The following is a 57,671-nucleotide window of genomic DNA, read 5'->3' as shown; positions in this document are numbered from 1 at the left end:
CGGTGCGACCGGTGAAACGTGCCATGGTGTTCAGCTCCTGTGCGTGGGGTCGGTCAGGCGGGGGTGGCGATCAACTTGGTCTCGAGGTATTCCTCGAAACCGGCGATGCCCATCTCGCGTCCGATGCCGGACTGCTTGTAGCCGCCGAAGGGCGCGTCGGCGTGGTACCAGAGCCCGCCGTTGACGCTCAGCGTCCCGGTGCGCACGCCGGCGACCACCCGCTCGAGCCGGTCCGGATCGGTGCCCCAGACCGAGCCCGACAGGCCGTAGGGCGATTCGTTGGCCAGCCGGATCGCGTCGTCGTCGCCGTCGTGGGCGAGCACGACGAGCACCGGACCGAAGATCTCCTCCTGCGCGACGGTCGCGGTGTTGTCGAGTCCGCTGATGAGCGTCGGTTCGATGAAGTACCCGCGCTCCCGGCTCGCCGGCCTGCCACCGCCGACCTCGATCCGCCCGCCCTCGGCGCGCGCGATCTCGAGATAGCGCTCCACCCGCGCCCGCTGCCGCTCGGAGATCAGTGGGCCACAGACCGTTCCGGCATCGTCCGGGTCGCCAGGCGTGAGCCCGCGCAACGTACCGGCCGCCGCGGTGACCGCCGCATCGTAGGACGCGCGGGGAACCAGCAGCCGAGTGGTGAGCGCGCAGCCCTGCCCGGCGTGCACGGCGACGGTGAACGCGGTGTACGCGGCCGCCGCCGCGATATCGGCATCGTCGAGCACGATGGCGGCGGATTTGCCGCCCAGCTCGAGGAAGGTCCGCTTGAGGGTGGCCGACGCGCCGACCAGCACCGAGCGACCGGTCCGGGTCGAGCCGGTGAAGGTGATCATGTCGACCCGCGGGTCCTCGACCAGCTGGGCGCCGAGGCCGTGATCGGACGAGGTGACGATATTGATCACGCCCGCCGGGAAATGGGTGTGCTCGGCGATGAGCGGGCCGAGCACCGCCGCGCACCACGGGGTGTCGGGGGCGGGCTTGAGCACCACGGTGTTGCCCGCGGCCAGCGCGGGGCCGAGCTTGGCCAGGTTGATCTGGTGCGGGAAGTTCCACGGCGTGATGGCGCCGACGACCCCGACGGCTTCGCGGCGGATCACCCGGCGGCTGGCGATGCCCATCAGGTCCCTGGTGCCGAGATCGGTTTCCCAGGTGTAGTTCTCGGCCAGGTCGGCGGCGTAGGACAGATCGGCGATCGGCCCTTCCAGCTGCGGTCCGCTGGTCAGCATGCGCGGCGCGCCCGCCTCGGCGATGGTGATCGCGCGCAGTTCCTCGAGGTGTTCGCCCAGCACGTCACGCAGTTGGCGCAGGCAACGCGCACGCAGTGCCGGATCACGCGACCACGACGTCTCGTCGAACGCGGTGCGCGCCGCGGCGATGGCCGCGTCCATGTCGGCGGCCGAGGCGTCGGCGGCGTGCCCGAGCACCTCCTCGGTCGCGGGATCGATGGTCGCGAAGACACCGGAACCACCCGGAATCAGCTTGCCGCCGATCAACAGTGGCGTGCCTTCGGCGGGGACGAGGCCGTTCATAGCGCAGCTCCGATATGTGTCTGGACAGGTGTACGGAATATAGTTCGGTTCATAGACCAGACGCAAGGCCATGGCGAGTAGCATCCAGACACATGTCCGAACTCGCGCCCACCGGTATCGAAGCAACGCGACGACGCCTGACCGAGAAACAGGCCGACACCGTCGACCGCCTGACCGTCGCCGCCGTCGACGTGCTCGCGCGCGAGGGCTATTCGGGCACGACGATCCGGCTCGTCGCCGCCTCGGCCGGGGTCGGCACCGCCACCGCCTACACGTACTTCTCCTCCAAGGAGCACCTGATCTCCGAGGTGTTCTGGCGGCGGCTCGTCGCGCTGGCGCCCATGGAGCCGGGCGAGTCCGACGCGACCGTCCGCGTGATCGCCGTCCTCCGGCAGGTCTCGATGCTGGTCGCCGACGAACCCGCGCTGGCCGGGGCTGTCAGCAGCGCACTACTGGGTGACGATCCCGACGTGCGACACCTCCGGGTGCGCATCGGCAGGGAGATCCGCCGCCGGCTCGGCGAAGCGCTCGGCGCGAAGGATCCCGAACGCCTTGCCGCGCTGGAACTGCTGTACTCCGGCGCGCTCCTGCAGGGCGGCATGGGCCTGCTGTCCTACGCGCAGGTCGCCGACCTGCTGGAAATGTGCGCCCGCCGGTTGATGGCCGAGCCCGCAACCGACGGCTGACGCGCCCACCGCGCGGTGCCGAGCCTTGTCGCGCACGGTTACCCGTAGTACTGTCTAGACACCTGTCCACCAAGTGTCTGGACGGTATTCCGGGAAGGACTTCCAATGACGCTGGTCAAACCACGGCGCGTATCCGGAGGCGAAGGCGAACACGGGCACCTGACCGAGTTCCGCACCGACCCGATCGCGCTGATGCGGCGGGTCCGCGCCGAGTGCGGCGATGTCGGGGCCTTCGAACTCGCCGGACGTGATGTCGTCCTGCTCTCCGGTGCCGAGGCCAACGAATTCTTCTTCCGGGCCGGCGACGAGGATCTCGATCAGGGCGCCGCCTACCCGTTCATGAAGCCGATCTTCGGCGAGGGCGTGGTCTTCGACGCGCCGCCCGAGCGCCGCAAGGAGATGCTGCACAACCAGGCACTGCGCGCCGACCACATGCGCGGGCACGCGGGAACCATTGCCGCCGAGGTGGATCGGATGGTCGCGGGCTGGGACGACGCGGGCGAGATCGACCTGCTCGAGTTCTTCGCCGAGCTGACCATCTACACCTCCTCGTCCTGCTTGATCGGGGTGAAGTTCCGCAATCAGCTCGACGGGCGGTTCGCGCATCTCTACCACGAGCTCGAGCAGGGCACCGACGCCCTGGCCTACGTCGATCCGTACGCGCCGATCGAGAGTTTCACCCGGCGCGACGCGGCGCGGGTCGCCCTGGTCGAGCTGGTGCAGGCGATCATGGATCAGCGCCAGGCAAACCCGCCGAGCGGCAAGGACGATCGCGACATGCTCGATGTCCTGGTCTCGGTGAAGGACGAGAACGGGGCGCTGCGGTTCTCGGCGAGTGAGATCACCGGCATCTTCATCTCGATGATGTTCGCCGGCCACCACACCACCTCGGGAACGGCGGCCTGGACGATCATCGAACTGCTGCGCCACCCCGAGACACTGGCCGGGGTGGTCACCGAGCTCGACGAGCTCTACGCCGACGGCGCCGATGTCAGTCACCATGCGCTGCGCCAGATTCCGAACCTGGAGGCCGCGCTCAAGGAGACCCTGCGGCTGCATCCGCCACTGATCATCCTGATGCGCCTGGCCCGCGGGGAGTTCGAGGTGTGCGGGCACCGGATCGCGCCGGGCGACATGGTCGCCGCCACCCCCGCGGTCTCCAACCGGATTCCGGAGGACTTCCCCGCCCCCGACGCCTTCGATCCCGCGCGCTACCTCGACCCGCGCCAGGACGACATCCTCAACCGCTGGACCTGGATCCCCTTCGGCGCGGGCAGGCACCGCTGCGTCGGCGCGCCGTTCGCGCTCATGCAGCTCAAGGCGATCTTCTCGATTCTGCTGCGGGACTGGGAGTTCGAACTCGCCCAGCCCTCGGACACCTACCGCAACGACCATTCGAAGATGGTCGTGCAGCTCGAACAACCCTGTCGCGTGCGCTACCGCCGCAGGCAGCGGTAGGGGCACCGTGTCAGCGCCGTCGCTCCCCCACGGATTCGACTTCACCGATCCTGCCCTGTGGGAATCCCGCAACCCCGTCCAGGAATTCGCCGAGCTGCGCCGGACCGCCCCGGTGTGGTGGAACGCCCAGACCGACCCGCAGTCGGGCGGCTTCCGTGACGGCGGCTACTGGGTGGTCTCCAAACACGACGACATCAAAGCGGTTTCGCGCAATCCGGAGTTGTTCTCCTCCGCGCGCAAGGGTTCGGTCATCCGGCTGCCCGGTGAGGTGACGCCCGAGCAGATCGAACTCACCGGCGCCCTGCTGTTGAACATGGACCCGCCCAAGCACACCAAGATCCGCCGCATCATCGCCAAGGGGTTCACCCCGCGCGCGGTCGAGGGGTTGCGCGCGGCACTGGCCGAGCGGGCCGCGGCCATCGTGCGCGCGGCCCGCGCGACCGGCGGCGGCGACTTCGTCGAACAGGTGGCGTGCGAATTGCCCCTGCAGGCCATCGCCGAACTCATCGGGGTCCCGCAGCAGGACCGCCGCAAGCTGTTCGACTGGTCGAACCAGATACTCAACTACGACGATCCGGAGTACGGCGACGCGCGGACCACCGACGCCTCGTCCACCGCGGCGACGGACCTCCTCGGTTACGCCTGGAACATGGCCGAGCAGCGGCGCGTCGACCCAGCCGACGACATCGTCAGCAGGCTCGTGCACGCCGATCTCGACGGGGAGGCGCTCGGCTCCGACGAGTTCGGCTTCTTCGTGATCCTGCTGGCGGTGGCGGGCAACGAGACCACCCGCAATGCCATCACCCACGGGATGAAGGCCTTCGTCGACCACCCGGACCAGTGGGAGCTCTACAAACAGCGGCGACCGCGCACCGCACCGGACGAGATCGTGCGCTGGGCGACCCCGGTGACCGCGTTCCAGCGCACCGCCACCGCCGACACCGAGCTCGGCGGCCGGCGGATCCGCGCCGGTGATCGCATCGGATTGTTCTACAGCTCGGCCAATTTCGACGAAGACGCCTTCGACGACCCGTTCCGCTTCGACATCACCCGCGACCCGAATCCACACCTGGGCTTCGGCGGCACCGGCGCGCACTTCTGCGTGGGCGCGAACCTGGCCCGCCTCGAGATCGAGCTGATCTTCGACGCCATCGCCGACACGATGCCGGACCTGGCGCAGGTGTCGGAGCCACAGCGGCTGCGGTCGGGATGGATCAACGGCATCAAACACTGGCAGGTCAGGTTCGAGTCGGGGACGGTGTACTGATGCGGATCGCACTGTTGTCCTACCGGAGCAAGGCGCACTGTGGCGGGCAGGGTGTCTACGTCCGGTACCTGAGTCAAGGGCTCGTCGAGCTGGGCCACGAGGTCGAGGTGTTCTCCGGCCAGCCCTATCCCGAGGATCTCGATCCCCGGGTACGGCTCACCGAGGTGCCGAGTCTTGACCTCTACCGCGACGAAGACCCTTTCCGCACACCGCACCCGCGCGAGATCCGCGACCGCATCGATCTGCTCGAACTCGCCACCATGTGGACCGCCGGATTCCCCGAGCCCCGCACGTTCAGCCTGCGCGCTGCCGAGCTGCTGTCCACGCGCGCACGGGATTTCGACGTGGTGCACGACAACCAGTGCCTCGGCTACGGCCTGCTCGACATCGCCGAGCGGCTCCCGCTGGTGGCGACCGTCCACCATCCGATCACCCGCGACCGCGCGGTGGATCTGGCGGCGGCGCCGTGGCGGCGCAAGCTGTTCGTGCGACGCTGGTACGGATTCCTCGGCATGCAACAGCGGGTGGCACAGCGGATTCCGGACCTGATCACGGTCTCCGGGTCCTCGGCCGCCGATATCGCGGCGGACTTCGAGGTGGCACCGCACCAGTTGCACACCGTGCCGCTCGGCGTGGACACCGCGCTGTTCCGCCCGCGCGAGACGCCGCGGATCCGTGGCCGGATCGTCGCGGTCGCCAGCGCCGACAAGCCACTCAAGGGCATCGCGCATCTGCTGAAAGCCATTGCCCTGCTGCGCCACAACCACGAGGTCGAACTGCGATTGGTCGCGAAGCTGGAACCGAACGGCCCGACCGAGAAGCTGATCGCCGAACTCGGCATCGCCGATATCGTCACCCCGGTCAGCGGAGTGAGCGACGAGCAGCTGGCCGAACTGCTCGCCTCGGCCGAACTCGCCTGCATTCCCTCGATGTACGAAGGGTTCTCGCTGCCCGCCGTCGAGGCCATGGCGAGCGGCACGCCGCTGGTCGCCAGTCGGGCCGGTGCGCTGCCCGAGGTCGTCGGGGACTGCGCCGAGCTGGTCGAGCCGGGCGATGTGGACGCGCTCACCCGGGTACTCGGCGCGTTGCTCACCGACACCGATCGGCGCGACCGGATGGGCGCGGCCGGTCGCCGACGCGTCCTCGAGCTGTTCAGCTGGTCGGCGGTCGCCGCGCGGACCGTCGAGGTCTACGAACGGGCGATCGCCCGCCGCTCCCCCACGTCACCGGGCACCACCCGATGACGCCCTCGTCCCACCAGGAGGCACCGTGCTGACCGTCGACTTCGACCGCTTGGGCGTCGGCCCCGGGTCACGGGTGATCGACATCGGCTGCGGCGCGGGCAGGCACTCCTTCGAGGCCTACCGCCGGGGCGCCGACATCGTCGCCTTCGACCAGAACGCCGAGGACCTGTCGGGGGTGACCGCCATGTTCGAGGCCATGGCCGACGCGTGCGAGGCACCCGAGTACGCCAAGGCCGAGACCGTGCGCGGTGACGCCCTCGATCTGCCCTACGGTGACGGCGAATTCGACGTGGTCATCGCCTCGGAGATCCTCGAACACATCCCGCAGGACAACCGGGCCATCGCCGAACTGACCCGGGTGCTCAAACCCGGTGGCGCACTGGCGGTCACGGTGCCACGCTGGCTGCCCGAACGTCTGTGCTGGGCGCTCTCGGACGAGTACCACGCCAACGAGGGCGGCCACGTGCGCATCTACCGCGCCGACGAACTGCGCGACAAGATCACCGCGCGGGGCCTGCGCTACGACCATCAGGACTTCGCACACGCCCTGCACTCACCGTTCTGGTGGCTGAAATGCGCGGTGGGCGTGCGCGACGACAACCATCCGCTGGTGAGCGCCTATCACCGCCTGCTGGTGTGGGACATGATGTCCGCGCCCACACTCACCCGCACCGCCGAACGGCTGCTGAACCCCCTGGTCGGCAAGTCCGTCGCCCTCTACTTCACGAAACCGGTGGTGCGCGGTGCTGTCCGCTGACCTACCGGCCGTTCCCGGCATCCTGTCCGCCCGCGAGCTGCGCCGCACGGCCGAATCCATTGCCGCCGCACAGGAACCCGACGGCGCGATCCCCTGGTTCACCGGTGGCCACACCGACCCGTGGGACCACATCGAATCCGCGATGGCACTGACCGTCGCCGGCCTGTGGGACCAGGCCCGCGACGCCTACATCTGGTCGGCGAAATCCCAGCGCGACGACGGCTCGTGGCCGATGCAGCTGCGCGAGGGCGTGATCGAGAACCACGACGCCGACACCAATTTCTGCGCCTACCTCGCCACCGGCGTGCTGCACGCCCTCACGATCACCGGCGACACCGGGTTCGCCGCCGAACTCTGGCCGACGGTCCGCGCCGGAATCGATTTCGTCCTCGGCCTGCAATTGGGCAGCCACGGCGAGATCCACTGGTCCGCCAACGAATCCGGGTCCTCGGGCGAGGCCCTGCTGACCGGCTGCTCGAGCATCTTCCACAGCCTCGGCTGCGCGGTGACCCTCGCCGAGCGGGTGGGCGATCCGCGCCCGGACTGGGCGGCCGCCCGCGACCGGCTCGGCCACGCCCTGCGCCGGCACCCAGAAGCCTTCCTGGACAAGAGCCGCTACTCGATGGACTGGTACTACCCCGTCCTCGGCGGTGCCGTCCGTGGCGCGGCGGCACACGACCGGATCGCCCGGCACTGGGACGAATTCGTCGTCGCCGACCTCGGCATCCGCTGCGTGTCCGACGCACCGTGGGTCACCGGCGCGGAGACCTGTGAGCTCGTGCTCGCCCTGGACGCCATCGGCGACACCCGCGCCGCCACCGAGCTGTTCGGCGCCATGCAGCATCTGCGCGAGACCGACGGATCCTATTGGACCGGACTGGTTTTCACCGATGGCAAACGCTGGCCGGAGGAACGCACCACCTGGACCGCGGCGGCCGTCGTCCTCGCCGCCGACGCCCTGTCCCGCACCACCGCGGGCAACGGCATCTTCCGCGAGCTCCCCCGCTGACCGCTCACCCGCAGGCGGCGGTGCGCTGCAGGATGCGCAGCGAGCCGGTGACCGAGAGTTCGCGGAACTTTCCGCTGTCGAGCGCGCGGCGATAGATGTTGAACGGCGCGCGACCACCGTCGGCGGGATCGGGGAAGACATCGTGAATGGCCAGCAGTCCACCGCCCGCCACCCAGTGCACCCAGTTGTCGTAGTCGCGCTGGGCGGCCTCCTCGGTGTGCCCGCCGTCGACGAACAGCATGCGCAGCGGTGTCCGCCAGATGCGGGCCGCGGCGCTGGAGGAGCCGACGATCGCGGTCACCGTGTCGGTGAGGCCGGCACGAATCATGGTGCGCCGGAATGCGGTCAGGGTGTCGAAGACGCCGGTCACGGGGTCGATCAGGGTGGTGTCGTGGTACTCCCAGCCCGGCTGGTGCTCCTCCGAGCCGCGGTGGTGGTCCACGGTGACCACACCGGCGCCGGTTTCGCGGGCGGCGGCACCGAGATACACGGTCGACTTGCCGCAGTAGGTACCGATCTCCAGGATGGTCCCATCGCCCGCGTACTCGCGGGCGGCGGTGTAGAGCGCGTGTCCTTCTTCGGGCGGCATGAATCCGACCGTCTGTTCGGCCAGTGCGAACAGATCGTCAGCTCCCATGCGGGCCACGGTAACACACGAACTGGAATACAATCCGGACTACTGTCCAGACAAGGAGAAGACGATGAAGACTCGCCTCAACTGCCCGTGCGGCGTCACCATTCAGGCCACCAACGAGGACGATCTGGTCGAGCAGACCAAGGCGCACCTGGCCGAGAACCACCCCGGTCACGACTACACCCGCGACGAGATCCTCTTCATCGCCTACTGAAGGTGGCTACTTGGTCGGCAGCGCGTTCTGGATGCCACCCACCTCGGTGATCTGCCAGTCGGCGCCACGATCGACGGTGAGCGAATAGGTGACGGTCGACCGCGTTCCATCGGGCGTCTGCGCACTGGTGGAGACCACATCGAAGTACGCGTTGACCTTGTAGATGCCGCCGCTCTCCGACGTCACGGTCGCCGAGAGCGGCGTCGCGGTCGACGTCCACTGCAGGGGCAGCAGGATCTGCTCCAATTGCGGTGCGGTGGCATCGAATTTCGCGGCCAGCTGCGGCGTGGTGCCGGCCCGCAGCCGGGTGAACCACGCCTGCACATCGCGATAGTCGATGGTGGACGCGCCGACGCCGTAATCGGTGGCGATCTGCTCGACATGCCTGGCATCGGCCTCGCGCTCCTCGCGCTCGGCGAGCGTCGCGTTCACCGCGAAATACAGTGCGGCGAAAGTGATCACCGCGGCAACGAGGACGCCGATCGTGGCGGTGATCAGGACGGTCGAGAGTCGCACGGACACCGTGCGCGGCGACGGTTCGTCGGCGTCGGTCGTGGTGGCTGCTTCGGTGCTCATGGTCTGTCCTTCGTCCGGCTATTTGACGCCGATGCGGAAATGCACTGTGCCCTCGGCGTCCACGCTCTGCAGGGCTTGGTCGATCAGGGTGCTGATGTCGATGGCCGGACTACGCCGCACCGCGTCGGTGACCACCGGACCGAGGATCTGTCCCAGCGGGGCGATGCCCGGCCCGATCTCCTCGATCAGGGTGGTGAGCTCGGCGAGAAAGGGGACGAGGCCGTCGCCGGTGAAGTAGTCGGGCACCGGACGGCTCTCGACCAGCGCCGATCCCGATTCGACGATCGCGTTCAGCGTCACGCCGAACTCGCCGAACAGCGGGCCCGCCGTGCCGAGCGACGGGCCGAGCCAGGCCATGTCGCCGCCGAGGGCCTGCACGTCGGTGAAGAGTTGCCGGACGGCTTCGGTGCGGCTGAGCAGGGTGGCCGCGAGCAGCGTCGATGACCGCTGCAGGGTCTGCATCGCGGCGTCGGTTCCGGCGAGGGCGCGGTCGAAGGTGTCGACCAGGCGGGCGATCGCCTCTGGGTGGATCTGATCGAGCAGCTCCACCAGCCGGGCCGAGAGCGCCGTGACGGTCATCGGCAGGTGGACCCGGTTCGCGTCGACGACCTGGCCGTCGGCCAGATACGGGCCCGCGTCGCTGGTCGGCGCGAAGGCCACATAGGGCTCGCCGAGGGCCGAAAGCTGTTCGATCCGAACATCACTGGACACCGGGAGCTGGTAGCGGTCGTCGATCCGCAGCCGGACGAGCACACCGTCGGCTTGTTTGCGCACCGACTCGGTCCGGCCGACCCGCACACCGGCCAGCAGCACCGGCGAATTCGGACCGAGCCCACCCGAATTCGCCAGGCGCAGGTCGACGGTGATGTACCCGATCCGCGGATCCAGCCGCAGCACCCCGAGCGACATGTACGTGACGCCGAAGACCAGTACTGCCGCGATCGCCGAGAGCGATACCACCGCACGAAGATTCATCGCACCAGACCGATCATCCGCAGGGTGTCGACGATGCGCGCGGTGTGCTCGCCCGTGGTGATCGGTGCGAGCCCGACCTCGACCACGTCGATCTTCGGGCCGTGGGCGGCATAGGGAACGAGCTCGGTGTTGATCAGATCGACGAGTGCCTTCATGTTCGAGGGCGATTCGGTGTCGAGGGGGTTGGCACCCAGCAGCATGGGAACCAGGGCCCGTGTGGTGTCGTCCAAGGAGGACAGCAGCGGCCCGAGCCACTGCGCGCTGGGCGCGACCGGGCCGAGCGCGGTCAGCACGAAGATGACGCCGATCTGCGCGTTCACCGCCTCGGTGGTGTGTTCGACGCCGTAGGGGGTGAGCAGTTCGTCGAGGATCGGCAGGTTGCGCCGCAGTCCTTCCTCGACGGTCGCCTCCATGCCGTCGAGCAGGGCGTCGACCGAGTGCAGATGCGCGCCGAGGTCGGCGAGGTCGGCGCCGAGCACCTCGGCGAGGCGGGCGGTGTCGCGCGGATCGTCGGGGAACACCCCGTTCATGGTGGCGACGATGTGCTGGAAGTCGGCCACCGCGCCACTGCCGACGAAGGTGGACAGTCCGGCCAGGATGTCCTCGATCGGCGGCGACTGGGTGGTGTCCGCGAGCGGGATGGTCGCGCCCGGCATCAGCTCGCCGGCTGTCGCGTCCATGGGTTCGCTCAGCGCGATGTGGACGTCACCGAGCGGCGTCTCCTGGCGCAATTCGGCGGTGGTGCCCACCGCGAGCCGCACCGACTGCCGGATGTCGACCTCGGCCACGACGTAGCCCGGGGTGGTGGCGACGGGATCGACGAGGGTGACCCCGGTGAGCACGCCGACCCGGACGCCGGCCGCGATCACCTTGGCGCCCTGCGGGAGATTGAGCACATCGGCGAACTCGATCCGCAGCGGATACGTCGGCCCGCCGACACCGGCACCCGGCACCGGCAGGTCGGCGGGCTGGAAGCCACATCCGGTGACGGCGATCAGCGCCGCGAGGAGCAGGAGGGCGGCTCGTCTCATCGGGCGCTCACCGCCCCGAGCAGGACGGGCAGGGCCGGAATCGTCATCGCCCCGTTCTCCGCTGCCTGACACTGCTGCCCGGTCACGACCAGCACGGCGGCGCACACCTGGTCGGCGTCCTGCTGGGCGAGTGCGAGTTTCGGTGGGGCGTAACCGATGGTCAGCGCTCCGCTCGCCGGGTCGACGGCACCGGCGAAGCCACTCGCGACGGCCGGTGTCATGGCGATGATGTCGGCGAGCGAACCCACGCCCGCCGCGATCATCCGCGACAGATCCGGCACCGAGTCCAGCGCACGCAGTGCGGGCGAGCCGAACATCATGATCACATCGTTGAGCTGGGGCAGCAGGTCCGACAGGGTGGCGACGATCTGGATGATCGGCGGGAACGCGATGGTGACGATGTCGTCGAAGGTCTGCGGCAGCCCGGTCACCGTGGTCTCCACCTGTGACCAGCCGCCGCGGGCCCGATGGGCGAGGGCGGCGAGCGCGTCGAGCAGCTGCCCGATGTGGCCGATCGCCTCATCGGGTGCGGCCAGTGCCCGGCTCAGCGCGACAATGATGTCGTTGATCTCCTCGCCCGTCCCCGCCGTCGCGCGATCGAGCGCGTCGATCCCGGCGCCGATGGCATTGCGCTGCACGGGATCTCCCGCACCGTTGAGCTGATCGGCGAGCGCGGCAAGCGCGTCGAAGGTCTGCGACAGACTCTTGGGCGTCAGCGTTTTGGTGATGCACTCGCTCGAATCCCAGCCCGGCCCAGCAGGTTCGGCGCCGATCAGGGCCAGCCGCCGATCGGCGATCAGGGTGTCGCTGACGGTCACCGCCCCGACATCGAGCGGCAGCCTGCGATCCGCGCGGACCAGGAACTCGACGCGCGCCGATGCCCCCTCGATGCTGATCCCCGTGACGCGCCCGACCTGCACGCCCATGACGGTGACCGCGCTGCCTTCGTAGAGCCCGATGCTGTCGGGCATTTCGGCGCAGTACCCACGCATCGCCGGACTCGGCGTGCTCAATCGCAGGCCGACCGCACCGGCGAGCACGAGGGTCAGCACCACCGCGGCCGACATCAGCCCGCGCGATCCCAGGATCCGCCGCCACATCAACAACCACCTCCCGGCAGCGGCACGCACACCGCGGGAAGCGGGATCGTCACACCGGACTGGTCGACATGCACCCCGCCACCCTCGGGCAGGAGCGGAAGCAGCCTTTCCAGCAGCGCGCGAACGGAACCCGACAGGGTGGTGAGCCGACCGCCGAGCTCTTCGAGTGCCGGAATCGCCTCGGCGAGTGGCCTGGCACGCTCGGCGAGCGAGTCGTCCCACGCCCGTCCGAGCGGCGTGACACCCCGCAGGACGACCGCCAGGTCACGCAGCGATTCCGCGACCTGCACCTTGTTGGTCTGGATGATCTGTTCGAGCGTGCCGAGGGTGAGGATCAGATCCGCCAGCACCTCGGCGTTCGCGTCGAGCGCGGTCAGATACTCGTCGGCGATGGCCAGGGTGCGGGAGATGTCGGCGTTCTGCTCGTCCAGGATCGTGACCACGTCCCCGGCCGCGCGCACCGCCGACCGCACGGCATCCGGGCTGCTGTCGATCGCGGTGGACAGGGCGGTGAGGTCGCGCCGGAAGAGGGTGCCGTCGATCCGGCGCACCGGCTGCACCGCGTCCTGGAAGGCCTGGGTCAGGTTGTAGGGCACGATGACTCGCTCCACGGGGATCACCTGGTCACCGAGCGGTGTCGTCCCGGCGGGGAGGACTGCCACGTAGTAGCCGCCGACGAAGGTCAGCATCCGAATGTCGAGGGTGGTCTGATCGCCGAGGAACGCGTCGTCGGTGACGGTGAATTCCATCCTGACCCGATCCGGCAGCAGGGTCAGCGCGGTCACCTTTCCGACGGGGATCCCCGCGAGACGCACGTCGTCACCGACGCGGACCGAACCCGCCTGGCTCATCTCGGCGGAATACGTGCGCTGCGCGGTCGTTCCGGTGACGTACACCGCGCCGATCGCGATCAGCAGCAGCACGGCCGCGCACAATCCCGCTATCCCCCAGCGCAATTCGTCAGCGTGCGAGTCGGTGGCCCGTCGGCGCGTCATCGGTGGCACAGCACGATCCCCTGTCCGGCGATGAGCACCCGCAGTGGTTCCGGTGCCGTGGCATCCCCCTGCGCGCAGGTGAGGTCGGGCCCGGTGGGCGGAATCGCCTGTGTCATCGCCTGAATGAGGCCGGGCAGGCTCTCGAACGCCGCGACCGCGTCGTAGGGATCGGGAAACGCCCGGCGGAGCGCGGCGTCGAGGTCGCGGCCGGGTTCGCCGGTGACCCCGAAGACGGCGAGCATGCTCCGCAGTGGTTGCAGCACACCGGGAATCCCGTTCGCGAAGTCGACGAGGCCGGGCAGCTTCTCGGTGATGGTGATGAACAGGTTGGTCAGATTGGTCAGCAGTGTCATCGCATTGCCCGACTTCCCGCCGAGGTGCTCGGCGACATCGGCGAGGTTGCCCGCCAGGGTCGAGAGCACCGCCTGCCGATCGGAGGCATAGCGGCTGAGCCGGTCGATGGCGCCCAACGCCTGCCCCAATCCGGTCCCCTCACCCTGGATCACCGCGAGGATGCTGGTCGCGAACCGATTCAGATCATCGGGGGCGAGTTCGGCCAGCACCGGCTGCAAACCCTTGAACAACCGGGTGATGTCGAAGTCCGGCACGGTCTCGGCGGTGCCGAAGATGGCGTCCGGATCACGCGGTCCCGCAGGGTGATCCGGCTGTTCGACGGCGAGATACCGGAAGCCGGTGAGGTTCTGGTAGCGGATGGCGATCATGGTGTTGGTGAACAGCGCCCGATCCCTGGTGACGGTGAACCGCACCCGGGCGAGCGCGCCGTCGAGTTCGACCGCACGCACCTTGCCGACCTGCACGCCGTAGAGGCGCACATCGTCACCGCCCCGCAGGCCGTTCGCATCGGTGAACAGTGCTGTGTAGGTGTGGGTTTCACCGTCGACCGGGCGCTCGATCACCCGCAGGACACCGGCCAGCACCACACCCATCAGGAGCGTCGCCGTGGCCACGCGCAGCAGCAGGGCAGATGTCGTCATCAGCGGCCACCCCCGAGCATCGCGCCCAGCGGTCCCGCCAGACCCGGCACCACGTCCAGCTCGATCCGGGCGGTGAGCACCGGGCCGTCGGGTGTCTCGCGAAAGGCGATGTCGAGGCGCGTGAGGAGTTCACTCAGCTGCTGGGCCGAGCGTTCCGGGGTGCTGACCGAACCGGCCAGCCGGTCGAGAACGAGGCCGATCATGGGCAGGATCTCCCCGAAATATCGTTCGGACGTGGTGAGCAGCTCGGTGACGGTCGGCAGCAGCTCGTACTGGATGCCGACGAACATCTCGCTGAACCGCCGGAGTTGGTCGGGTACCGCGAGGTACTTGTTCGTGTACTCCGCGTACAGCAGCGTCAGCGCGCCGGTCAGCATCGGCGGCAGACCGGTCAGCGCCGAACCGAACTGTTCGAACAGCACAGACGGCGGAAGCTGCCTGGTCTCCGCGTAGGAGCGGGCGGTGGTGCCGATGGCCTCCAGCAACGGGGTGAAGGCGGTGAGCTCACGGGAGAGAGTGCCGAGCAGCTCGACGAGTTTCGGGGTCAGCACCTCGTCGGTGAGGTCCCCGGTCGATTTCAGCAGGGCGGCCAGCGTCGCGTCGTGCACTCGGTCGGCCGCGCGACCGGTCAGGTCGACCGTCGATCCGTCGGCCAGCACCGCACCGCCCGCCGCCGGGTGCAGTTCGATGGCGCTGATGCCGAAGAGATTGCCCGGCGCGTAGTCGATGCGCAGCGCGTTCGTCAGGCCGAACAGCTCGGACCCGCTCAGCGTCAGTTCGAGGCGCTGCCGGTTTCGCCCCGCGGCGTCGATCGCGCTGACCGAGCCGACGCGCACACCGTCGAGCCGAACATCGGTGCCCTCCCCCACCCCCGCGCCGACCTCGCCGACCAGCAGCGCGACCCGGATCTCGTCGGCGGGCGCACTGTCGGGCACGATCCGCCAGGCGAGCACGCCGACCAGCGCGAGCACGACGGCGAGCGTGCCGAGGACACGGGCACGCCCAGGTCCCACTTCGGTTCCCGGCAGAGCGTAGGCAGGCATGGCATCACCCGGTGAACGTGACGGGAGATTGGAACCCCCACAGCAGGATCGTGGCGATCATGTCCAGCGCGATGATCGCCACCAGACTCGCCCGGATGGCCCGCCCGGAACCGATCCCGACGCCCTCGGGGCCGCCGGTCGCGAAATAGCCCTGATAGCAATGGATCAGCACCACCGCGATGGCGAACACCATCACCTTGACGGTCGCGGCGAAGACGTCCCAGCCGACCACGAACTGGTCGAAGTAGTGGTTGTACGTGCCGATCGGCGTCCCGTGGATCGTCGTCACGATGAACGCGCAGGAGAAGTAGCTCAGGATGAGCGCGACCACGAATGCCGGTGCGACGGCGATGATCCCGGCGATGACCCGGGTCGTCACGACGAACGGCACCGAGCGGATGCCGAGCGATTCCAGGGCGTCGATCTCCTCGGAGATGCGCATGGAGCCGATCTCCGCGGTCATCCGGCAGCCCGCCTGCGCGGCGAAACCGATCCCGGCCGCGATCGGCGCCAGCTCACGGGTCACGCCGAAGGCCGAGATGAGACCGCTGAGCTGACCGAGGGACAGCAGGTTCAGCGCGCTGAACGCCTCGATGCCGATCGACGCGCCCATGGCCGCGCCGAGCAGCAGCATCAGCGGCACCACGCCGCCGCCGATGATCACCGAGCCACGGCCCCAGGTCATGTCGGTCACCATCGTGACCGTCTGGCGCCGGTAGTGCACGAGCGTGTAGGGCACCGACCGGAGCACCTGCCAGCCGAAACCGATCGCGAAGCCGATCGACTCGACCGGGCGAAGGCCGCGGCGCCGGAGCCTGCCCAGCCACCGCAGCCCGGCGGGGTAGTAGGGAGCGGCGCTCATCAGGCCATCCTCACCGGGAAGAACATCGTGACCACCTGGGTGATCACCGTGTTGAGGACGACGGCCGCGGCGATCGACATCACCACGGCCGCATTGACCCCGTCGGCGACCCCGCGCGGTCCGCCCTTGGCCTCCAACCCGCGCTGACAGGCGATGACGACGACCAGGAAGCCGAACAGCAGCGCCTTGACCAGCGAGACCCACACATCGATCGGTGTGGTGAACGCCCCGAAGGACTGCCAGTAGCTGCCCGGGGTGACATCCAGCGCCGACACCGCCACCACGAACCCGGAACCGATCCCGATGACGATGATCAAGATGTTGAGCAGCGGCGCGACCAGCATCATGGCCGCGATGCGCGGCACCACCAGGCGCTGCACCGGGTCGACGCCCATCACCCGCAGCGCGTCGACCTCTTCGCGGATGGTCCGCGCGCCCAGGTCGGCCGCGATGGCGGCGGCGCCCGCGCCACCGAGCAGCATCGCGGTCGCCATCGGCGCGCCCTGCTTGATGACGCCGAGACCACCCGCCGCGCCGATCATCGAATCCGCGCCGAGTTCGGACACGATATTGCCGACCTGAGCGGACACGATGACGCCGAACGGGATGGCCATCAGAATGCTCGGCACCGCGGTGACCCTGATCAGGAACCAGGCCTGCGCGAGGGTTTCGTGAACCTGGAATCGCCCGCGAAGGGCGTCGCCGGTACCGAGCGAGATCGCCGCGGCGCCCATGCGCAGAGCGCGGCCGAAGGTCGCCACGCCGGCCCCGACGGTCTCGGCGAAGTTCCGGCGAAGCACGTGCCCGGCACCCGGGTCACCGGTGCCCGCCGCGTCCCCGGAATCCGGTGCGACTTCGCCGTATACCCCCGTCATGGCGGAGACCGTACCATATGATCTAGACCACATTCCAGACACTGGTCCAGTTTTCTGAACAGGCCGGGATTCGACGACAACGGCCGGTAGAAGGCAGAAAGCGTTGTATTGAACTTATGTCGGTGGTACCGTCCAGACACATGTCCAGCTACGTGTCTCCCTCTGGGTTCTCGGCCCCCGCCGCCGGCGGAGACGACCTATCGAAACCGGGGTGCTCGCGATGACCGACACCACTGTGGAGCCCGTGCATTTCGACCCGTACGACTACGGATTCCACGACGATCCCTATCCCACGTACCACCGCCTGCGCACCGAGGCGCCGCTCTACCACAATCCGGACCTCGATTTCTGGGCGCTGTCGCGGCATGCCGATGTGATCGCGGCGTTCCGCGACAGCAACCGGCTCTCCAGTGCCAACGGCGTTTCGCTCGATCCGGCGGCCTGGGGTCCGCACGCGCACCGGGTGATGTCGTTCCTGGCGATGGACGATCCCCGGCACATGCGGATGCGCAGGCTCGTCTTCCGGGGATTCACGCCGAAACGGGTGGCCGAGATGGAGGTCCGCATCCGCGAGATCACCCTGGAACATCTCGAGCCCGCCCTCGCGCGCGGCAGCTTCGACTGGATCGACGAGGTCGCGGGCAAGCTCCCGATGGACGTCATCTCCGAACTCATGGGCGTGCCGGAGTCCGACCGGGCCGAGATCCGCCGGCTGGCGGATCTGGTGGTGCATCGCGAGGAGGGCGTGCTCGACGTGCCCGTCGACGCGATCGAGGCATCGATTCAGCTGTTCGGCTACTACACCGACATGGTCGCCCAGCGCCGCGCGCAGCCCACCGACGATCTCACCTCGGCGCTGCTGGACGCCGAGATCGACGACGACACCCTCACCGACCACGAGATCATCGGCTTCATGTTCCTGATGGTCGTCGCCGGAAACGAGACCACCACCAAGCTTTTGGGTAACGCGCTCTACTGGGCCGGCGCCGATCCCGCCGAGTACGCGAAGGTCGTCGCCGAACCGGAGCTGGTCAGCGACTGGGTGGAGGAGACGCTGCGCTACGACACCTCCAGCCAGATCGTGGCCCGCACCGCGGCGGTCGACCTCGACTATCACGGCGGCACCATCCCGGCCGGGGCGAAGGTGCTGCTGCTGATCGGCTCGGCCAACCGCGATCCAGCGGCCTTCGACGACGGCGACAGCTACGTCATCGACCGCACCGGCGGCGCGGCGCTCGCCAGTTTCGGTGCGGGCGTGCACTTCTGCCTCGGCGCGCACCTGGCCCGCCTGGAGGCCACCATCGTGCTCGGCGAATTCGCCGCGCGGGTCCGGTCTTTCGACGTCGCCGCCGAGGGCATCGTCCGGGTGCACTCCACCAATGTCCGCGGCTTCGCCAAACTCCCGATCACAGTGGAGGTCAGCTAGTGCCCCGATTCGAACCCAACCCCGATCGTAGGCCCGCGCTGGTGGCGGGCGCGTCCTCCGGCATCGGCGCCGCGACCGCGCTCGCCCTGGCCCAGCTCGGTCATCCGGTGACCCTCGGCGCGCGCCGGGTCGAGTTGTGTGAGGAGATCGCCGCCAAGATCCGCGCGGGTGGCGGGGAAGCGTATGCCCACCGTCTCGATGTCACCGATGGCGCCTCGGTCGACGAGTTCGTGACGGCCGCCGAACGCACGCTCGGCCCAACCGAGATCCTCGTCTCCGGTGCGGGCGACATCGAGTTCTCCCTCGTCGGCGAGATGGACCCGGAACGCTTCCTCCACCAGGTGCAGGTCCATCTCGTCGGCGCGCAGCGGCTGGTCCATCGGGTGCTGCCCGGGATGACGGCCCGGCGGCGCGGCGACCTCGTGGTGATCAGCTCCGACTGCGCCGACAATCCCCGACCACGCTCCGGTGCCTACAGCGCCGCAAAGAACGGTCTCGAAGCGATGGTCGGCCAGTTGCGAATGGAATTGGAGGGCAGCGGAATTCGGGCCTCCCTGGTGCGCCCCGGCCCGACGCTGACCGGTATGGGCATGGACTCGACGCCCGAGATCGTCGGGCCGGTGCTGCAGGATTGGAAGGACTGGGGCCTCGCACGCCACCCCTACATGCTGCGCCCGCAACACCTCGCCGACGCGGTCGCGACCGTCGTCTCGATGCCGCGCGGCGCGCACATGGTGCTCGTCGAGGTGCAGCCCGAGGCGCCGCTGCGGGACCTGGACGCGTCATGAGGATCGTCGTCGACCTCGATCTGTGCCAGGGCCACGGGGTCTGCCAGGACGAGGCGCCCGCGGTCTTCACCGTGCCCAAACACGGCACCGTCCAGATCGTCGACCCCACCCCGGCGGCCGCGGAACACGAGGCCGTGGAGACCGCGATCCGCTACTGCCCCACCCGGGCACTGTCGTTCGCCGACGGTGGCGAACCCGACTCCGCTGTGAAAGGCACTGACTGATGGCAAGTTTCGAACGGGCCGAACTCGACGAGATGGTGCGGCGCTGGGTCGCGGAGAACAAACGCTGCGAGGAGAAGGGCGACTGGAAGCCCCTTGCCGAGATGTATACCACCGACGCCACCTACGGCTGGAACTACGGTCCCAAGCAGGAATTCATGTCCGTTGGCCGCGACGAGATCCGCGACTACGCCCTCGGACAGGAGATGCTCGGCCTCGAGGGCTGGACCTACCCGTACCAGGAATTCGTCATCGACGAGCGCAGCGGCACCGTCATCGGCTTCTGGAAACAGGTCAACGAGGGCACCCGCGCCGACGGCCGCCACTACTCCCCCGAGGGGATCGGCGGCAGCTGGTTCCGCTACGGCGGCGACTTCCAATGGTCCTGGCAGCGCGACTTCTTCGACTTCGGCAATGTCTCGGCGATGTTCCTCGACATGATCACCGACAACGCCCTCTCGCCCGGCATGCACCAGCGCATCGAGCGCTCGGTCTCGCGTGATCCGCTGCCCGGCTGGTACCGCATCGGCGAATCACCCGTCTCCCTGTGGTGATCCGATGAGTACGTTCGCGTCGCTGTCCCGCGACCAGCTGGCCGCCCTGGTCCCCGAGTTGCTGCTGTGCGGGCACCTCATCGACCGGTCCGGGATGGCGCACACCATCGCGGCGTTCGGCCGGGAGGGCATGACCGCGGTGGCCATCGAGGAATGGCAGCTGGCCAGCCCGGTCTACACCCGCCGCATGCAGCGAGCCCTGCGCTTCACCGGGGACAGCGTCGAAACCATCTTCAAGGGGCTGCAACTCGACATCGGCGCGCCGCCCCAGTTCATGGACTTCCGGTTCCGGATCGACGACCACGATCACGGCGAGTTCTGGCTCGATCACTGCGGCGCGCTGGCCGATGTGGAGCCGATGGGCGAGGAGTTCGTGGTGGCGATGTGCCACGACATCGAGGACCCCACCTTCGACGCGACCGCACTGGCCACCAATCCGCACGCCCAGGTGCGGCCGGTGCACCGTCCGCCGCGTCGGCCGGCTGATCGGACTCCGGTGTGCGCGTGGACGGTGGTGATCGATCCCACGAACGTCCCGCCCGCCGTCCCGGTCCATGCCGCACGCGTCGCGAATTCCGCTGCCGCGGGCTGGGAGTTGGCCGCGATCGATCCGGGCGAGCTGGGGCGGGCCGACTACGGCGGCCCACTGTTGAGCGATCTGCGCTTCAGCGACTTCTCCCACTCGGCCCTGCGGCGAATCGCCGACGAGATCTGCCTGCAGCAGCATCTGCTGACGCTCGGCTTCATGATCGCCATCACCGACCGCTCCGACGCGGCGACGGCTCTCGGGATCGGGCGCAAGCAGTTCGCCGGGATCGCGGGCCTGACCTCGGAGCGCATCCGGCGCTGCCTCGGCCTCGGTGACGATCCGGGCGCCCTCGCCACGGTGCTGCGTCTGCATCCGGCGCTGAATCCGCTCGGCTACACGGGAATCGGCATCTCGGAGGTGTCCTCCGTTGTGCGCCTTCGATTTCCGAACACCAGCGGAGCGCTCACCGACGGCGCTTGGCCGTCGATGCTGACACCCGAGGACCTGCGTCCGCTCGACGCCCTTGTCCGCGGGGTCAACCCGCGCTTCGTCGCCCAGGTCACCGCGACGGATCAGCACGGCTGGACCGTCGACATCGACCTCGCCGACCACCCGTTCCGCGAAGCGTCCGAGGTCGCGGTGACCCGTTTCAGCACCGGTGCCGGCTTCGCCTTCACCGACCGGGGAAAGCCCCTGCCGCTCACCGTCGTGTGAGCGCGCGTCGAGAGATGGATTGACATGGCCAACAACTTCGCCGACCTGTTCGAACACGCCGTCGACGCGATGCCCGACCGGATCGCGCTCCTGCAGCGCGATCGTCGAATGACGTTCCGGGAACTGGACATTCGCGCCAACCGGCTCGCCGATGCGCTGGCCGGAGTCGGTGTCGGCCACGGTACGCACGTCGGCTTCCAGCTGCACAACAGCATCGAGACCATGGAGACGCTGATCGCCTGCTTCAAGCTGGCCGCGGTCCCGATCAACATCAACTACCGGTACGGCCCGACCGAGCTGGCCTACGTCTACGGCAACGCCGATCTCGAAGTGCTGCTGTACCACGCCTGTTACGAGGAGAACGTGCGCGCCGGCCTCGCGCTCGCACCCACCGTGCACCAATCGATCTGCGTCGACGACGACCGCTACCTCGGCGCCCCGGACACGGGCGCGCTGCGCTATGACCAGTTCGTCGCGGCGGGAAAGCCGTTCCGCCCCAAGGTCACCCGTACCGCCGACGACCTGTTCATGATGTACACCGGCGGCACCACCGGTATGCCCAAGGGCGTCATGTGGCGCCAGGAGGACATGTGGCGCGTCCTCGGCGGCGGCATCGACTTCTACAGCGGTGAACCGGTGCGCGACGAATACCAGCAGTCCGCGACCGGCGCGCAGGGCGTGCCCAGCATCTGGTTCGTCCTCCCCCCGCTGATCCACGCCGCCGCGATGATGCCCACCTTCAACGCCCTGTGGTCAGGCAACACCGTCCTGTTCGAACCACGCTTCGACCCAGCCGCGATATGGCAGGCCGTCGCCACCCACCATCCGCACATCATGGTCATCACCGGCGACGCCATGGCCCGCCCGCTCATGGACGCCTTCGACGCCGACCCCGTCGACGCCTCCTCCCTCCTCGTCATCGCCTCGGGAGCCGCCCTGCTGTCCCAACCGGTGAAGAACGCCCTGCTGGAGAAGTTCCCGACCTCGATGGTCTCGGACTCGATCGGCTCCTCCGAAACCGGTTTCGGCGGTATCGGTTTCGCCCAGAAGGACGACGACCCGGCCCGCGGACCACGAGTCCAAACCGGCCGCGGCGCGGTGGTCGTCGACGAGAACGGCCACCCCGTCGCCCCCGGCGAAGAGGGCTGGCTGGCCAAAACCGGCGCCGTCCCCCTCGGCTACTACAAGGACCCCGACCGCAGCGCCCGCCTGTTCAAATCCGTCGACGGCGCCCGCATCGTCGTCACCGACGACCGCGCCCGCGCCGAATCCGACGGCACCATCACCCTCATCGGCCGCGGCAACATGGTCATCAACACCGGCGGCGAAAAGGTCTTCCCCGAAGAGGTCGAAGCCGTCGTCAAATCCCACCCCGCGATCTACGACGCCGTCGTCATCGCCGTCCCCCACGACCGCTGGGGCCAACAGGTGGCCGCCATCATCTCCCTCACCCCCCACCACACCCTCGACCTCCCCACCCTCCACACCCACCTACGCCCCCACCTCGCCGGCTACAAAATCCCCAAACAAATCTGGATCGCCCCCACCATCTCCCGCTCCCCCAGCGGCAAACCCGACTACCGCTGGGCCAAGAACTACACCATCGACCACACCCCGACTGACCCATCTTCGCCAGCTATTCGTCGAGATTGAAGTACCCCGGTACACCGGATTCGGGTTCTCCTACCAACAGACCGCGATCCAAATAGCTGTTCATCGATTCACAGCTTGTCTCAGGCAACAGCACACACGCATGACATGCCGCCAAATTCAAGCTCTCAACGCCGCTAGCATCAGACTCCATGCACAAGGGGTCGTTCGAGCACCAGTGCGCCCTCGACAACGCTGATCGCACCGACAGTTCGAGCTTCTCGGGCTCACCCTGGGCGACCAATCCACCAAGACTGCCTGCGGAGTCGGTGGTGGCGGTGAAGATGAGAATGCCCGCCATGTCCCGATCGGTATAGATCCGTTCGCGCAGCGCTGATGCGGAGTACCCGCAGTCGAGACTCCATTCGATGATCAACGCGTGGGCAAGAGTATGGAGCAACAACTGTCGCGCGGTGACATGTGACTCTGGAACTGGCCCGGACCTGGACGACTTCCTCGCCCGTGCTTGCAGGACCGTTCGGTGATGCTTGCGGATCGACTCGGCCCGTGCGAGGACAGCCTGCTGGCTTTCCCACTCCTGCAGCCGCGATTCGGACAGCCGAACGAACACCCCTTCACCGGTGACTTCGATCGCGGGGAGCCACTCGGTGGACTGGTCCCGCAGATCACAGCGGCGGTTTTCCGCGTCGGCTTCGGAAGGCAGTTCACCACGAACGAACGCGGCCAGAGCACGCACTTCGCGAAGGCGTTTCACCAACATCGGCTGTTCGAGGTGCAGCGGGGCAAGTACGGACGAATCACCCCGCGGCTGCTCACACACGAACGGTTGCCAATCGGCTGAGTGCTTCTCGGGATTTCCCCGAATAAGCCGCTCGTACTCCTGTTTGCGCAGCGCGCTGGTGCGCTGGACAACCGGGAGGTCCTCGCTCACCGACGAATCGGCCTCGTCTGCAGCTGCGATCACCTCGAGAACGTCGTCGATGGTCGCGCCAACCTGGTCGAGGACACCAGAACGGTCGGCGAGATAGATACGAACGTACTCAGCTTCTTTTCCGAGTAGCCGATGCTTCTCCACAAGTGCATGGACGCCTTCGCCCCACGGCGGAATCGACAGGGCACTCTGCACTATCGGATGCCATACCGAAGATGAGCCGCGCTGCATTGTCTTCGGTTCTTCATCGCATCCTTCAGTGCTGCCGCCGCTGAGCCATGGGCGCGATCCGCTGCACTGGTACCCGATCTGCTGAAGTGCGCGCTTGCTGAACGCACCCTCCATCGACACCTCGGGCACACCACAGCTGCATCGAATGCGGATCGCGCGTAGCGAGGCACTCGCGCCGACCGTGCGCATGCTCAAGGCGCAGCTGCCAGCGCCTCGTTCACGGTCGGCTCCGCGATGTACCCATTCCCAGTACGGAAAGTCGTCGATGTGTCCGTTGTCGCAGACCACGACGAAACGAGACGGTACCAACTTCTCTTTGCCGCAATCGAGGCACACGGCTTCGTTGGGCGGGGAGTTGAACTTTCTGAATCGGAGGAGTTGCTCACACTTCGAACACGAATAGTATTCCGGGAAGCGATGCACACGAACCCCGTCGTGCGCTTCGTCCGGATCCTTCGCCGGTGGCAGCCGGAAGTGGTCTACGCCCAACAGCTGGGCGAGCCGGCGTTCGAAGATCTTCGGCGCGTCATGAGCACCCCACGAATCGTGGGCGGCGACAATGAACGACTCGTTCTCGACGGCGATCATCGCACCGACGCCGTATGTGGTCACCAGTTGGGAGCGCCTGGCCTGTCCCAGCTTTCGCAGGACGCCACCTGTGGTACCGCCGGTCCGTTTCCGTCGTGTCGGCGGCGTCATCGTCGACCACCGCCTGCCTTCAGGAACAGTGTGGCCTCGGCATCGACATCACGTAGGCTCCACGGCGTCGGCCAGCCGTCTTCCTCGTCGTATTCATCGCCTTCGGACTCGTCACCGATACTGACCAACAATGCGGGGCTGCCCTTCTTCGCTCTGTAGCGCAGATTCGGGAACATTTCGGCTTGATCGCACCACCAATCGAGGAATTCCGCACACGCGCGCTCGGTTGCCGCCTTCTCCTCGGGCGATACCACTTCCACCCGGTCGATGATTGCGGGGACGACGGTTTGCCTGATGTTGTCGACGAAATCGGCCACGTCGGCCGCCGAGGTGTCGTCCCGCGCACCGGGCACCATCAGCCTCGTCAACGCAACGATCACCGCATGCAGCGCACGGTCGCGGGAGCGAGCAGAGAACGGTGTGACACTGGTCGATTCGACTTCGCGGTACAGCGCGGAGTGGAAAGTCTGAAACGACTCGTAGTGCGACCTGTCCCGCGAACGGGCAGAGTTCAACATGATGGCGACCAATCCTGGATACCTGCGTCCGACCCGGCTGGTTGCCTGGATGTATTCAGCCGTTGTCTGTGGTTGCCCCATCACTGCCATGAGTCCGAGCCGGTCGATGTCGACGCCCACGGAGATCATGTTCGTGGCGAGCAATACGTCCACTACAGTGTCTTCCGGCAGGGCCCGCTCCAGGGCTTTGAGATACTCGCTGATCTTCGTGGCATCGGCCCGACTGCTCAGTTCGAGCACCTCGGTACCGACGGCCCGATCGTTCGATTCGCCTGCACCTTCGGCAAGGGCTTTGATCCGCTCGGCGACATCGCCGTACACCTGTAGCTCGGCCGCCGACAGCAGGCGAAGGCTGTTGAAGTAGCCGACCAGCGTCCAGTATGCGTCAAGTGTCTGGTCGTCTACGACTCCACGAGCCTGGAATGCGCGAAACAGTATTGCGGCATACGTCCGAACCAGCAGAGTTGCCTGACTTCCATGTGCCGAGAACAGACCGACATACCGACGGCTGGCTTTCACCTCGCGCGGAGACTCCACAGCGAACCACGAATCACGAGAATCCAGGCCGGCAGGCGGGAACTGCGCAACGTGTCGATCGAACAGGGCAGCGACCTGACCGGAGGCCCGACGGATCGTCGCCGTCGAGGCGATCACCTTCGGCTTGCTCGCCAGAATATCGATGGCAGTCTCGTAGAGCCCCGTGAGCGTCCCCAACGGCCCCGAGATGAGGTGCAGCTCGTCCTGGACGATGAGGTCCGGGGGCAAGGCCGACTGCCGATCCCGATTGAACAGATTGAGCGTGTCCGGGTTCCACGGTAAGGCTGCGAACTTGTCGACTGTCGAGATGATCAGCGTGGGGTGGGCGTCGTAGACCGCTTGATCGACGAGATGCACGGGCAGCCCGGTGTCCCCATGGAAATCACAGTGTGGGGACGGGCAGTGCACATACATTCGGCAGCCGTCTTCGTCGACCGTATAGTTCCGCGCATCCAGTGGTTCGCCACACCACGGGCACGAGCGCAATTGCACCGGGTTGTTCTTCCGCAAAGGGGTTCCCGGGCTGCTCCGCAATTCGTCCAGCTTCTGCGCGGCGACCTTCAGCAGATTTGGGGTGGCCGATTGTCCGACCCACATACCGATGGAGATCGGATCCCCGCCGAGTGCCGTGTTCTGCGCCCGAAGCAATTCCATCGCGCAGATGAGGGTTGTCGCACGTTCGAACTGCTGCAGCGTGAGCAACCGCAGCGTGTAGCGCATGATCACGGTGACGCCCGAGCCCGCGTCGCCGTGCCGCATTCGGCGAAGGAAGGTGCTGAATGCGATCAGCCCGAGGTAGGCCTCAGTTTTTCCACCGCCGGTCGGGAACCACAACAGATCCGCGATGTCCCGGTCCGGATGGCCCGGATCGACGATGCCGCGCAAGCTCAACAACATGAAGGTGATCTGGAACGGGCGCCATTTCCCGATAGCGAGATCGACCTCGCCGGTGCGCCCGTTCTTTACCCACACGGTCCGCGCACGCTGCATGGCCATCGCGCGGTTGGCGGCGCGGAACGCGTCGAAGATCTGATCATCGTCGGGGCGAGCCAGCACCGATACTCCGTCCCGCATGCGAGCCAACGCAGTCGTGCACAGTTCGAGCTGTTCGAAGCCTGCGGTGCGCATCTCGGGGTCGGCCACCGCGGCGAGCTCGCGGCGCCGATCGTCGATCCACTGTTCGTAGCCGTCGAGTAGAGCGTGCAGATCGGCAATGACCTGTACCCGCTCGCGGGTGGCCAATCCGAGCATACCGAGTGATCGGTCGTCGATCTCGGGATTCGAATCGGTAAGCAGGACGTCGTAACTCGGGATGAAGTCCGACCGTACTTCGGCCACGGCCGCCCGTTCTTGGCGGGCTTCGGCACGAATCGGCGGCGGAGTCCAGTCCCAGACGGCGGAACAACCGTGACCGACTGCGAAAGAGGGAGCGTGTCTGTGCAGAAGGCGGCTCAGCCGGAGTTCCTCATCGTGGAATTCGCGATGGGGAACCCGCTCCACGAACGGTCGGGTGCCTGTGGGCCCGTGCACAGTGATCATCGGCTGGAAAAAGCAGTACGCATCTTTGATGTCATGGTCGCCCACCCGGTGGGCGTTGACGAGGGTCGTCGTGACACTGACGGAACCATCGGCGCCTGGCTTGCGGACTCGAGTCCGCAGTTGTAGCCCGTCGGCGAGTTGGACCGTGACGATCGGGCCTGCGCGGCGGACGTCGATCGGCACATCAGCACAGCTGATCTGCTCACGGTGCCAACGCTCGTCCTGCTGCTCTACCGAACGTGCCTGTCCGCGTTTCGGATCGATGGCGTTGCCTGCGGAATCCTGTGGCAGATACCGCGCGATTTCGACTGATACGTACACGGTGGGCGCGACGACAGGGTCGACGGCGAATGTCAAGCCCATAGACGATGGCTGACGGGTGTTGGCCAGTGCCACCCCTGCCTCGGTGCCCTGTTCGATACTGTCACGTTTCACGATGTCGGGCTCCGGGACCACGACCTCGGCGCCTTCGGTGACGGTGATGCCGAGTGGAAAGAGCACGCCGGTCAGATAGGCGGTAACCGGTGCGTCTTCCTGCAAGGTCTCGGCCACGCCGCCTCGCGGCCCGAGCAGATCTCGGCGCAGCGCCTCCCGCAACTCGCCGCGAATTACATAGTGGTCGTCGAACATCGCTGTCTTCACTCCTTCCCCGGATCTCGCGATTCTTGGTCTGCCTTCGCCCACACGTATGTACCCAGCCCGCACAGGCGCGGCGCCAGCCAGACTCCGTACGATCCGAGGCCGGCACGGGCTGTTTCCGCGGTCGAGCCACCGACCGTTTCCACACAGTCGATATGCACCCATTCGATGGCATCAGGCCACCGACGTACCTGCTGTTTCGGATACTTCCGTCGCGACCGCGCCAGGTCTTCGAGGAATTGCTCGGAGGCCTCACCGATACGAATGCCACCGTGCCAGATGCCGTAGCTCGGCGGTACGTCGTCTTCCGGAAAGATTGGTGGCTCAGACACCAACCGGACCAGATCACCGGGTTGTACCGTCACTGCGAGGTATTCCTGGATACTGACGGCCGAAGTGTCGGACATCTGTGCCGGACGCTCACGAGCAACATCCACATCGCCGAATTCGAGCCCAGCCGACTTGTTGTACCTGTCGAACGTGTGCCAACGGTTGAAGCGTGGGTTACGTCGATTCCCAGAGAACACCCACGAGCGGAAAGGCTCCAACCGATAGTTGTCTTCACGCGCCCTGGTCAGCGCGACGTAGAGACGTCGGGCTTGTCCGGGAACATCCGCGTCGCGCCGGTCGTCCTCGTCCTCGTCGAGGACGAGAACACGATCGAACTCGAGGCCCTTGGCCCGGTGTACTGTCGAGAGCAACACCCCGCGCGCCTGGGAGTCCACGAGGTCATCGGGCACCCGCTGCTCGGCAATCACCCGATGCAGGCGTTCGAGGTCCACCACGCTTGGCGCCCGGCCACTCGCGACCATACGCAACGATCTCCATACTTTGCAGGGCTCGTCGACCAGACCTTCGACAGCACGGTGGAATCGATGCTCCGATATCGTCGGACCGCCATCGACCGCTTGGAACAGACGCACCATCCAGCTGGGAGCAGGCCGCGACTTCGGTGATCGCTGAATCGTGTGCGCGATGCCTTCTCGACAGAAGCTTGCCGACAGCTGGAGGACCTGGCCGTTCGTAGTACACAGGACGGCCGTCGACCCTTCGGCGTCTCGTAGCGACGCGAGAGCGAATTCGTCACGCCCCTTACCGACCAGGGCACCGAAGCTCGGCAGATTCGACAACGCCGCACACAGTTCTCGCTGGATCGCGCTCGCTGCCAGATCGGCCTCTGCGCGATCGGCCGGAATCGATTGCAGCCGCGGGCCGTACCCGAGCGCGATCTTCGCCTCGTCGGACCGGGCACGGAAGTTCTCGTCCAATCGCCGCTCGACGAGATCGTCCACAAACTCCGCGCGCAACCAACCGAAGAACCGATTCGCCTCAGCAGCTCTTTCGTCGAGATCCTCGATCTGAAAGCCGTAGATGGACTGGGCAGCATCACCGACCACGGTGAACCCGGCACAATCTCGCGTCGCCGCCAACAAGGCTTCGACCATCGATCTGCGCACACCGACGAGGTCCTGTACCTCGTCGATGACGAGGTGACTTGGCGGCTCGATCACCGGACCGTCCGGCCCGTCGTCGAAGATGCCCGCGCGGATCGATTCGGTCGCGGCCACGATGATGTCATCGAAGGACAAGCCGGTCAGATCCCGGTCAGGCTCGTACTCGTGGAGTACCGATCGGGCCCATCCGTCGAAGGTGTACGCCCGGACGCGGCGAGCAGATTCAGCGACCCGATCGATCCGATCGCGCAACGCGCGCACGGCCGCTCGGGAGAAACTCAGCGCCAGAATTTCGGCTGCCTCCAGCGGCTCATCTCCGTTGGCGCTCTTCGCACTGGTCAGGCGCTCCAGGCGGTAGGTCAGCATTGTTGTCTTACCTGCGCCTGCGCCCGCGGTCACCAGGGCCCGTGCACTCCAGTCGAGCTCGACGATCGCCTGTTGTGCGGCGGTGAGCTCGAAGGGAGGCCGAATCGAATCCGAGTTCACAGCGCCTACCTCCACAGGTATTCGAACTCGGTGAAGGCCAGCTTCGCATCGAAGTTCGAGATGTTGTCCCGGACATCGAGGATCAGGCACTCGGCCTCACCGCCGTTGGCGATACCGCGAAGGCCCCGGCCGATCATCTGCTGATACAGGTTCGCGCTGTAAACCGGCCGCGCGATCACCACCGCGCGAGTGGCGGGCGCGTCGAAGCCTTGAGAGAGCACACCGTAGTTGGTGATCACTCGAATACGCCCCGCCCGGAACTCCTCAACCCTTCGTCGGCGATCGGCAGGAGCGGTCATCGCATCGATCGCTACCGAGCGGATACCTCTGCCCTGCAGTCGTGCGGCCAGAATCTTCGCGTGATCGACGGAGGTCGCGAAGACGAGTATCGGCCAGTCAGCGGGGAGATCGGTGATCGCTCGAACCAACGCATCATTTCGGCCTTCGTGGTCGGCCAGTTTGCGCTCGGCGCTCTTGGGCAGCACGCCTGCTGCCGCGAAGTTACCGACCTGGTTCATCGCCTGGAGCTCGCCCGCGTCCAACTCGATGTCGGCCCCGACGAGTTCGCGATGTTCTACCTTGGCGAGAATGCGTAACTTCTGCAGTGCCTCGATCGGGTTGTGGTCTCCGAAGACCCCCCGATCGAGGCGGAAGTCACCGAACCGCTGGGCCAACAGCCTGGTTCGTTCCTCGTCGTTGCGGAAGGGCGTGGCCGACAGGCCGACCAGGTGTCGCGAGGTCATGGCATGGGTCAAGCCCATCCATCGGAGTATTTCGGTGTACCGGGGTGAGCCGGCACCGTGTGCTTCGTCGACGAGGACCAAGGCGGCATTGCGCAACCACGCGTAGTCGTCGTCGTCGGGCAGGTACTGAGCCAGTTTCGCATCGGTGGCAACAACGAGATGTGTTCGATCACGCACCGCGGTGGAGGAATTGGAGCTCCAGAATCTGTCGATGACGAGAGGGCGGTCGGGGCCGACCTTCTCCCAGACGAACCGCCACGACTGGACGGCTTGCTCACACAGCTCCTCCGTTTGGGCAATCCACAGGATCGGGCCCGTCGGCACTCCGGATTCCCGCACCCACCGAATCACTCCTTCCGCCGCCACACGAGTTTTACCCGCACCGGTCGGAAGGCTCAGCATGCCGCGACGAGGCGTTTCGGAACAGAGCATCTGGAGCAGTCGATCAGCGACGATCTCCTGGTAGGGGTGCAGTGCGGGGAAGTCCTTCGGCCCGTCGACCGCCTCTCGCGGATCGAGTCTCGGCTGCTGTGACCCCGCGAAATCGAGGGGAATCCCCAAGCCGTCGACGAACTGTCGCGCCCGTTCACCCCCATTGAACGACGCCGGGCAACCCGGCACCCACGCGATCTGTTTCGCATAAGTCTTCAGCACCAGATCATCGAACGTATACAACGCCAATTGGGCCAACCGATCCAGATCGTTCCGTTCGTCCGCGCCGACCAGGCCGGAGGGCAGGTTCGCGAGAAGTTGGTCGGTGGTGAGCATCAAGGCCAGTTTCGCGGCCATTGTCGGTGCCTTCTTGATTGCGTCGAGGCGTCGGACTGTCGCCTCGTCCGCTGCCCGTTTCTCCTGCTCTGCGATGACCTTTCGGCAACCGTCCGGCCCGAGCCCGAGGTCGAGTTCGGCATCGGCGAGGACGAGGACCTCCAGGCCGTCGATATCTGCAGGAACGAGCACTGTGGACTCTTCACGAGCCGACTGCAGAGGGACCGATCGAGCACCGTTCGGGGTCCGGGTGACCTGCTCGAGTTCCGCGCATCGCTGCAACTGGACACCTCGAACCCGTGCCCCGAATCGTTGTCTCAACAGCGGGTATTCATCGATGAGAGCAACGGCTGCGCCGGACGGTGCAAACCGTATCCGACGTTCGATCACATCGGAGACCCGTCGCATGCCCCACGATGCGATCATCGCTTCCGCCTGTTCGGCGTCTTCGTAGCGGTCGACCAGCAGGGCCGGATGACCTTCTTCCACCAGATCCCGATACTCGGCCCGCGTGGTCGCAACGGCGATATCGCCGTCCGGGAGGTTCGCCCACACGTCGCCGACCTGGCAACGTACGCCGGACTCCGCGGACACGAGGTCGTATGCCACGCGCATCAGCAGCGCGTAGTTGCGCCCGACGAAGGCCGCGTCCTCGCTCGTGCGCACGGCTTCGAGGAGACTCGTCCATAGCGCGGGCGGCACTTCCTCGACCGTATTCGGCATCCGCAGTTTCAGCGCTTTCGCCTCGCTGATCTCGGCGACAGGAAGTACCGCGGCGTAATCCCCCAGGCCCGGGCCCAGAGCTTTGCGTACTTCGACCAGTCCTTGCGAGGTTCGGACGAAACCCTCCTCGGTGAACAGCCACCGAACCGGCGAAATCACCTGGGCTCGGGAGTTGGTCTGCTTTCCGATCTGGCGCGTCCACGTCTCCACGATGTCGGACTCGGATACCCGTTCCAGGAACGCGGCTCGTCCCTCCTTCGACAGCCGCTTGAACAAGTGCAATGGACCGGCGCTCGGCCCACCGTGGAATTGCAGGGTTCGCGACTGCACCTTGGGAGCCGTCGGCGGCAGACTCGCACAGTACTGTTCGTACATCGCTTCCCGGTACCCCTCGAACCACCCGTCCGAGTCCGGATGATGTCCGGACTCGGGGCGATCGGGGACCCCGAACTCGCGCAGTATCGAGCGATCGTTGGCGTGGAAACTCATGTCCACTGTCAGCGCTGCATCGCGCGAACCGTCCGGTGGCACGATGATCCCTGGGAGGACGAGGCTCTTGATCGGGACGAATCGGCCCTCCATGTTTCGCGCGTGCAGGACGATTGACACATCATCGACTCGATTGCGGATCTCTTGGGCCTGCGCCGCGCCGCCACAGCTGTTGAGCAGTTCCCAGAACCGCATCCAATCGGCGTCTTCGTACCCGGCGAACCCCTGATCGAGGACACTGTGGAACCGCCCCTCGGTGTCGGCCTCCCGCACACCCAGTTCGTTCAAGAGGGATGCGATGGTCTGGTCGTTCGCCAGGTCCGAATGCACATAGACCATGTCGTCGCGTAGGCCGTCATCACTCGTGCGGCGAAACACTGTGCCCACGATGGGCGCAACGAATCTCCCGTCTTCGGCCAGCAGCACTCTCGATCGTCGGAGTTCTGCTGCCGCCTCAGCGTGCCTCGGTCCGGTGAACTCACTGCGTAGCAGATGCACAAGCAGCCGAATCGCCGCGGCAGACGCTTGAACGGTTCGGTCCTCGACCAATGCCTCGACCCATGCGCGCGGCGCAGCGGGACCGTCGTGATCAGACTCCTGAATGACGTGAGAGACCTTGCCCCGACGCGAGTTCGGTCCCTCGACGGAGTGGTGTACCCAGTTGCGCGGCCGCCCCGGATAGGACGCCCACATCTTCAGCGCCGTCACGGTCACCGGCGCCTCGGGATGGATCCGCAGCTCGGACGGCAACCGCAAGGTGCCGTCCTGATCCGGGAGGGATGGATTCGTCGCCATCAACCGCCAGACCTGCTCGGTCAGGTATCGGCAGGCCCAGTTCGGTGATTCCTTCGGCCGACCGGGAAGCAACGGGAGGAAGGCACCCGGGTCGTCCGCGGGCGACAGCTCTTCGAGCGAGCCTACGACGAGTCGGGCGGCGACACGCAGCAGCTCGGAGTTGAGCTCACTGCTGTCCAGCAAGTTCTGCCTGTCCTCGTTCGTTTTCCACGCCGAGTTCAGCGCGCCGCTCAGCGTGGTCGGATATTTGGTCGGGAAGAACGACCAGAAGACCCCGCGGTCGTTGGGGACCAGCAGAAACCCCGTCTCGGGCGACCGGGTGTACTCGGGAACCGCCCAGGACACATCGATCGTGACACGGTCGTGCAATTCGCCTGCCCGACCCCGAGATTCGTCGCTGACCTGGTGCGGAGTGGAGAAGACACGAAAGCTCTCCGAGGTCGAGTGGGCACCACTGCGCTGCTGGTGAATACTGCGCCTGCTGCCGCTGTGGTCGACGCTGAGATCTCGGCGGGTGATAGGCATGCTGGCACGGTCATCGAGCGACAGCTTTCCGACATGCGGCGAGAAGAGCTGGAACAGATGTGGAAACTCGCGGGGCGCACCGATTTCTCCGGTACGCCGAGTATGGATGTCATACGAGAGCTTCGCCGCAGCGCCGGGCTCGAGCGGCAGACGAACGACGGTCGTCGCCCAGGACAGCAGTTCATCGAGGACTCGGTCGTGCCGACGTTCCGCGGTCGAGTCCAGTCTGCGGGCAAGGCGCAGTACGGGAACCTCACCGACGTTGTCGACTGCAGCGAGTCCCTCTGCTCGGCGTGCATCGTTGACCGCACGGAGAATCTCCTGCGCGGCCCAGTCTGCGTCGAAACCGAACGATCCGGTTGTACTGAAGAACTGCGGCGTCCGCGTCACCGAGAGGACGGACTTGACGCCGACGCCGAACCGGCCGATCTGTCCTCCGCGCTTCTTCGACACTCCCATCCGCAGAATCGTGTCGACACCCGTCGTGGTGATCGGCGAGCCCTCGTTTGCGCAGTAGAGGTAGTCGGTGGTGAGCACAACATCGATTCGCCCACCGGCGAACTCCGGAGCCTGTAGCTCGTCCGCGGCGTTCTGAACGAGCTCGAAGATCTGTCGGTCGCCGTATCCACCCTGGTGAATGCGTCGCTCGCCGTTCGCATCCTCCTCGATCCGAGCCGGATTGACCTGATAGGTACGCAGCGCCAACTGGGTCAGCTCCTCGACCTTGGCAACAACGTCGAGTTCGGTCGATGTCATATTCACTCTTCGTTTCCGGTTGCCACGGGAACCACGGCCCGTCGTGAATGACCGACTCGATGAGCAGGCTGTATCAGCAGTCCGCAGGCCGCCCGGAGCGGCCCCGCGGAATATGCGATGCGCACCATGTCCCAGTCGTAATCGTTCACAGCTCTCCCACTATCACCACACCTGTTCGACGAAGGGAGGTTTGACGCCCCCTCGTTACGGGTAACGATAGGCGCTGCTGCCGACATGTCGCAGCTATCACTGAGCACAAATTGCATACATCATCGGTCGCGACGGTCCCACCAGCACAGACGCGGAGTTCAGGAGTAGGCCTTCGCCATCCCCGATGGCGCCACACGGACGCGTTCACGGATCTCGGTCAGAACTGCGGGCACATTGCCTGTCGCGGCGCCGCACACCTCATCCCAACGCAACTCGAACACCTTGTCCGCCTGCGCACGGGTGACCTGGCAGCCGAGCGCTGCCGACAGAATATGAAGTCCGAAGATCGGTGGGACGGCGTTGCCGATCTGCTGGGCCACCGCACCGCCTCGCCACGGAAAATCCACCGGAAAGCTCTGCAGGCGCCCGGCTTCCCACTCTTCGAAGCGATCGGTGTTCCCGTTGCTGACAACCTTGTTCCGAGAGATCTTGCCCGTGACGGTCGCCGACGGCTGGTCCGAGGATCGCACGCCCCGGATTCTCGGGTTGCCGCCGGTGCCGTAGTTCGAGATGACCTCGAAACGGTGTGGTCGCCCCGGCAGTGCCTGCCCCATGGTCTTCCAGTTCGGCAGATCCCTGTCGTCTTGCGGCCGCAAGCCGGACTTGCGATAGATGCGGTGCGTCGCGCCAGGCATGGTCCGCGGTCCGGTCCGGGAAGCGATGAGTACCGCCCGACGTCGAGTCTGCGGTACCCCGTACATCTCGGTGTGCAGCACCTCGGCCGCCACGTGGTAGTCGAGATCGTCGCGCAGAACTCGACCGATGGCCTTCCACACCGGTAGGACCGCAGGAACCTGCTCCAGCACGATCGTTTCGAACGGTCGGCCGAGCTCGTGCGCCCGCAGCGCCCAACGAAGGGGCTCCAGGACAAGGCCCGTCCGCTCGTCGTTCAGCGCTGCCAGTTCGTTCTGGACCGGCAGCCCGGCAGCCATGGCCTCGATGAACCCCAGGACCGTGTTCAATGCCCGACGGCCGGTACCGTTTCCTGCGACGGTGAAGGTTTGACACGGCGGACCACCGGTCAGTGTGGTCGCCGCCGGGAAATCCTCGGGGCCGAGGTCGCGCACATCGTGTCGCTCGGCATTGAATCCTGCCGCCGCGCGAGTACACAGTGCGTCGTCGTCCCATTCCAGGCCGTACGCGTCGAGTCCGAGCCATCGCGCCGCAACATCCAACCCGCCGGGACCAGCGAACAAGTCGATGGTATCGGCATGTTCTCTGGGGTTGGTACGGCAATCAGCTGGCATGACATCGAAGCCTATCGGGCACTCCCGATCTGCTCTATTCAGCAGGACAAAACAGTTCGAACAGCTGATCCGAGTATACGGGCGACCGGCGGAGGAGTCGCATTGCCGATCTGACGGTATCGCGCAGTCTTACGACCACAGATCCGCCAACTGCCGGGAAAGCCTTGGAGCTCGGCAACCTGGTCGACCGTGAGACGGACCCGGCGATCGTCCGACGCCGGATCCCAGTCGAAATCCAAGGCGGGTGGCCGATCGGCCAGCGACTTTCCCTCGACACCCAATCTCGCCCACGCCCGTTGCGATCCGGCGGGTCCCAGATCGGCACCGCCTCTGTCCCATGAGCCACCGACGATCGTCGGTGCGATCCGGTCCGCGTAGCAAGCCCATTCGCCTGCCTGTAGCCAACCCCGCGCGCCCATCGATGCCCGCAGGACGGAACCCACCGACAGGCTCGATGACGGCTCCACGGTGCCCAACGCGGCATCGAACTCGGCCAACCCGCCGTCACGGAATGCGACGAGGATCCCGAGTTCACGGTGCTGTGGCACCCCGAAATCGCAGGCATTCACCACGCGCCAACCGAATTCGTACCCGACATCCTCCAGGTACTTCTCCAGGTAGGACCGGCTCTCGGCATATTCGGACCGGGACACCAGAGCCGGAACGTTCTCCAGGATCACCGCGCGTGGTCGTAGCTGCCAGATCCAGTGGCCAGTGGTGTCGAGCAGCGCCAGTTCCCCGCCGTCACCTCGGGTGCGCGAGGCAGTTGCGGCCGACCGCACCCGCGGCAGTCCCGCCGAGAGCAGGTCGATCGAACCGTCGAGGAACAGGTCGACACTGGGATTCATCCGCAGGATGTCTCGGTGCACCACCGGCCACTGCGGGCGGTTCGTCCGAAGAGTCTCGCAGGCAACGTCCCGACTGTCGACGAGCGCTGCCGGATCGAAGCCTGCCTGCTCCAACCCCAACGCCATCCCGCCTGCGCCCGCGCAGAGTTCCACGGATGCCAGCCGCCGCCCCACGCCAGCCATCGATGTCCCTTTCACCCGCCCGACTCGGAGATCCAGGATAGCGCTGGGCGTGCGGGCCACCTGTGACAGCCGAATGCTCAGCTGTCCCTTTCCGCCTCGACGATGGCGTTCTCGGTGGACGAATCCGTGGTTTCGAAGCGGACGGCGCGGGAGTCTCGGCCGAGCGCGGTCGAGGGAGCGACGAAGCCGAAGGTGAGGACAAGTTTGCCCGGGTCGATGGCGCCGTCGGGAGCGAAGTCGGCCAGGTGGGTGGGTTCGACCACGGAGTGCAGGAGGAGGGCGCCGCGCCGTTCGGCACGGAAGGACTCGGTGAGCGGGTCACCGGAATCGGGGAGGGCGTCGGCGATGCGGCGGGCGATGGTGCGGTGCCAGTTGTAGCTGATGGCGCCGAACAGGGGGTCACGGCGGCGGCCGCGGTCCCAGCGCGGCAGGGTGTGGTGACCGAGCGGGAGCACGGCGGCACTGCGGTTGGGTTGTGGGCACAGGACGACCCAGTCGAGGACGTCGCCGTCCGCGGTAATCGAGCGCAGGTACTCCAGATCGGGCGCGAACTGGCGTTCCGCGCGCCAGCGCACCGTTTCCAGCACCTCGAGTAGCCGGTCGGCCGGGATGACGGCGTGGTGCGCGGTCATCGCATGACTGGCAGCACCGTCGGGAAAGTGGTACGCGAAATCGGCGGGCACAGTGGAGAGCTCGTCGATGATCGGCAGCCAGGCGCCCACATTGTGGCGCAGGTCGGCCGCGATCGTCGGGTAGGCGGTGGGCTCGCGCCACCGCCCGGGCGAACGTACCTCCACCAGGCGCGCGTTGTACATCTTGTTCTTGCTGGTCGGCGGCAACAAGGGCAGGTGCTGGGACACCAGGGGCGGGACCTGGGCGGGGGTCACCTGTGGTTCGCCGTCGACCATCGTGGCGTACTGCCGCAGTTCCTGGCGGAACGCGTCCTCGTCCTGGCAGATGGCCTCGAACATCTGGTAGAGGTCGAAGGTCTTGCGGCCCGGACCGGCTTCCTCGCGGCCGATGTAGAGACGCACCAGGTCGCGGTAGCCGCGGCGGAAACCGAACCAGCGACCCATCTGCATGAGCGCGGACATATTTCCGGCGCGACGCCGGAAATACGAGACGGTGAGGCCCTCGATGGTGAAGCCACGGGACAGCTTCTGACCGCCGATGAGGATCTTCCAGATCGGGCGCTTGTCGAAGTCGGCCTCGCCGGTCTCCAGCGCCTTGTCGCCGTTGACGACGATGATCGGGCGCTGGTCGCCGCCGATACGGATGACGGCTGGGCTGACGTATGGCCGGAGCGTCTCGAAATCCGGCGGGACGGCATGCCCGTCCGCGCGCGCTGCGCTGACCAGGGCCACGTCGGAGTCGAAAAGGTCGCGCAATCGCACGTGACCCGAGGCCCCGGAATAGTCGGCGTTCCACCAGACGTCGGTGACTCGTGCCAGCAGTTCCCGGTGGTCGGCCACGAAACTGGACTCGTGGATGAGCATCGTGTGATGGGTGAAATAGCCGTCGCCGAGGCCGCGCTCCTCACGGTAGACCTTCATCGCCGCGGCCAGGACGAACATGTCGACGGCCCGGACGAGGGCCTCGGTGTCGTCCTCGTCGGCCACGACCACGTCGCGGACGTGGGCCTTCTCGTTCGAATTCGCGTAGGTACGTTCGGATTCCGGGACAGCGGAATCGATGTCGTGGAAGTCCGTGGCGCCCATGTAGCCGGCCGGGCGTTCCAGCGAGAGCAGGAAATCCTTGGGGAAGATGTCAGTGGTGTCGGAGGGGTCGATGAAGACGTTGGCGTACGGGGTGGCGGTGTAGCCGAGGTACTGGGCGCGCGGGAGCATGGTCAGCAGGTCGGCGATCGACTGGTTGATCGCGGTGCGCTCGGTATCGGGTTTGGGGCGTGTGGTGTTGACCGAGGCCTCGTCGGACTCGTCGTCGATGATCAGGACGGGGATTTCCGACAGCGGCGTCTTGATCTTGCCGAGGTCTTTGACGAGCCTGGTCAGGACGGTCTTGTTCTTTTTGACGACCATGAGGCGGGCGGCGGCGCGGTGCAGATTGACCGGGTCGTAGAGCGGTAGGGCAGGTTCGCGTTTCTCGAATTCGAGCGCGTAGATCCCCTGCTGCAGGCTGCGGTAGTCGTTGTCGCGCGTCGTGAGGCGGTGGATGTCGAACCAGCCCTGCACAGAGGGAAGATCACCGAAGCCGAGGAAGTGGCCACCGATCCACGCTGGGTCGTCGTGGTAGTCGGATTCGTGTTCAGCGGCACCACGCACGATGTTCTCGCGGCCGACCAGTTCCATGTCGAGACGGCGCTGGGTCTGGGCGCGGAGCAGGTTCAGTGTGCCGGACAAGACGATGACAAGCCGGTATCCAGCATCGACTGCCTTGGCCACAACCCCGGTGAAGTTCGCGGTCTTGCCCGACTGGACGTAGCCGACAACCAGACCCTTGGACTGATAGGCGGTCCGAGCGGTCGGATCCGCGAGGCGTTCGACCACGGCGTCAGTAGCGGCATCGAGATCGGCGACCGCTTCTGGCGACCACTGCTTACGGGCGAGCAGCAAGCGGTAGTTGTTCCAGTAGCCTTCGCGTCCGTGTCGGGAGAATCTGATGGGCCGAGCGTGATACCAGGGCTCGAAACGGGTACCGATGACCACCGGTTTCGGCAAGGTGGGGATGGGTGCGTTGGCTTCGAGCAGCTTGGCGGTGGCCAGGTCCACACCCAGACGCAGGCAGATGTGTGCGCGCCGCTCGGGTGTCCGGGGCTCGGTGTCGGACCACGTCGGCGCCGCCTCGAAGTCCCACTGATAGAGCTGGGTCCGCCACGTCTCCACCAGGGCCAGGTTGTCGGACACGAACAGCAGTGCCTCGCGGAAGTCTTCCTCGGTGGCGAACGGCATCGCCTCGGTGAAGTCCTCGGCCTGATAGCGCATGGAAGACAGCAGGTTCCGTGGTCGGGTGCCCGCCATCTCACCGAGTACGTGCTGATGCAGACGCAGACGCAGATCCGCAGGCCCTGGATTCACGCGTCGGCCTGATCGAGCTCGGCGCGCGCCGCCGACAGCAGAACCGACTGCCACAGCTGCAGATTGTCCTTCGTCCGCGGTCCGTTGAACTCCTTGCCGAACACCTCGTGCAGCAGGAAATACATGAGCGCCTTCACCATCGGGGCATCGTCGACCGTGCCGCGATGACCGCCGTTGAGCGCCGTGCGATAACGCCGGTTCAAGCCGATGGTTCGGTTGTCGCGGTCGATGTCGAAGAACACGTCGTCGGCAAGTTTGCGCCACTCGATGGCGATCGGTTCCTCACCAGGAAAGACAGGCAACTCGTCATCGATGGTCTCCCGCAGGGCCTGCGCGAAACCACGGCCCGCGGGGATCACCGGCTTGCGAGTCGCGCCCGCGCGACGGCGGGCTTCACGATAGATCTGCTGCGCATCGGCAAGGAACTCGGCGAAGGTGTGTCCGTTGTCGTCAACCGCCTTCTCGACCGCCTCCGCGAACTCCGGAGAAACGTCGACACCCTCCTTCTTCACCGTGAGCCGGAAGATGTCGCTCACCTCGACAGGCAGATCGACCTCGACCCGGGCGAGCGCCAGGTGCTGCTCGGGCTGGCGGACGTTGTTCCAGCCGCCGGCCTGGACGACGCGGCCGTTGCGATAGAAGTAGAAGCCCTGGCGATCCAGGACACTGCCGAACGACTTGTATTCGCTCAACGAAGACTTGGCAGGCCAGACGTGGGCGGTCAGCTGAACCCGACCGAGGCCGGGCAGATCGACGCTGAAGGCGCGGGGATACTCGGGATGGCCCGCCACGGGGTAACCGAAAGGATTCAAGGCCACGACACCGAAGTTGGCGTAGATGTCTCCGGTGCGGATGTCCTCGACAGCGATGGTGATGTTGAAGTCATCACGGGTCAGGAACCGATGTAACTGCACACCGAGGTGCAGTCCGAGCCTGGCGATCGTGCGGTCCAGATAGCGCCCGGTCTGGGCGGCGCCGACATTTCGAGGGAAGTCCTTGACACCGTCCCAACGAATCACGGTGCCCTGCCAGGTGATCGGGCAGCCGTGGTAGCGATCGATCAGGGACTGGGCATAGCGGGGTTCGACGATGTCGCAACGGAAGTCCGCGCGAGCGCGCTCCATCGCCCAACGGCGGCCTGCGGGACGCGACTTGCGTGTGCGGCTGACCACCGTCAGGGCCGAAGCCTCACTCAACGAGGCGGATTTCAGGCCGGTTCCGAACATTCCGAGGGACTCGGGGGCGTAGTCACGACGGCCACCGACGGTCATCGCGACGTCGAGATCGTCCTCGGCCATGCCGCATCCATCGTCGATGATGAGCAGACTGAGCAGGTCGTCACCGTCGCGGAGGAAGTGGATGACGACGTCGTGCGCGCCCGCATCGATGGAGTTGTCCACCAGATCGGCGACCGCCGCCTCGAATCCGTATCCCTGGCTGGTCAGCGCCTCCATGTACCGGGCATCCGGCGGGAGGTATCTGTGCCCCGCCGTCGGCACTTCGAACTGCCAGTCAGCCGTCATCTCCAACCCCGAATCACCCTGCGCCGTCACCGAGAAGAATTCTCCTCCCGCGTTGATCGCGAAGCACACTCAGGTGTTACAGCGGGTCTAAGGCGTTGTGGCGAGCCTACTGATCAGTCGCGCTGGATACCTACTGGTCGCCATATCGGCGTGGGTTGACGTTGGTTCACATGTAATCTGGCCGTTATTTTCGTTGTTGCGTACAAGAATTCCGGGAAGTGGTGGTGGGTAGGGGGCTGGACAGGGCATTCTCGGCGGGAAGAACCGTTGTATCGAGGAGTTGTATGGCTGCCCGGAGTGAGCGTGACGGTGGCAGGCCGGGGGTGATGCCCGCGGTAGAGCGGTTGCCCGCGGAGCAGGCGCGGGATTTGTTCGAGTTGACCAGGGCCGCTTCGACGTTCGAGGCGGCGGCGTTGGACAAGTCGATCGATTCGATGATCGGGGCGTTGCCGCGGCCGTTGCGGGCGGTGACGAAGAAGATCATGTTCGGGGGGCGATGACCGATCTCACTACGCGGGCGCAGTTGATTCTGCTGGCTCGGACGCTGCATGTGCATCCGCAGCGATTGCATCATCTGCGGTATCTGGGTGCGGAGCGGTTGCATGAACTGCAGCAGCAGATTTCGGGGGTGTTGTTCGATCAGCACACGCCGGTGTTTCGGCGGATCAGCGCGTTGGTGCCGGTCATTCCGTTGTCGATCTCGATCCCGTTGGTGCAGCGGCTGGTTCCGCCGATGACGACGGGACGGGCGGCGGGGGCCGTCGGGCTGGAGCATCCGGGGAAGGCCGTCGAGACGCTGGCGTTGCTCGATCCGGGGTACGCGGCGGACTGCGCGCCGTATCTGGATCCTCGGGCCATCGCGCAATTGGCGGAGGTGGCGCCGACGGGGCCGGTGGTCGACATCGTCAACGAACTGCTGCGGCGGCGCGACTACGTGACGGCGGGGCCGTTTCTGTCCTGCGCCACACCGGAATTGATAGCGGCCGTGGAGGCGGGGGTCCACGATGACGCGGGGCTGATCCATTCGGCCTCCTACTCCTATGACGCCGAGATCCTCAGTGCCGTGGTGCGGCAGCTGCTCGACGGACCGCACCGGCGGATCCCACGGATGGCGCAGACGGTGTTGGCCGGGCCGCCCGCCCTGCAGCACGCCGCGCTCTCGGTGTTCTCGCGGTGCGCGCCCGAGGTGATCAGCCAGGTGGGCGACGTCCTCTTCGGCAACGCCCGGCCCGACGATGTCGCCACCCTGGTCGACAACGCCCTCCTCGTGGGCGCCGCTCCGGAATTCCTCACGCTGGCCGGACATCTCACTCCGCTGGGACTGTGGACACTGGTGAGCAATCCGGTATTCGAGCATCCGAATGTGGGGACCGGGCTGGTCACCGCACTGGACAACCGTGACGACGCGGGGAGCTGGCGTGGTCTGTTCACCCTGATGACGCGAATGGGCGATCAGGTCCGTGGCGAGGTCGGCTACGCCCTGGCCACGCTGTCGGACGCCGCGGTGGCCGCGCTGCCCGCCCGTGCCACCGAAACCGGCTGCTGGCCAGCACTTCTCGACTTGGTCGCGATGGCGGGGAGCGAGGCGCAGTCCAGGTTCGGCGCGGTCTGGTCGAGACTGGGGCCGGAGCGCCGAGCCCATCTGCACCGGTGCATCACCGAACACCGGTATGACGCACGGTTGGCCGAGATCACCGCACTGGTCGCGCCGGTCGCGGTCGACGAACTGTTCTTCCAGCGTCGGCGCAAGCAGCGGTATCGCAACGGCTGACACGGACAGCGGGACGGATCGGCGCCGGCCCGCCGCCGATCGTGGACAGGTTCACCGCGGCTCGACGCTCAATCCGCGATCACGGGCAGCTCGACCCAGCTGGGCGTCGCGGCACCGTGGTGGACGCGCTGGTGCGCGACAACCATGCCGTCGGCATTCTGATCACCGGTGTTGAGGTTGCGGTCCCATCGGGGAAAACAACTGCTGGTGACGTGCACGCGCAGCCGGTGGCCCGCGAGGAAGACATTGCTCGTCGACCACAGGTCGATCTCGACCAGCCGCACCTGATCGGCGCCGTCGAGGATCCGCGTGATCCCGTCGCAGATGACCCACGAACGCCCCTCGGGGTCGACGTCGCACAGCCGGACGACCCAGTCGGTCGCACCGGCGGAACTCTGCACGGTGATGGCGGCGCGCAGTCGGCCGGTGACCTCCAGATCGGCGGCCAGCGGCGCCGAGGTGTAGACGAGAACGTCGTCGCGGCCCTCGATGGGCGCCTGGTCCATGGGACCGCCGTGGAATCCGGGCATCAGCATGGCCGCACCACCCGTGGTGGGCACCGGGTCCGCTGGGTCGTAGTCGTATTCCCGGGTCTCGGTGTCCGGCGACGCCGACGCATCCGGGTCGAGGCCGCCGTCGGAGCGGAGGTGCCAGCGCTGGTCGACAGCGCGGGCCAACGGCCACTCCGGTTCGTCGCGCCATTCGTTGCGGCCCATGACGAAGATCCGAACGCGGTTGTCCGGCTGGTCGCCCGCCGCGGCACCGTCACCCAGGTACTCGGTCAGGAAGCCGAGGTGGCGGGCGAACCATGAGTCGGTGTAGTCCGCCATGAACGTGTCGCGCGCGCTGCGAATCCCGAAGCTCCGCTGCCCTATCCGATCGGCGAGGCTGGTGTGCGTCCACGGGCCCACCGTGAGCCGGGCGTCGAGGCCGCGCTCACGTGCGGCCATGTAGGTGTCGAGCGAGCCCTGAATGAACAGGTCGTACCAGCCGGCCGTCGCGGCGACACCGAGATCCGCGTCGAGGCCGTCGAAATCGGCGTCGGTGTAGCTCGTGGCGACGACGTTGTCCGGATGCATACTGGCGGTCGGCAGGCCGTTCAGCTTCGCATACGGCATCTCGATCGCGGGCAGTGTCCAGTACCCGTCCGTGGCGAGCGCGTCGTAGGTGTCCGCGAGCAGGTCGTAGCGCTCCTGATGGGTCTGCGGTGTGCTCGTCCGCGCGAGGTAGTCGAATCCCTGGAACAGGGTCCAGAAAGCAGGCAGGCCCAGATCGATGGCGCCGTCCCGCCGGATGACACCGTCCGCCATGTCACGCCAGGTCAGGGCAGGCATGATGGCCTTCAGCGAGGGCGGCCTCGTCACGGCGGCGGCCCACTGGGTGGTGCCGATGTAGCTGGCGCCGTACATGCCCACCCGCCCGTTCGATCCGGGCAGCCGCGCGGCCCATTCGACCGAGTCGTAGCCGTCCTCGCGTTCGTGCTCGAACGCCTCCCATTCGCCATCGGAGGCGTACCGCCCCCGCACGTCCTGCACCGCGACGATGAAACCCGACCGGGAGAGCAGGAGCGGATCGAAGCCGCCATCGGAGGGACTGATCTTGTTGTACGGCGTGCGGGAGAGGACCACCGGGAACGTGCCCGGCGCGTTCGGCCGGAATACGTTGGCGCGCAGGATGACTCCGTCGCGCATACGCGCTTCGACGTCGAATTCGATGGTGACCGGAAGTGTGGGGTTCATGCCGGGCGACGCTAGGCCCGCTCCGGGGAGCGGAACCGCGTCGCCGCGTGGATTGCAACGATTCGGGTGCATGAATTGCAGTCCGCGCGGTGTCACCCCTCGGGCGAGGAGGTGAGTCCTCGGGTGATGCGGGCAGCCACCGCCGTCGCCTCCGCGCGGAGGCGATCCGCGCGTGCCTCGATGTCCCTGGTCGGGCCGACGAGACACACAGCACCCGCCACCTCGCCCGCCAGGCCCCACACCGGCGCCGAGACGGAGGTGATTCCGTTCTCGCCGTGTTCCCGGACGACCACCGACCCCTCGGCGCGTAGCTCGTCGACGACCGCGAGGAAGCCCGCCACCGTGCGGGGCATTCCGCGCGCCTTCGACCGAGGTGTGTAGACGAAGACCTCTTCGACGATGTCGTCGGAGACGCCGCTGATCAGCGCGGGCGCTCCCGCCGAACCGGACAGAGGGAAGGGGCGCCCGAGCCACGAGGTGGTGGCCAGCTCGCCCCTGGACAACACCTCCGCCAGCGTCACACTCCGCGCTCCCACCAGCGCGGTGAGATACGCACTGATCGGTCCGAGTGCGGCGGGGACGCGCAGCTCCCGGTTCGCCACCGCGGTCAGGCGTGGACGAATTCGCACCGTGTACCAGCCACCGAGGCGCAACGTCGCTCGATACCCGGCGAGAGCGGGCGGCCCTTCGACGAGACCGACGGCTGTCGCCGACTCGAGGATTCGTCTCGCCCGCTCCACCCGGCAGCCGGTCCGCTCGGCCAGCACACGCACCGGCGAACGCGGGTCGCGTACCACCTCGTGCAGGAGCCGAACGCACAGTTCCAACGCCGTATCGCCCCGCGCCGACTCTTCGCCTCGACTGTTCGGGCGCGCCGGGTCACCGTCGAGAATCGCCTGCTCGAGGTAGGCACCCTGGATGCGCAGACCCGCATCGAGCATCGCGCCATCGTTGTCGCGGAACTCCGGAACGCGGATCATCATCCCCGCGAACGGCATCGGCCCATCGCCCCGGATGGGGACAAGACGATCCACCACCCCACCCGGCGTCCTCCCGCGGTACACGCGGCGCGTGCCGCCCAGGTCGACCGGCGTCCCGAGGCCTCGCGCGAGCGCGCCTGAGCTGTCCGCGAGCGTGAGACCGGGCTCGGCGGCCGCGGTCAGCGTCCACGCGCCCGGGGCGCTGAAGATCACCCGGAACCGCCCGCTCGCGGACCCGGGGGCGAGCGGCGCCACCACGCACGCCGTTTCGCCGAGCATGCTCAGCCGCCCGATCGAGACCTGCAACCCCGGGTAGTAGTGGCGTGCCGCCGCACCGGCGAGCGCGAACGCCCTGTCACCCAGGTCGTAGCCCGGCGACCGTCCGCAGCGCGTGAGCAGCCCGTGATCCGCGAGCTCCGCCGCGATCCGCGATGATGTCGACGTCGTGAGGCCCGTGCTCCGCGCGATGTCGGAAACCGAACGCGGCGAGTCCGACTCGGCGACGTAGGCGAGCACTGTCAGAACGCTGGTCAGACGGCGGTGCGCCGACATCGGATCCACCTTTCGTCAGCCGTTGTCGCGCGGGGCGAGTCGAACCGAGCACGCCGCACGTCGGTCCGCTGATCCGCATCCGCTCGACGTCGACCGCGGGCCCCATCAGAGCCGCCGACCAGCCATGGCCACAGTCTGCCATCTATGCTGGTCGAGGGGCTGCGGGTACTCAGGACCGTGTGCAGCGGGGACCCCATTCCGCCAGGCGGGCAATGCGTTCCGGTGGTTCGATGACCTGGAATTCGGCTTCGGCCTTGCCCAGGATCGGCCAGTCGAGGTCGTCGACCGACATGTGGACGCGGGCGCTCGCCAAACACCGGCATTTCCTGCGGGTCACCGTGCGCGACCTCACCGACGAACAGGCCGGGCTGCGCACCACCCTCAGCGAGCTGTGCCTGGGCGGGCTGATCAAACACGTCACGGCGGTGGAGCGGAACTGGGCCACCTTCATCGTCGAGGGCCCGAGCGCCTTCCCGGAATTCGAGTCGATGACCGAGGAGCGGATCACGGAGTGGGGCAACGAGTTCCAGATGCAGCCGGGTGACACTCTGGTCGACGTCCTTGCCGCCTACGAGGTGGTGGCCGCGAAGTCCGATCAGCTCGCGCGGGAACTGCCCGATCTGAATCTCTCGCACCCGCTGCCCGAGGCACCGTGGTTCGAGCCGGGCCTCCGCTGGACCGCGCGACGCACCCTCAGGCACATCATGACCGAGACCGCGCAGCACTCCGGCCACGCCGACATCATCCGGGAAGCTCTGGACGGGGCGAAGTCGATGGGCTGACCGCCCCGAGCAGGGTCGCCGCCGCGGCGCGATGTTCGGCGGCGGTGGCCGGGTCGGCGGACTCGAGCACGTCGGCGACGCCCTGATGGGCCGCGGCCTCTTCGAAGCGGTGGCCCAGTCGCGGTGCCAGGGCGAGGGTTTCGCGGTACAGGCGTAGTGCCTCGTCGGGGAGACCGGCGAGCAGGCAGGTTTCGGCGTATCCGTTGAGGAAGTGGATCTTCCAGTGCTCCTCGAACAGGGCGTCGAGCAAGTCGAAGGCGGCGCGGTGCGCGGCGATGGCCTCGGCGAAGCGGCCCATCCGGCGCAGTGCCACGCCCCGGCAGTTCAGGCACCAGGCCTCGTTGTGCTGGTGACCGTCGGCGCGCGCCGCGGCCAGCGCCTGGTCCAGGTGGGTGAGCGCGGCCTCGGGGTGCTCGGCGGCGATGGCGACACCGAGGGTGACCTGGGCTTGCAATGACGGTGTCGCGTCAGCGGCGAGGACCAGCGCCTCGCGGGCCAGGCGGGCGGCCGCGTCGGCATCGCCCAGCTGCAGCACGGCCCAGGCCTCCCCCGCGACGGCGTCGGCGGCGCTCACCGGGCAACCACTGGCGACGTACAGCTCGCGCGCCCGCCGGAACAGGGTGAGTGGTTCCGCGACATCGCCCTCGTCCCACCGCAATTGCGCGCGGCGCATGAGCAGTTCGGCGCACGGCAGGGGGTCGCCCGCGGCGGCGATCAGCGGGGCCGCGGTGGCGTAGGCGGTGGCGGCCTCGGTCATCCGGCCCGCGTTGTAGCGGGCGAAGCCGAGGTCGCTGTGCGCTTCGGCGAGCCGGCGCGGGTCGCCGAGATGCTGTGCGGCGGTGAGTGATCGCTCGAACAGGTCGTTGAGATGGGTGGTGCCGCAGCGGCGGGCGAAGAAGGTGCGCAGGAAGCGCGGTAGCTCGCAGACGTGCTCGTCGGCGCCCGCTGCGACGGCGGCGTAGAACACCGCCATCAGGTTGGTGTATTCGGTGACGTACCAGAAGAACGCGGTGTCGCGATCGGGGAACCGCGGCAGATCGGCGGGTGGTGTGCCCGCCGAGACCGGCCGGGTGGGGGTCGGGAAGGGCATGGCGGCGTCGGCCGCGGCGGCGGTGTGCACGTAGTAGTCGAGGACCCGGCCCAGCGCGCGCTCACGGTCGACGTCGGAATCGGTCTCGAGACTGGAGCCGCGGGCGTGCTGGCGGACCAGGTCGTGCAGGCGGTAGCGGCCGTCGGCGGGCTGCTGGACCAGGTGCGCGTCGAGCAGGTCCTCGAGCGTGGCGCGCGCGGTGCGCAGCGGGACATCGGCGACCGCCGCGGCGACGTAGTCGGTGAAGGTCGAGCCGGGAATCAGGCCGAGCAGCCGGAACAGGCGGCGCTGATCGCGACGCAGCTGACGCACCGACATGCCGAAGGCGGTGTCGAATTCGCTGGGCCCCTCGGCCATTCGCTCGACCAGGATGCCGACCGACCAGCCGGGCCGGTGCCGCAACCGGGCCGCGGCCAGGCGCAGGGCCAGCGGCAGGTTGCCGCACAGGCGCAGCACTTCCGCGGTCTGCTCGGGTTCCCTGGCCAGTCGGCCGTCGCGCGAATCGCCGCTGGCGCGGGCCAGCAGCTCGGCGCTCTCCTGTTCGGTGAGCACGTCGAGGCTCACCGGCGCCACCTCGTCGAGCTCGAGCAGCCGGTTGCGGCTGGTGACGATGGCCACCGACTCCCCCGCGCCGGGCAGCAACGGCGCGACCTGCGCGGCGTCGGCGGCGTTGTCGAGGACGATCACCGCGCGCAGCCGGGCCAGTTCCGCGCGCCAGCAGGCGGCCCGCACTTCGACGCCGCCGTCCTGGGGCACCTTCTCCGAGGGCACCTGCAGGGCGGCCAGCAGGGCGCGCAGGGCGGCGTCGGGATCGAGCGGCTCGCGGCCCGCGGTGAAGCCGTGCAGGTCGAGGTAGAGCTGGGCGTCGGGGTAGTCGGCGGTGAGCTGATGCGCGGCGTGCACGGCCAGGGAGGTCTTGCCGACACCGGCCATGCCGTCGATGGCGACCACCCGGTCGGCGCGCACGGCGGCGAGCACCTCGGTCAGCGCCTGCTCGCGGCCGGTGAAGTCGGGGAGGTCACGGGGCAGGTCGTTGCGCGGCGGGGGTGGCGCGTCGGCCGGTGGGCGGGGCGGGGCGACCTGTCGGCTGGTCTTGGGCGGGGCGGGCAGCGGGTTGGTGGCGCTGTCCCACAGCGGGCGCAGCGGGCGCGGATCGCGTTTGACCAGGCGGCACAGTGCCAGCACCGCGGGCCACGGCGGCACCGTCTGCCCGCTCAGATAGCGCGACAGCGACGACGAGCTCAGGCCGGTGTCGCGGGCCAGCGCGCGAACACCGCGGCCGGACAGTTCCTGGATCAGGCGCAGCCGGGCCGCCAGTTCGTCGCGCGGATGGGTCCGCGTCGTCGTCCGCTGCTGCACCGTCGTCCGCTCCGTCCCGGCCCGGGTCACCTTTTCTCCGACCACAGCGGGCGTGGTCAGGGCCGTTTTTCACTGTCCCACAGTGTCCCACGGACCTCGCTTCGCCAGGCCTCACGAGCTGTGATCAGTACACACCCGAAACAACGGGAACCACATCGAAACAAGGAGAACGACAATGCAGTCTCGGATGCAGAACCCGGCCATGGTCCTCACCGACGCGATGGGCCCGATCCAGGCGGTCCTGCAGGCGGTGCGCACCGGCGGCGTCGACGGCGAGATCCTCGAGCTGGTGCACCTGCGGGTCAGCCAGATCAACCAGTGCAGCGCCTGCGTCGACGGCGGCGCCAAGACCGCGCGCAAGGCGGGCGTGAACGACGAGCGCCTCGCCGCGGTCGCCGCCTGGCGGGAGGCGCCGTACTTCTCCGAGGAGGAACGCGCCGCGCTCGAACTGGCCGAGGCGGCGACCCGGATGGCCGACCGGCCGAACGCGGTGACCGACGAGACCTGGGACAGCGCCGCCGGCTTCTTCGACGAGAAGCAGCTCGCCGCGATCGTGCTGATGATCGGCGTCACCAACATGTTCAACCGTCTCAACGCCACCACCCGCCAGATCGCGGGCGCGTGGGGCTGAACCCCTCCAACAGCAGATCGACCGAAAGGAACCGTGGCGATGACCACCGACCGGAACAAGAGCTCGCACGGGGGATTCTCCCGATGGATGCAGCACACGATGAACGCCAGGATGAACCGCAAGATCCGCAAGGGCAACGGCACCTTCATGGGCATGGACGTGCTGATCCTGCACACGGTTGGGCGCCGCAGCGGTCAACCGCGCGACACCCCGATCAGCTGGTTCCCCGGCGCGGACGATTCCTGGCTCCTCGTCGCCTCCGGCGGCAAGGACGGGCACCCCGACTGGTTCCGCAATCTGATCAACCGGCCCGATCAGGCGAATATTCAGCTACCAGGCAGCGAGGCCATCGTCGTGACCCCACGGGTACTCGAAGGAGCGGAGCGGGCGGCGGCGTGGGACCGCATCGTCGCCGCGCAACCCCGCTACGGCAAGTACCAGACGAAGGCGGGCCGGGAGTTCGCGGTCGTGCGACTGGTCGCCGATGCGCGCATGTCGGTTGCGCAACGAAAGGACGAACGCCCAGGCGAGGAGATTTAGACTACTGGTCAGGCACGGGGGACCGAGCGCTCGACCAGGATCGTGGGCGCGCTGCGACAGCGGAGGTGACCGTGGGATATCCGGGTTATCCGGGCTATCCACCGAACGGGCCGTATGCGCCGCGACCGTCGCGGTGGCCGTGGGTGCTCGGCGTGCTGGTGGTGATCATCGCGGTGGGAGTCGGTGTCATCACCGCGGGAATCATCATCCTGCAACACGAGCGCAACTCCCGTTCGGCCGACCCGAACGCCGTGGGAACCGCGGTCGTCGACACCACGCTGTACGCGCCACCGGCACCCGCGTCACCGGCCCCGGCTCCGGTCGACCCGCAGGTCCAGGCGCTCGCGAGCCTGCGCGCGCAAGCCGCCGCCGACCGGCCGATCGTCAGCGCGACCCTGGCGCAACGGTGGGTGCCCCAGCTCTCGGCCAAACGACCCGGGCTGGTCGCCGCCGATGTCGACGGGCGCGTCGTGACCTGGACCAACAGCGAGATCCTCGCCCAGAATCAGCGCTTCCGCCAGCAGTATTCCGGTGCGCGCCTGGTCTGGAGCGACGACTGGAGCACCTTCGACCTGCAGGGCTGGTGGATCACCCTCGCCGATGCCGCGTTCGCCGATCCCGACTCGGCCAACGCCTGGTGCGATGCCCGCTCGATCCCCGCCGACGACTGTTTCGCCAAACTGGTCAGCGACTCCCGCGGCTCGGCGGGCACCACCAAGTACCGGAACTGACGCGGCTCAGGCGGGCAGGAGCCGGCCGATCACCTCGGCGAGCTGGCGCACGTTCCGGCACTCGTGCATGGTGACGATCTCGGTGTACACCTCGGCGGCCGAATCACCGGTCGACCAGGACCGCGCGGGCTCCGGATTCAGCCAGTAGACCGCTTTGGCCCGCTCGGTGATCAGCTGCAGCGCGGCGAGATTCGGGTCGGTGCGATTGGTGCGGGCGTCGCCGAGGATCAGCACGCAAGTGCGCGGGCCGAGTGCGTCGAGATACTGGTCGGCGAAGCCCTGGAGCGCCTCGCCGTAGTTGCTGGAGCCGAAGCGGACGACCCCGGCGTCGCGAACGATGTTCTGCGCGAAGCCCGGCGGTGGAGGTTCGCCGGGGGTGAAGTAGTGGGTGATCTCGGCGCAGACATCGACGAAACCGAAGCTGCGGACCCGGCTGAACTGATCCTGCAGCGCCTGCACGAGCTGCAAGGTGAACTCGGAGAAGCCGGTGACCGAGCCCGAGACATCGGCCAGCACAACCAGATCCGGTCGACCGTGTCGACGAGCCCGCAGGACGGGGTCGATCGGAACACCACCTGTGGCCATCGACCGGCGCAGAGTGCGACGCAGATCGATCTGCCCGCGCACCGCCTTCTTGCGGCGAACCGCCAGCCGGGAGGCCAGCTTGCGAGCCAGCGGATGCACGAGCCTGCGCATCTCGGCCAGATCCTGTTCGCGGGCACCGAGGAAATCGGTGCTGTCGCCACCGGGTTCGACACCGCGGCGGGCGATGTAGTCGGTGCCGCGCAAGTGCGCCGAGCGCAGGCGGGCCTCGGCCTGCACGGCCGAGCGGAACTGCTCGACGCGACGACGAGCCTCGATGGTGTGGACAGCGGCGTCGAATTGACCTGTCCCGCCGAGTGTTTGCGCGACCTGCTCGGAGATCTCGTCCGGGCGCAGCGATTTCATGGTCATGTACGACGACCAACCCGCACCCGAGGCGGTGGTGACCCGCCCCGCGGTCTCGCCGACCCCACCGTAGGCACCGAAGGTGTTGAGCGCCTCCCTGGCCAGCTGGGCGGTGTCGGTGCCCTGGATCAGGGTCGCGATGAGCCGCTCCCGCAGGGAGTCGGGGTCTTCGGCGGCATCGGCCGGGCGGGTGCCGTCGAGAAAGTACAGGTCGAAGAGCTGATCGAAGACCTTGCGCTGGCCGTTGCGGCGCAGCAGGCAGGCGGCCAGGCCCGAGCGCAGCACCCGATGATCGGCGGTGCCGAGGGCGACGATCGCGGCGGCCGCGTCGACGGTCTCGCTGGGTCCCGCGTGGATGCCGTGTTCGCGCAGGAGCCCGACGAAGCCGACCAATCGATCGGAGGTCGGCGCGAGGACGCCCTCGCTTGTGGCCGTGTCGCTCACCGCGCCGCTCCGGGTGCGCGCCGGACGGTTCGGTCCATCATCGGGGCACACCGTCGTCGGTCTGATCGTCCAGACCGAGGCGCTCGATCGCCACCCGATGATCGGACTGGTACTTCAACAGCACGCCCAGCGTCGAGCGCACCACTCCCCCGCTCAGGTTGCGGGTACCCAGCGCGACCAAAGTCTTGGCCCAGTCCACGGTTTCGGCGATCGAGGGCGCCTTGCGCAACGACAGCTGCCGCAGCGCGCTCACCGTCGTCACCACCGGTTCGGCCAGCGCGGCGTCGAGCTCCGGCACCTTCAGCCGGACGATCGCCTTCTCCAATTCCGCTGTCGGATAGTCGATGTGCAGATACAGGCAGCGGCGCTTGAGCGCCTCGGACAGGTCGCGGTGGGCATTGGAGGTGAGGATCACGAACGGCTTGCGCACCGCGGTGACGGTGCCGAGTTCGGGGATGCTCACCTGGAAATCGCCGAGTACCTCGAGCAGCAGGCCCTCGAGCTCCACGTCGGCCTTGTCCAGCTCGTCGATCAGCAGCACCGTGGGGTCCGGGTTGCGGATGGCCGCGAGCAGCGGGCGGGCGAGCAGGAACTCCTCGGTGAAGACGTGGTCGCGGGTGCTGTCCCAGCCCTCACCGGAGGTGGCGGTGATCCGCAGCAGCTGTTTGGCGTGGTTCCACTCGAACAGCGCGCGAGCCTCGTCGATGCCCTCGTAGCACTGCAGGCGGATGAGCTCGGCCGACACCGCGGCGGCCACCGCCTTGGCCAGTTCGGTCTTGCCGACCCCGGCGGGCCCCTCGATCAGCAGCGGCTTGCCGAGACGGTCGGCCAGGAAGACCGCGGTCGCGATGTCGAGGGACGGCAGATAACCGGCCGCTGCCAGCCGGTCGGTCACCTGGTCCACCGAGGAAAAGAACCTACTCATCGGTAACCAGTGTAGGACGACTCAGTACGCGTGCTTCGCGGCGGTCACCCGGCCGGAGTCGATGGCGGCCAGCAGCGACAGCCGATCGGTGACGGTCTGATCGCCGTAGGCGAGGCCGAACTCACTCATGGCACGGTCGAAGGAGTCGTTCTTGCCCAGGTAGGCGGCAATCGCGGCGCGGTCGCCCGAGCGCGCGTGGGCGCGGGCCAGCACCGCGCCGCACAACCGGGCGTACTGCGCGAGCGTGCCGTGGGACATCGTGGCGACATCGGCCGAGCCCTTCATGTCGCGCAGCTGACGCAGGTAGAAGAACCGGCCCTGCGGACCGGTCGCCCAGCCGAGGAAGATGTCACTGGACGACTGCATGAGGCGCTGACCGACCACCACCCGGTGACCCTGATGACGGTATTTGCTCGCCTTCAGGTGCGGGGCGAGCACCGAGGCCTCGGCCTCCTTCACCTGCAGGAACAGCGGACTGCCCGACTCCTTGTCCATGAGCAGGGCGATGAAACAGCGGGTGCCGACACTGCCGACACCGACGACCTTCAGCGCCTGGTCGACCAGCCGGTACCGGTCGAGCAGGACGCGGCGCTCGTCGGGCAGGCTGCGGCGGTAGTCGCCGAAGACATCGCGCAGCTCCTTCTCGTCGGCCAGCTCGATCGGCACCAGCAGCGGCGGCTGGTTGTTGATCCGCGGGATACCGTCGGCGTCGGGGGTGGTGAGTTTGGCCAGGGCCTGCAAGCTGTTGCGATTGCGCGCGCTGCTGACGGTCTTGTCGAACTTCTTGCGCACCTTGGGTTTCCGGATGAGCTCGGCGACCTGGTCGACGTCGACGGTCCGATACCAGACGGTCATGCTGTCGGAGTCGGCGAGCTGGTGCATGGTCTCGCGGTAGCCGCGCGCCGCATCCCCCGCCGCCGCGGCGGCGCGCTCGTCGTCGCAGCCGTTGTCGCGCGCGGCGACCGCGACGCTGGCGGCCAGGCGCTTGACGTCCCATTCGAACGGGCCGGGCAGGGTCTCGTCGAAATCGTTGACGTCGAAGACGAGATTGCGTTCCGGGGAGGCGTAGAGCCCGAAGTTCGACAGATGCGCGTCACCGCACAGCTGCACGGTCAGCCCGGTGTTCTCGCTCTGCGCCAGATCCGCGGCCATGATCGCGGGTGCGCCGCGCAGAAAAGTGAACGGCGACTGCCGCATTCGCGCGTACCGGATCGGCACGAGCTCGGCGACCCTGGTCTGCGCCTGCCGCTCGAGAATCGCCACCGGATCCTCTCTGCCGGGACCGGCGCCCCACTCACCGAGCTGGGATCGAGCGACGCGTTTACGCGCGGCCCGTCCCTGTTCGATCGCCTCGTCCCGGAAGTCCTCGACCGTCTCGTTCACCATCGAGCAAGTCTCGCGCTACCGGCGATCAACAGCAAGAACCCGCGCCGAACCGCTCCCCAGCTGTCACCGGGCAACACGAAATCGCCGGATCTCGGGGTAAACCCCCAGACCACCTGGGTGGCCTCACCCGAATCTCCCCTCGAGTCCCGCCCGACCTACTGACCTTTCGATTCCCTTGCGCCACAGTGGAGTTACGCGGTCGCCACCCCGAATCACCGGCACAGACGACCCACCCCGCGCAGCCCCGGCGGGCAATTCCCTCGAAAGGACTCACGATGTCGACGAAGACTCCGGCCCGACGCACCCTGGCCCGCATCGCCATGGCGGGCACCATCGCCGCGATCCCCCTCGCCCTCGCCGTCACGCCCGCCACGGCCCAACCGGCGCCCCCGTCGGCCACCGAGGTCCGCAACGACATGTGGGACCGCAGGGAATGCAGGCACTACCCCTGGAACCACCGGCACAAGTGGAACGACCGGTGTGATCGCTGGCGCGGCCACACCCCGTCGCACCCGTCGCCCTGGCGTCCGTCCCCCTCGGTCTCCTTCGGCAGCAGCTAGCCCCCTCCGCCCCTCTCCCACCGACGGCATTCCCGCTGATCGGGCGATGAACGCCGCCCTCGATCGGCACCGAGACCACGACAGGAACCTCCCATGACATCCCAGCGCCGCCTGCTCGCCCGCCTCACCGTGGCGACGGCACTCATCGCCGCACCCCTGACCGCCCTCGCCGTCCCCGCCACGGCGGCGGCCGACCCCTCCTGCGCGCAGCACAGCACCGCCGACGCGTGTGACAGCGGTATCGACTACGACCTGCCCAACATGGCCGATCCGAGCAATCCGATCAGCCCGATGAATCCGACCAACCCGGTCAACCCCGCGAATCCGCTCTACGCCGATCGCGCCTGACCGGACGCCGAAAACGGCCGCGGCCGGTCGGTTCTCCGCTTGCGCGAATTCGTATTTCATGGCTTTTTCCGAAGCCGGATAGCGTCGAATTCATGGAGTGGAATTACCGATCGGCCGAAGAACTCGCGACCGCATTGCGTGCCGGTGCGACGACCTCGGTGGAACTGACCGAGCAGGCGATCGCTCGGATCGAGCGCGAGGACGCGCTGATCAACGCGATCTGTGTGCCCGATTTCGACCGCGCGCGAGCCGCTGCACACCGGGCCGACCGGACACGCGACCGTGGCGAGGACCTGCCGCTGCTCGGTGTTCCGGTCACGGTCAAAGAGTCCTACGACATGGCCGGACTGCCGACGACCTGGGGTATGCCGCAGCACGCGAACCACGTGCCGGCCGAGGACGCGGTACAGGTGTCGCGGTTGACAGCGGCCGGTGCGGTGGTGCTCGGCAAGACCAATGTGCCGTTGATGCTGCGAGACATCCAGAGCTTCAACGAGATCTACGGCACCACCAACAATCCCTGGGATCACAGCCGCACGTCGGGTGGATCGTCCGGCGGTTCGGCGGCGGCCCTCGCGGCCGGATTCGGCGCGCTGTCCATCGGCTCCGATCTCGCCGGTTCACTGCGCACCCCCGCGCATTTCTGCGGCATCTACGCCCACAAGCCGTCACTCGGGCTGGCCCCGACCCGTGGCATGGTCGCGCCGCCCGCGCCCGCCTTGCCGCTCGACCTCGACCTCGCCGTCGTCGGCCCGATGGCGCGCACCGCCCGCGACCTCACGCTGCTGCTCGACGTCATGGCCGGACCGGATCCGCTGACCCACGGCCTCGCCTACGACCTCGCGCTTCCGCCTGCGCGCCACGAGCAGCCGGCCGACTTCCGGGTGCTGGTCGTCGAGGACCATCCGCTCATCCCGAC

At 67.4% G+C, this 57,671-nt stretch carries 48 protein-coding genes (2 of these 48 cut by a window edge); 21 read left to right on the top strand and 27 right to left on the bottom strand.

Features of this window, described 5'->3' with window-relative positions; all coding sequences use genetic code 11:
- Positions 1-25 carry the 5' portion of an SDR family oxidoreductase gene (locus ACFVVM_RS20900; protein ID WP_387620643.1) on the bottom strand. It extends 725 nt beyond the left edge of the window, so only the first 25 of its 750 coding nucleotides appear in the window; it begins with the start codon at positions 23-25; its stop codon lies off the left edge, out of view.
- Positions 26-53: 28 nt separating this feature from the next.
- On the bottom strand, positions 54-1,523 hold the full coding sequence (locus tag ACFVVM_RS20895; RefSeq protein ID WP_387620640.1) for an aldehyde dehydrogenase: 1,470 nt from the start codon (positions 1,521-1,523) through the stop codon (positions 54-56).
- Between the two features lie 92 nt (positions 1,524-1,615).
- On the opposite strand from ACFVVM_RS20895, the gene ACFVVM_RS20890 reads away from it, so the two are divergent.
- From ACFVVM_RS20890 to ACFVVM_RS20865, 6 genes are all read left to right on the top strand, one after another.
- A complete protein-coding gene (locus ACFVVM_RS20890; RefSeq protein WP_387620637.1) occupies positions 1,616-2,209 on the top strand; it encodes a TetR/AcrR family transcriptional regulator in 594 nt (197 codons plus the stop codon).
- A 105-nt stretch (positions 2,210-2,314) separates the two neighbouring features.
- Complete coding sequence (locus ACFVVM_RS20885; RefSeq protein ID WP_387620634.1) at positions 2,315-3,667, top strand: cytochrome P450; 1,353 nt, start codon at positions 2,315-2,317, stop codon at positions 3,665-3,667.
- Positions 3,668-3,674: 7 nt separating this feature from the next.
- Positions 3,675-4,934 carry a cytochrome P450 gene (locus ACFVVM_RS20880; RefSeq protein WP_387620631.1) on the top strand — a complete coding sequence of 420 codons (1,260 nt, stop codon included), beginning with the start codon at positions 3,675-3,677 and terminating at the stop codon, positions 4,932-4,934.
- On the top strand, positions 4,934-6,178 hold the full coding sequence (locus tag ACFVVM_RS20875; RefSeq protein WP_387620628.1) for a glycosyltransferase family 4 protein: 1,245 nt from the start codon (positions 4,934-4,936) through the stop codon (positions 6,176-6,178). The genes ACFVVM_RS20880 and ACFVVM_RS20875 overlap by 1 nt, the downstream gene beginning before the upstream one ends.
- A 25-nt stretch (positions 6,179-6,203) precedes the next feature.
- A complete protein-coding gene (locus ACFVVM_RS20870) occupies positions 6,204-6,935 on the top strand; it encodes a class I SAM-dependent methyltransferase (protein WP_387620625.1) in 732 nt (243 codons plus the stop codon).
- Positions 6,922-7,944: a prenyltransferase gene (locus ACFVVM_RS20865; RefSeq protein WP_387620622.1), complete on the top strand. Its 1,023-nt coding sequence runs from the start codon at positions 6,922-6,924 to the stop codon at positions 7,942-7,944. The genes ACFVVM_RS20870 and ACFVVM_RS20865 overlap by 14 nt, the downstream gene beginning before the upstream one ends.
- 4 nt (positions 7,945-7,948) lie before the next feature.
- Here the strand turns inward: ACFVVM_RS20865 and ACFVVM_RS20860 are convergent, their stop codons facing one another.
- Positions 7,949-8,581 carry a class I SAM-dependent methyltransferase gene (locus ACFVVM_RS20860; RefSeq protein ID WP_387620620.1) on the bottom strand — a complete coding sequence of 211 codons (633 nt, stop codon included), beginning with the start codon at positions 8,579-8,581 and terminating at the stop codon, positions 7,949-7,951.
- A 64-nt stretch (positions 8,582-8,645) separates the two neighbouring features.
- Here ACFVVM_RS20860 and ACFVVM_RS20855 point away from each other — a divergent pair, with 64 nt between their 5' ends.
- Entirely contained in the window at positions 8,646-8,792 is a 147-nt protein-coding gene (locus tag ACFVVM_RS20855; protein ID WP_387620617.1) for a DUF1059 domain-containing protein, read from the top strand.
- 6 nt (positions 8,793-8,798) lie between these two features.
- On the opposite strand, the gene ACFVVM_RS20850 is transcribed toward ACFVVM_RS20855, so the two are convergent.
- Genes ACFVVM_RS20850 through ACFVVM_RS20810 form a run of 9 tightly spaced genes read right to left on the bottom strand, consistent with a single transcriptional unit; the run spans position 8,799 to position 17,244 of the window.
- Entirely contained in the window at positions 8,799-9,368 is a 570-nt protein-coding gene (locus tag ACFVVM_RS20850; RefSeq protein WP_387620614.1) for a hypothetical protein, read from the bottom strand.
- A gap of 18 nt (positions 9,369-9,386) precedes the next feature.
- The gene (locus ACFVVM_RS20845) at positions 9,387-10,343 is read right to left on the bottom strand and encodes an MlaD family protein (protein ID WP_387620612.1); all 957 of its coding nucleotides are present in this window, start codon (positions 10,341-10,343) and stop codon (positions 9,387-9,389) included.
- Complete coding sequence (locus tag ACFVVM_RS20840) at positions 10,340-11,374, bottom strand: MlaD family protein (RefSeq protein ID WP_387620609.1); 1,035 nt, start codon at positions 11,372-11,374, stop codon at positions 10,340-10,342. The genes ACFVVM_RS20845 and ACFVVM_RS20840 overlap by 4 nt, the downstream gene beginning before the upstream one ends.
- Positions 11,371-12,474 (bottom strand): MlaD family protein, encoded by a 1,104-nt coding sequence (locus ACFVVM_RS20835; RefSeq protein ID WP_387620607.1) that lies wholly within the window; start codon positions 12,472-12,474, stop codon positions 11,371-11,373. The genes ACFVVM_RS20840 and ACFVVM_RS20835 overlap by 4 nt, the downstream gene beginning before the upstream one ends.
- Positions 12,474-13,469 carry an MlaD family protein gene (locus ACFVVM_RS20830; protein ID WP_387620604.1) on the bottom strand — a complete coding sequence of 332 codons (996 nt, stop codon included), beginning with the start codon at positions 13,467-13,469 and terminating at the stop codon, positions 12,474-12,476. Before ACFVVM_RS20830 ends, ACFVVM_RS20835 begins: the two co-directional genes overlap by 1 nt.
- Positions 13,466-14,464 (bottom strand): MlaD family protein, encoded by a 999-nt coding sequence (locus ACFVVM_RS20825; protein WP_387620601.1) that lies wholly within the window; start codon positions 14,462-14,464, stop codon positions 13,466-13,468. Before ACFVVM_RS20825 ends, ACFVVM_RS20830 begins: the two co-directional genes overlap by 4 nt.
- A complete protein-coding gene (locus tag ACFVVM_RS20820) occupies positions 14,464-15,507 on the bottom strand; it encodes an MlaD family protein (RefSeq protein ID WP_387620599.1) in 1,044 nt (347 codons plus the stop codon). The genes ACFVVM_RS20825 and ACFVVM_RS20820 overlap by 1 nt, the downstream gene beginning before the upstream one ends.
- Positions 15,508-15,511: 4 nt before the next feature.
- Positions 15,512-16,369, bottom strand: a complete 858-nt coding sequence (locus ACFVVM_RS20815) for an ABC transporter permease (protein ID WP_387620596.1) — start codon at positions 16,367-16,369, stop codon at positions 15,512-15,514.
- Complete coding sequence (locus ACFVVM_RS20810; protein WP_387620594.1) at positions 16,369-17,244, bottom strand: MlaE family ABC transporter permease; 876 nt, start codon at positions 17,242-17,244, stop codon at positions 16,369-16,371. The genes ACFVVM_RS20815 and ACFVVM_RS20810 overlap by 1 nt, the downstream gene beginning before the upstream one ends.
- A gap of 220 nt (positions 17,245-17,464) precedes the next feature.
- Here ACFVVM_RS20810 and ACFVVM_RS20805 point away from each other — a divergent pair, with 220 nt between their 5' ends.
- From ACFVVM_RS20805 to ACFVVM_RS20780, 6 genes are read left to right on the top strand one after another with little or no spacing between them, the layout of a single operon-like run.
- The gene (locus ACFVVM_RS20805) at positions 17,465-18,670 is read left to right on the top strand and encodes a cytochrome P450 (RefSeq protein ID WP_387620591.1); all 1,206 of its coding nucleotides are present in this window, start codon (positions 17,465-17,467) and stop codon (positions 18,668-18,670) included.
- Positions 18,670-19,458 (top strand): SDR family oxidoreductase, encoded by a 789-nt coding sequence (locus ACFVVM_RS20800; RefSeq protein WP_387620588.1) that lies wholly within the window; start codon positions 18,670-18,672, stop codon positions 19,456-19,458. Before ACFVVM_RS20805 ends, ACFVVM_RS20800 begins: the two co-directional genes overlap by 1 nt.
- Positions 19,455-19,682 (top strand): ferredoxin, encoded by a 228-nt coding sequence (locus ACFVVM_RS20795; protein WP_387620585.1) that lies wholly within the window; start codon positions 19,455-19,457, stop codon positions 19,680-19,682. The genes ACFVVM_RS20800 and ACFVVM_RS20795 overlap by 4 nt, the downstream gene beginning before the upstream one ends.
- The gene (locus tag ACFVVM_RS20790) at positions 19,682-20,233 is read left to right on the top strand and encodes a nuclear transport factor 2 family protein (protein WP_387620583.1); all 552 of its coding nucleotides are present in this window, start codon (positions 19,682-19,684) and stop codon (positions 20,231-20,233) included. Before ACFVVM_RS20795 ends, ACFVVM_RS20790 begins: the two co-directional genes overlap by 1 nt.
- 4 nt (positions 20,234-20,237) lie before the next feature.
- Entirely contained in the window at positions 20,238-21,476 is a 1,239-nt protein-coding gene (locus ACFVVM_RS20785) for a hypothetical protein (protein ID WP_387620580.1), read from the top strand.
- Between the two features lie 24 nt (positions 21,477-21,500).
- A complete protein-coding gene (locus ACFVVM_RS20780; RefSeq protein ID WP_387620577.1) occupies positions 21,501-23,129 on the top strand; it encodes an acyl-CoA synthetase in 1,629 nt (542 codons plus the stop codon).
- Here the strand turns inward: ACFVVM_RS20780 and drmB are convergent.
- From drmB to ACFVVM_RS20735, 9 genes are all read right to left on the bottom strand, one after another.
- Positions 23,113-24,948, bottom strand: coding sequence for a DrmB family protein (gene drmB / locus ACFVVM_RS20775; protein WP_387620574.1), 1,836 nt, complete (start codon positions 24,946-24,948; stop codon positions 23,113-23,115). The two genes, ACFVVM_RS20780 and drmB, sit on opposite strands and share 17 nt — an antisense overlap.
- Positions 24,945-28,172 (bottom strand): helicase-related protein, encoded by a 3,228-nt coding sequence (locus tag ACFVVM_RS20770; protein WP_387620571.1) that lies wholly within the window; start codon positions 28,170-28,172, stop codon positions 24,945-24,947. The genes drmB and ACFVVM_RS20770 overlap by 4 nt, the downstream gene beginning before the upstream one ends.
- Positions 28,173-28,180: 8 nt before the next feature.
- Complete coding sequence (locus ACFVVM_RS20765) at positions 28,181-30,121, bottom strand: UvrD-helicase domain-containing protein (protein ID WP_387620568.1); 1,941 nt, start codon at positions 30,119-30,121, stop codon at positions 28,181-28,183.
- A 5-nt stretch (positions 30,122-30,126) separates the two neighbouring features.
- Positions 30,127-34,920: a DEAD/DEAH box helicase gene (locus tag ACFVVM_RS20760; RefSeq protein ID WP_387620565.1), complete on the bottom strand. Its 4,794-nt coding sequence runs from the start codon at positions 34,918-34,920 to the stop codon at positions 30,127-30,129.
- Between the two features lie 308 nt (positions 34,921-35,228).
- Positions 35,229-36,377: a DNA cytosine methyltransferase gene (locus ACFVVM_RS20755; protein ID WP_387620562.1), complete on the bottom strand. Its 1,149-nt coding sequence runs from the start codon at positions 36,375-36,377 to the stop codon at positions 35,229-35,231.
- 38 nt (positions 36,378-36,415) lie between these two features.
- The gene (locus ACFVVM_RS20750; RefSeq protein ID WP_387620559.1) at positions 36,416-37,408 is read right to left on the bottom strand and encodes a DNA cytosine methyltransferase; all 993 of its coding nucleotides are present in this window, start codon (positions 37,406-37,408) and stop codon (positions 36,416-36,418) included.
- A 77-nt stretch (positions 37,409-37,485) separates the two neighbouring features.
- Entirely contained in the window at positions 37,486-40,443 is a 2,958-nt protein-coding gene (locus ACFVVM_RS20745; RefSeq protein WP_387620556.1) for a Z1 domain-containing protein, read from the bottom strand.
- Positions 40,440-41,996 carry an ATP-binding protein gene (locus ACFVVM_RS20740; RefSeq protein WP_387620553.1) on the bottom strand — a complete coding sequence of 519 codons (1,557 nt, stop codon included), beginning with the start codon at positions 41,994-41,996 and terminating at the stop codon, positions 40,440-40,442. The genes ACFVVM_RS20745 and ACFVVM_RS20740 overlap by 4 nt, the downstream gene beginning before the upstream one ends.
- 154 nt (positions 41,997-42,150) lie before the next feature.
- Positions 42,151-42,612 carry a hypothetical protein gene (locus ACFVVM_RS20735; protein ID WP_387620550.1) on the bottom strand — a complete coding sequence of 154 codons (462 nt, stop codon included), beginning with the start codon at positions 42,610-42,612 and terminating at the stop codon, positions 42,151-42,153.
- Here ACFVVM_RS20735 and ACFVVM_RS20730 point away from each other — a divergent pair.
- A complete protein-coding gene (locus ACFVVM_RS20730; protein WP_387620547.1) occupies positions 42,595-43,737 on the top strand; it encodes a hypothetical protein in 1,143 nt (380 codons plus the stop codon). The genes ACFVVM_RS20735 and ACFVVM_RS20730 overlap by 18 nt on opposite strands.
- Before the next feature lie 68 nt (positions 43,738-43,805).
- On the opposite strand, the gene ACFVVM_RS20725 is transcribed toward ACFVVM_RS20730, so the two are convergent.
- Positions 43,806-45,476, bottom strand: a complete 1,671-nt coding sequence (locus ACFVVM_RS20725) for a CocE/NonD family hydrolase (RefSeq protein WP_387620544.1) — start codon at positions 45,474-45,476, stop codon at positions 43,806-43,808.
- A gap of 92 nt (positions 45,477-45,568) precedes the next feature.
- Positions 45,569-47,008 (bottom strand): MarR family transcriptional regulator, encoded by a 1,440-nt coding sequence (locus ACFVVM_RS20720; protein ID WP_387620541.1) that lies wholly within the window; start codon positions 47,006-47,008, stop codon positions 45,569-45,571.
- 290 nt (positions 47,009-47,298) lie between these two features.
- Here ACFVVM_RS20720 and ACFVVM_RS20715 point away from each other — a divergent pair, with 290 nt between their 5' ends.
- Positions 47,299-47,790, top strand: a complete 492-nt coding sequence (locus ACFVVM_RS20715) for a DinB family protein (protein WP_387620914.1) — start codon at positions 47,299-47,301, stop codon at positions 47,788-47,790.
- Here the strand turns inward: ACFVVM_RS20715 and ACFVVM_RS20710 are convergent.
- Positions 47,750-50,269, bottom strand: coding sequence for a helix-turn-helix domain-containing protein (locus ACFVVM_RS20710; protein ID WP_387620538.1), 2,520 nt, complete (start codon positions 50,267-50,269; stop codon positions 47,750-47,752). The genes ACFVVM_RS20715 and ACFVVM_RS20710 overlap by 41 nt on opposite strands.
- Before the next feature lie 145 nt (positions 50,270-50,414).
- Here ACFVVM_RS20710 and ACFVVM_RS20705 point away from each other — a divergent pair, with 145 nt between their 5' ends.
- The 3 genes from ACFVVM_RS20705 (at position 50,415) to ACFVVM_RS20695 (ending at position 52,141) form a co-directional block, all read left to right on the top strand.
- The gene (locus ACFVVM_RS20705) at positions 50,415-50,870 is read left to right on the top strand and encodes a carboxymuconolactone decarboxylase family protein (RefSeq protein ID WP_387620535.1); all 456 of its coding nucleotides are present in this window, start codon (positions 50,415-50,417) and stop codon (positions 50,868-50,870) included.
- 39 nt (positions 50,871-50,909) lie between these two features.
- Positions 50,910-51,410 carry a nitroreductase family deazaflavin-dependent oxidoreductase gene (locus ACFVVM_RS20700; protein ID WP_387620532.1) on the top strand — a complete coding sequence of 167 codons (501 nt, stop codon included), beginning with the start codon at positions 50,910-50,912 and terminating at the stop codon, positions 51,408-51,410.
- 71 nt (positions 51,411-51,481) lie between these two features.
- Complete coding sequence (locus ACFVVM_RS20695) at positions 51,482-52,141, top strand: hypothetical protein (protein ID WP_387620530.1); 660 nt, start codon at positions 51,482-51,484, stop codon at positions 52,139-52,141.
- Positions 52,142-52,147: 6 nt separating this feature from the next.
- Here ACFVVM_RS20695 and ACFVVM_RS20690 read toward each other — a convergent pair whose 3' ends face one another.
- Genes ACFVVM_RS20690 through ACFVVM_RS20680 form a run of 3 tightly spaced genes read right to left on the bottom strand, consistent with a single transcriptional unit; the run spans position 52,148 to position 55,844 of the window.
- Complete coding sequence (locus tag ACFVVM_RS20690) at positions 52,148-53,533, bottom strand: VWA domain-containing protein (RefSeq protein ID WP_387620527.1); 1,386 nt, start codon at positions 53,531-53,533, stop codon at positions 52,148-52,150.
- Positions 53,534-53,570: 37 nt separating this feature from the next.
- Complete coding sequence (locus ACFVVM_RS20685) at positions 53,571-54,458, bottom strand: AAA family ATPase (protein ID WP_387620524.1); 888 nt, start codon at positions 54,456-54,458, stop codon at positions 53,571-53,573.
- Between the two features lie 21 nt (positions 54,459-54,479).
- Positions 54,480-55,844, bottom strand: a complete 1,365-nt coding sequence (locus tag ACFVVM_RS20680; RefSeq protein WP_387620521.1) for a DUF2252 domain-containing protein — start codon at positions 55,842-55,844, stop codon at positions 54,480-54,482.
- Between the two features lie 275 nt (positions 55,845-56,119).
- Here ACFVVM_RS20680 and ACFVVM_RS20675 point away from each other — a divergent pair, with 275 nt between their 5' ends.
- The 3 genes from ACFVVM_RS20675 to ACFVVM_RS20665 all read left to right on the top strand — a co-directional run.
- Positions 56,120-56,404, top strand: coding sequence for a hypothetical protein (locus ACFVVM_RS20675; RefSeq protein WP_387620519.1), 285 nt, complete (start codon positions 56,120-56,122; stop codon positions 56,402-56,404).
- A 93-nt stretch (positions 56,405-56,497) separates the two neighbouring features.
- Positions 56,498-56,752, top strand: coding sequence for a hypothetical protein (locus ACFVVM_RS20670; protein WP_387620516.1), 255 nt, complete (start codon positions 56,498-56,500; stop codon positions 56,750-56,752).
- A gap of 92 nt (positions 56,753-56,844) precedes the next feature.
- On the top strand, positions 56,845-57,671 hold the 5' portion of the coding sequence (locus ACFVVM_RS20665; protein ID WP_387620514.1) for an amidase. It continues 643 nt past the right edge of the window; 827 of the gene's 1,470 nt are visible here — the first part of the coding sequence; it begins with the start codon at positions 56,845-56,847; the stop codon falls past the right edge of the window.

Origin of the sequence: Nocardia sp. NPDC058176 (assembly GCF_042883805.1) — a bacterium.
Lineage (GTDB): Bacteria > Actinomycetota > Actinomycetes > Mycobacteriales > Mycobacteriaceae > Nocardia.
The sequence above is the reverse complement of the archived record's forward strand: the minus strand, read 5'-3'. Positions and strand labels throughout refer to the sequence as shown.

Bases quoted from the DNA above. Each gene is read 5' to 3' on its own strand.
- ACFVVM_RS20895 (WP_387620640.1), bottom strand. From the start codon at position 1,523: ATGAACGGCCTCGTCCCCGCCGAAGGCACGCCACTGTTGATCGGCGGC.
- ACFVVM_RS20890 (WP_387620637.1), top strand. From the start codon at position 1,616: ATGTCCGAACTCGCGCCCACCGGTATCGAAGCAACGCGACGACGCCTG.
- ACFVVM_RS20885 (WP_387620634.1), top strand. From the start codon at position 2,315: ATGACGCTGGTCAAACCACGGCGCGTATCCGGAGGCGAAGGCGAACAC.
- ACFVVM_RS20875 (WP_387620628.1), top strand. From the start codon at position 4,934: ATGCGGATCGCACTGTTGTCCTACCGGAGCAAGGCGCACTGTGGCGGG.
- ACFVVM_RS20860 (WP_387620620.1), bottom strand. From the start codon at position 8,581: ATGGGAGCTGACGATCTGTTCGCACTGGCCGAACAGACGGTCGGATTC.
- ACFVVM_RS20855 (WP_387620617.1), top strand. From the start codon at position 8,646: ATGAAGACTCGCCTCAACTGCCCGTGCGGCGTCACCATTCAGGCCACC.
- ACFVVM_RS20850 (WP_387620614.1), bottom strand. From the start codon at position 9,368: ATGAGCACCGAAGCAGCCACCACGACCGACGCCGACGAACCGTCGCCG.
- ACFVVM_RS20845 (WP_387620612.1), bottom strand. From the start codon at position 10,343: ATGAATCTTCGTGCGGTGGTATCGCTCTCGGCGATCGCGGCAGTACTG.
- ACFVVM_RS20840 (WP_387620609.1), bottom strand. From the start codon at position 11,374: ATGAGACGAGCCGCCCTCCTGCTCCTCGCGGCGCTGATCGCCGTCACC.
- ACFVVM_RS20835 (WP_387620607.1), bottom strand. From the start codon at position 12,474: ATGTGGCGGCGGATCCTGGGATCGCGCGGGCTGATGTCGGCCGCGGTG.
- ACFVVM_RS20830 (WP_387620604.1), bottom strand. From the start codon at position 13,469: ATGACGCGCCGACGGGCCACCGACTCGCACGCTGACGAATTGCGCTGG.
- ACFVVM_RS20825 (WP_387620601.1), bottom strand. From the start codon at position 14,464: ATGACGACATCTGCCCTGCTGCTGCGCGTGGCCACGGCGACGCTCCTG.
- ACFVVM_RS20820 (WP_387620599.1), bottom strand. From the start codon at position 15,507: ATGCCTGCCTACGCTCTGCCGGGAACCGAAGTGGGACCTGGGCGTGCC.
- ACFVVM_RS20815 (WP_387620596.1), bottom strand. From the start codon at position 16,369: ATGAGCGCCGCTCCCTACTACCCCGCCGGGCTGCGGTGGCTGGGCAGG.
- ACFVVM_RS20810 (WP_387620594.1), bottom strand. From the start codon at position 17,244: ATGACGGGGGTATACGGCGAAGTCGCACCGGATTCCGGGGACGCGGCG.
- ACFVVM_RS20805 (WP_387620591.1), top strand. From the start codon at position 17,465: ATGACCGACACCACTGTGGAGCCCGTGCATTTCGACCCGTACGACTAC.
- ACFVVM_RS20795 (WP_387620585.1), top strand. From the start codon at position 19,455: ATGAGGATCGTCGTCGACCTCGATCTGTGCCAGGGCCACGGGGTCTGC.
- ACFVVM_RS20790 (WP_387620583.1), top strand. From the start codon at position 19,682: ATGGCAAGTTTCGAACGGGCCGAACTCGACGAGATGGTGCGGCGCTGG.
- ACFVVM_RS20785 (WP_387620580.1), top strand. From the start codon at position 20,238: ATGAGTACGTTCGCGTCGCTGTCCCGCGACCAGCTGGCCGCCCTGGTC.
- ACFVVM_RS20780 (WP_387620577.1), top strand. From the start codon at position 21,501: ATGGCCAACAACTTCGCCGACCTGTTCGAACACGCCGTCGACGCGATG.
- drmB (WP_387620574.1), bottom strand. From the start codon at position 24,948: ATGACGCCGCCGACACGACGGAAACGGACCGGCGGTACCACAGGTGGC.
- ACFVVM_RS20770 (WP_387620571.1), bottom strand. From the start codon at position 28,172: ATGTTCGACGACCACTATGTAATTCGCGGCGAGTTGCGGGAGGCGCTG.
- ACFVVM_RS20760 (WP_387620565.1), bottom strand. From the start codon at position 34,920: ATGACATCGACCGAACTCGACGTTGTTGCCAAGGTCGAGGAGCTGACC.
- ACFVVM_RS20755 (WP_387620562.1), bottom strand. From the start codon at position 36,377: ATGCCAGCTGATTGCCGTACCAACCCCAGAGAACATGCCGATACCATC.
- ACFVVM_RS20750 (WP_387620559.1), bottom strand. From the start codon at position 37,408: ATGGCTGGCGTGGGGCGGCGGCTGGCATCCGTGGAACTCTGCGCGGGC.
- ACFVVM_RS20725 (WP_387620544.1), bottom strand. From the start codon at position 45,476: ATGAACCCCACACTTCCGGTCACCATCGAATTCGACGTCGAAGCGCGT.
- ACFVVM_RS20720 (WP_387620541.1), bottom strand. From the start codon at position 47,008: ATGTCGGCGCACCGCCGTCTGACCAGCGTTCTGACAGTGCTCGCCTAC.
- ACFVVM_RS20715 (WP_387620914.1), top strand. From the start codon at position 47,299: ATGTGGACGCGGGCGCTCGCCAAACACCGGCATTTCCTGCGGGTCACC.
- ACFVVM_RS20705 (WP_387620535.1), top strand. From the start codon at position 50,415: ATGCAGTCTCGGATGCAGAACCCGGCCATGGTCCTCACCGACGCGATG.
- ACFVVM_RS20700 (WP_387620532.1), top strand. From the start codon at position 50,910: ATGACCACCGACCGGAACAAGAGCTCGCACGGGGGATTCTCCCGATGG.
- ACFVVM_RS20685 (WP_387620524.1), bottom strand. From the start codon at position 54,458: ATGAGTAGGTTCTTTTCCTCGGTGGACCAGGTGACCGACCGGCTGGCA.
- ACFVVM_RS20680 (WP_387620521.1), bottom strand. From the start codon at position 55,844: ATGGTGAACGAGACGGTCGAGGACTTCCGGGACGAGGCGATCGAACAG.
- ACFVVM_RS20675 (WP_387620519.1), top strand. From the start codon at position 56,120: ATGTCGACGAAGACTCCGGCCCGACGCACCCTGGCCCGCATCGCCATG.
- ACFVVM_RS20670 (WP_387620516.1), top strand. From the start codon at position 56,498: ATGACATCCCAGCGCCGCCTGCTCGCCCGCCTCACCGTGGCGACGGCA.